Origin of the sequence: Proteus columbae, from assembly GCF_002777965.1 — a bacterium.
Lineage (GTDB): Bacteria > Pseudomonadota > Gammaproteobacteria > Enterobacterales > Enterobacteriaceae > Proteus > Proteus columbae.
In genome coordinates this window covers 1-57,671 of record NZ_NGVR01000021.1, presented here as the reverse complement: position 1 = coordinate 57,671, position 57,671 = coordinate 1, and the positions used below count along the sequence as shown (strand labels likewise).

The window sequence follows — 57,671 nt, the reverse complement described above, 5'->3', positions numbered from 1 at the left end:
CACGACTAATCAGCCACTTACAGAAAACACAAAAAACAACCAAATTATAAGACAATATATTTAAAATAATACAAAATTAATAATTCATTATTTTTAATTTCTAATAAAAATTATTAAAAAAAAGTTTCAATATATTTTTTAATTATAATGATGACTCTTTTTTTCATATTATCAACCTTTACATTACATCATCAATAATGTTAAAAATTGCATTTCATAAACAAGAAATGATTACATTAATATATTTAATTTCAGCTTATTTTCATTACCACTTTAGCAATGCTTCTTTTGTTATTAATTTTTAATCATCATGATAATGTTTATTTTATAATCAAATATTAACCTATTTTTCTTATCATTTTTCATATAGTTATAAGTATATGCGTTTTTGGAATAAGAAGTTCCCTTAGCATAAAACCGCTATAAAATTAAATACCTATCGATATAAGACGACTTCCAAAAGGCAAGATCATTAATAATTACTAATCAGTACATAATGGCAATAATTTTATTAGGTTATTTTATAACATATCGAATTTATAACGAAATTAACGTAAATAAAATTTAATGTTAAATCCCTGTTGTTTTTTTGGATAAAAAAAACACAATTTATCGAGAAATAATCCCCAAATAGAGCCGATTTCTTTTTTTTGTGAGAATAGATAAAAGAAGTGGTCATAAATCTAAAAATTTGAAAAATACATTGTTAACTGTTTGTGTTTTTTAATCAGGTAAGGTCTGGCTGATAATGGGTGATAAACTGGAAATAAGCATCAAAATAGTACACAACAACACACTCTGGTGATCTCAGCTCAGAAGCGGTAGTAACGGCAGGTGTAACAAACAAAATAAAAAAGCCATAACACCGAAATGTTATGGCTTCTAAATTTATTAAAATAATAAAATGCTATGTGTAGTTCTCTGCCTTTCACGTTTTATTTTACTCACTGCTTATCAAAGATAAGAAGTGGTTTGAATAAGTAAATAAAATCTACTTACCCGAAATTGGAATGACTGAAAACAACGGTCTACCTGGTGCAATAAAAAAATAAGTACCCAAATACGGATAACTTAGATAATAAATAAATTAGGCGTTATAACACGTTACAGAATATTTCAATTTGTAACGTGTGTGCATTATATCCAATAAGATTTTTTGCGCAAGCTTTTTTACACTTAAATCAAATTCACATAAAGACATTATAAATCACAAGGTTATAGATAAATTTAACTTTAAAAAGTTGACTTAAACGGATCTAAAAATGAAAAAAAATGAAGAGTTAATGAATATTAATGTTAGAGGAGTTTAAATAATGATATCTACTTAGCATTAATTGATTCAGCCCACTATTGCTCAATAAACTTAATTAATTATTTATTCTGTAACTTAATCTATCTATTATTAATATTATTTAATACTAAAGTTAAATTTTATTCTAACTCAATTTTATTAATAATATCGATAACTATTAAAAACGATAAAAATATAAACTCTATTTCTTCTACACAACAAAAAAGCACTTTATTCATCATTTCACAACGACAAATAAAGTGCTTTTAAAATAGCGTAATAATACTTAGATAAATAGCTTATTTGCTAAAATTTAACCACCAGTAGAGACGGTTTCCATTCCCACGAGTCCAACTTTGAGATAACCCGCTTTTCTTAGCGAATCCATTGCTGCCATTAACGTTTCATAATCAACCGTTTTATCAGCTTGGAAAAAGATTGTTGTCTCTTTGTTTGCTTGTGTCATGGTATCTAACACATTCGCCATCGTTTCATGTGTAACCATCTCTTCACCAATGAAAATTTGTTTATCCGACTTAATCGTTAAATAAACAGGCTTTTCAGGGCGAGGCTGTGGTTTAGCACTTGAAGCGGGTAAATTTACTTTTATATCAACAGTAGCTAAAGGTGCCGCCACCATAAAGATAATGAGTAGAACCAACATGACATCAATAAAAGGCGTCACATTGATATCATGCAATTCATTATCATCACCTGAATCATCACCAAGACGCATTGCCATAATTCATTACCTTGCTTTGCTGTTTTCAATATCTAAATCACGGCTGACTAATGTCACCACACCAGTTGCGATATCACCAATTTCACCACGATAACCCGCGATCATACGAGCAAAAATGTTATAGATAATAACCGCTGGAATTGCCGCAATCAGACCAATCGCGGTTGCTAATAGCGCTTCTGCAATACCTGGTGCAACAACAGCAAGATTTGTCGTTTGAGAATGTGCAATACCAATGAAGCTATTCATGATCCCCCAAACCGTACCAAAAAGGCCGATAAAAGGAGAAATTGCACCAATTGTGGCTAAGTAACCATTACCACGGCCTAATTCACGGATAATTGCTGCAACGCGACGTTCCATACGCATTTCAACACGCTCTTTAATACCTGATGCCACTTTACTTTCTTGAGAATAAGTACGCTCTAATTCTGCATCATTAAAGAAATCAGCGGTTGCGCTCTTATTACCAAATTTTTTGCTAATCGCTAACGCATCATTAAGTGATTTCGCTTCAACTAACTGAGCTGTCTCATTTCTTAAGCGACGACGCAGTGAAATCAAGTAGCTTCCTTTCGCGAAAAATAGTGCCCAAGTTACAATAGAGGCTAATAGTAAGCCAATCATGACACTTTTAACGACTAAGTCTGCATTACGGTACATGCCCATTACAGATAAATCTTCAGCGAATCCACCACCAGCAACCATTTCAGGTTGTACTTCTGATGGTGTATTTTCTGTCGCTGAAGGTACATTTTCTGAATTCTCAGCCGTTGTTACAGGTGTATTTTCACCTTCAGGCTTAGTGGTTTCAGTACCGACTGCTTTTACTTCATTACCCGTTGCAGAGGTCGTAGAAGAAGTCGTAGTTGTTGGTGTAGCAGTTCCCGGTGTAGAAGCTGTTGAAGAAACGGCAGCAGTAGTTGGCTGTTCAGTTGGTGTGGCAGGAGTCGTATCCGCAAAAGCAGAGCCTGTCAGACCGATTGCCAATAGAATAGAAGCTGTCAAATTACGCATCAGTTGGCCTTTTACTCTCTTTTTTATCTATTTATTTATTCAGTAATGACATCTTTACGCCACTACTTACCCAAAATCGTTCGCTTACAATCATCCTGTTTGCCATCAGGAAAGAGAAAACGCTCAAATGATATCAAACATGAAGCATTTTGATAGTAATTATCATTACTATTTGGCTATTTTTTTTTCATTTGTCGCTTTTTAAGACAAATTATCGTTCTTTCACGTAACGTGAAATTTTATCAACTACCTTGCAAGCCTTTTGTACTTATCCAAAAAATGCATTAACTTGAGGTAAACACACCATCAATTAAAAGAAGGTATTAAGGATGACGCTAAAAAAACAAGAAACCTCACTCCTCCTTTCAGGTCGAGCTAAAAAATATTCCCAAGGCGCAGTAAATCCAATTATACAACGAACATCATCCGTTATTTTTGATTCCGTTGCACAAAAACGTGAAGCAACGAAAAAACGAGCGGAAGGTACGCTTTTTTATGGTCGTCGAGGCACAACCACACATTTTGCCTTACAAGAAGCTTTAACTGAATTAGAGCAAGGTGCAGGCTGTGCACTATTTCCTTCAGGTGCAGCGGCTATTACACAATCTATACTCGCATTTATTGAGCAAGGTGCTCATATTCTTGTTACAGGCTCTGCCTACGATCCAACTCAAAATTTTTGTGATCAGATCTTACGTAAATTTTCAGTGACTACGACTTATTTTGATCCTTTAATCGGCAAAGAGATCAGCCAATTGCTACGTCCTGAAACAAAAATCGTTTTTCTTGAATCGCCGGGATCAATTACGATGGAAATTCAAGATCTACAAGAAATAGTCAATTCAGTTCGCCAATACAACCCTGAAATCATTATTATGATTGATAACACTTGGGCGGCAGGATTACTACTTAAACCACTAATATTGGGTGCCGATATCTCAATCCAATCTGCCACAAAATATATTAATGGTCATTCTGATGGCATGTTAGGTTTTGCTGTAGCTAATGAACGTTGCTGGGAGCAGTTACGTGAAAACACTTATTTATTAGGCCAATGTGTTGATCCTGATACAGCTTATATGACGGCAAGAGGATTAAGAACATTACCAGTCAGGATGAAACAACACGAACAAAGTGCATTAGAAGTTGCTCGTTGGTTAAAACAACATCCTTTAGTTGATAACGTTTTTCACCCTGCCTTAGCCTCTTGCCCAGGACATGAATATTTCCAACGTGATTTTACAGGTAGTAACGGATTGTTTTCTTTTAGTTTGAAGAAAATACTTACCTCAGAAGAATTTGCGATTTTTTTAGATAATTTTTCATTATTTAAGATGGCGTTTTCATGGGGAGGATTTGAATCTTTAATTTTGGGTTATCAACCTAATGATATTAAAGCAATGCGTCAGTATGAAACTCAGCCAATATTTACAGGAACACTCTTTCGCATTCATATTGGATTAGAAAATGTAGATGACCTTATTGAAGATCTTGAACAAGCCTTTTTACGTATTTCTTAATAAAGAATGAATTTTTTATTAAAAAAAATCTATCCCTGTGGTTCCACAGGGATTAAATCAAACTGTTCTCTTTATTTTGCGTTAGAATAGCGAACATAAAGTCCTTTTTTAATGCGAGTTCGCTAATGGGTACATTAAAAGAGATCATTCACGCGCTAATGCAACACGATTATATGGTGTTAGCTAATCCAAATGTGCTGTGGGTTATCTATATTGTTCTTTTTGTTATTATTATGCTGGAAAACGGGGTATTACCCGCCGCATTTTTACCAGGAGATACACTGCTTATTCTTTGCGGTGCCTTAATTGCAAAAGGTGTTTTACACTTTTTCCCGACTATCATTATATTAGGCACTGCCGCTAGTATTGGGAGTTGGCTCGGCTTTTTACAAGGCCGTTGGCTAAGTGATACAAAAGTGGTTAAACGTTGGATGGCTCAATTACCAGAGCAATATCATCATAAGGCAAATGATCTCTTTCATCGCCAAGGCTTGTATGCGCTATTGCTAGGCCGTTTTATTGGATTTGTGCGTACATTATTACCGACTCTGGCTGGCTTATCAGAATTACAACAACGTCGCTTTCAAATATTTAACTGGTTAAGTGGCTTCTTGTGGGTAGGGATTATTGTTTCTTTAGGCTATGTGCTAAACCTGATCCCATTTGTACAAAAGCATGAAACACTTGTCATGAATATCTTGATGACATTGCCTGTATTGCTCTTAAGTGCGGGCTTAATTGGCTCGATTGTGATGTATATTCGCCATCGTAAAAATAGCGCCAGTAGTAAATAATTAAAAAAAACGCCGTTATGTTAATCATCATAATGGCGTTTTTTAATTATCTAATATCTCAAAAGTTCAGTTGTTCATTATCTTATCTCCTATCTTTTTAATATCTTAGTAAAAATCCATTGATATTTATCACCGTCATCTTTTTGCCTTAATCTGTTTGTCGTTAAAGCTTAATTGCTTTTGACGCAATAAACGTTGGTATATAACTATCAACGAGAAAACGAGCATGAGGGGCAAAATCTTCAACAAAATCTTGTAATAAGAATCCCGCTTTTAGCTGCCCACCAATAAGGTCAGTTAAAGAATGACCAAATACAAGTCCATCGCCTCTTGCGACTTTTTCTTGCAGAATATCCGAAGGTAGTGAACCTTGATCACTATATGGTAAGCGGTAAGTTGGTCTTATTAATCCCTGTGAACGCAATTGCGGATCTCTATCATCAATAAAAACAACGGGATTATAAAAACTCGCCATAAGTACACCGCCTTTTTTCAAAACACGGTAGCACTCTTGCCAAACGGGATTAACATCCGGTACATATAAATTTGAGATAGGGTGAAAAACAATATCAAAACTTTCATCAGCAAATGCGGTTAAATCAGCCATATCACCTTGAACTGTTACTAAATCTAACTGATGCTTTTGTGCCAATTGATGGTCTTTACTTAATTGGCCTTCTGATAAATCATGGACTTTCCAGTTTCCTTGTTTTGCAGCGATGATTTCTTCATCACTTACAGGTTTAGACCACTGATTTTCCATTGCGGCTTGTTTATCCCAATGTTCTTGGTTTAATGTTAAATAATGACTTTCCATATTACTCCTTATAAATTAACTACAATTTGAATTGTTGTCGTTATTAAGAGGAATAATTCATCTCCTATTTCTACAACCTTACAGTTATAGTTATGTCATGCTATTTCGTCTAGACACAGCGAAAAACTTTTTCCTGATTAATTGTCATACCGCATAACATCAAATTAAGGTGGATACAAAATGCAAAACTTTACTTATTACTCCCCCACTCGCCTTCATTTTGGTCAAGGGCAAATAGAAAAACTACGTTCTGAAATCGGAAAAAATGAAAGAATTCTGCTGACTTATGGTGGTGGCAGCATTAAACGCAACGGCGTTTTAGATCAAATCTATACGGCACTCCCTGGCCATCAAATTCATGAATTTGGCGGTATTGAGCCGAATCCTTCCTATGAAACATTAATGAAAGCCGTTTCTTATGCTAGATATCATGGTATTACTCATTTATTGGCCGTAGGCGGTGGTTCCGTCATTGACGGAACAAAATTTATTGCAGCAGCAATTCCTTATCAAGGTGAACCATGGGAAATTGTAACCAGTCGTGGAAAAGTCATTGAAAAAGCGCTGCCTTTAAGTTGTGTACTAACACTTCCTGCAACAGGAACAGAAACCAACAGTTTTTCGGTGATAAGTAAAAAACAGACAATGGATAAACAAAGTTTTGCCAGCCCTCATGTTTACCCTCATTGCGCTATTTTAGATCCAACAACCACCTATTCTTTGCCACCAAGACAAACCGCTAATGGTGTTGTTGATGCTTTTATTCATATCTTAGAGCAATATCTCACTTATCCAGTGAATGCTCGTGTACAAGATGAATATGCAGAAGGTCTTTTACGTATTTTAATTGATCAAGGGCCAAAAGCGCTGACATCACCTACAGACTATGATATCCGTGCTAATATAATGTGGACAGCATCACAAGCCCTTAATGGTATCCTTGGTGTTGGTGTTCCTCAAGATTGGGCTACGCATGCATTAGGCCACGAACTCACGGCATTACACGGGCTTGATCATGCACAAACTCTCGCCATCGTTTTACCTGCTCTATTAAATGAAAAACGGCAGGCTAAATATGAGAAGTTAATCCAATATGCACAAAAAGTTTGGGGTATAAACCAAGGTTCTGACGCTTTTAAAATTGAAACTGCGATTAATGAAACTCGAAAATTCTTTGAATTAATGGGACTTAGAACTCGACTGGCTGATTTCAAAATCACTGAAGAAGATATTCCAGCTTTAGTGCGGAAATTAGAAGAGCATGGACAAACCGCACTAGGCGAGCATCAAGATATCACATTAGAAGTCAGTCAACGTATTTATACTGCGGCACTCTAAGTACTTTAATGCGACTTTGGAGACAGAAATGGATAAACCTAAACTGATCAAGCTATCTGATGGAAATGCCATCCCTCAACTTGGGCTGGGTGTTTGGCAAGCAGATAATCATCAAGTTGTTAAAGCGATTCATCACGCACTTGATACTGGCTATCGCCTTTTTGATACAGCAGCCATTTACCACAATGAAGAAGGTGTTGGTAAAGCGCTAAAACAGATTACGGTTCCTCGTGATGAACTTTTTATCACCACCAAATTATGGAACAACGATCAAACTCATGCTCGAGGTGCTGTATTAGAAAGTCTCCAGCGTTTGCAACTTGATTATATTGATCTCTATTTAATGCATTGGCCAGTCCCTTCACGCGAGCTTTATGTTGAAGCTTGGAAGCAGATGATTATTTTGCAAAAAGAAGGCTTGGTAAAAAGTATTGGTGTCTGTAATTTTAAAGAAGAACATCTTGAACGTATCATTACAGAAACAGGTGTTACCCCTGTCATTAATCAGATTGAAATTCACCCTTTGATGCAACAAGCACCATTAAGAGCATGGAACACAACACATAATATTGTGACCGAATCTTGGAGCCCCTTAGCACAAGGGGGAGAAGGTGTTTTTAATCAGCCTATCATTCAAAAACTGGCTGATAAATACCATAAAACTCCTGCACAAATTGTTTTACGTTGGCATTTAGATAGTGGGCTTGTGGTTATTCCAAAATCTGTCACACCTTCACGTATAGAAGAAAACTTTCACATTTTCGATTTTAAATTAGAAAAAGAGGAAGTTGCGGAAATAACAACCCTTGATCAGAAAAAGCGTTTAGGGCCTGATCCTGATGTTTTTGTTGATATCTCGTAGTAGAAATAACTGATTAATGTGTGATTGTTAATTGTATGTCAAAAGCCAGTATAAACATTTTATACTGGCTTTTTTTAATCATATTATATTTCTTAAAAAGAGCCTTATTCTCTTTCAACGCTAGTTGAGTATTTATTTTTTTCTCTCTTTTCTTTTTATACTTTTAATCTCTACTTTTTTAGATATCTAAAAACTAATGAATTCAAGTTCAGTTTTTGATATCGAAAACCTATATAAATAAGAGAATCTCATCATTATTTATTTGCGATGAGCTTTTAAAATGACAATATCAAAATATGGGCTAACACCACAGCTATCTGCGATAGCTAAAAAAGTAGCATGGGTAAATATCTTTATTCAGTTTGCTTTTCCTATCTCTGCAACAATACCTTCCAATGTATTTGCTAAAGAGAATATACAGGAAAATCAATCCATTAATAAACCAATCAATAGAGATCACTATCAAGTTCAAAAAGATGATACGCCTGAGTCAATAGCTAAAAAATTCAATATCAAGTTATCAAAATTAATTGAAGATAATCCAGATTATGTCTCTTTAGTGGGAAAATTAAAAATTAAAGAAGGAATTATCCTTAATATTCCGAAAACAGTTTCTCATCATGGTAAATGGTTAAACGCTAATGAAAAAGATTTACCTGAAATATCTACTGATGGAGAGGAATTAGCACAATTAGTCGTAAATAACGCATCTTTATTAAATAAAGATACCGATGGGACACTGTATGCAATTAGCCAACTTACCAACAAAGCCAACGCTGAAATAGAACAATGGTTAAACCAATTTGGTCATGCAAGAGTTTCTCTTTCAACTGATAAAAACTTCACATTAGAGAGCAGTTCCGCTGATCTATTAGTTCCATTATATGATCAAGAGAAAAATTTAGTTTTTTCACAAACCAGCTATCACCGCAAAGATTCTCGTAGTCAGTTCAATCAAGGCATTGGCTACCGCTATTTTACTGATCGCTTTATGCTCGGTGTTAACGCTTTTTATGATTATGATTTAAGTCGGTATCACAGTCGATTTGGTGTGGGTGCCGAAGTGTGGCGAGATTATTTTAAACTGAGTGCAAACCACTATCATCGCTTATCCAACTGGCGAACATCCGATGATGTTATGGATTATAATGAACGTCCTGCTAATGGTTGGGATATAAGAACAGAAGGTTATTTGCCGGCTTATCCTCAATTAGGTGCTAAATTAATTTTTGAACAATACTATGGTAAAGAAGTTGGTTTATTTGGCAAAGATAATCGCCAAGAAAATCCTCACGCTTATACTGCTGGATTAAATTATACCCCCGTACCTTTAATTACATTCGGTGCTGAACGTCGTTTTGGATTAAACGACAATAACGAAAATAAGTTCGATCTCAATATACAATATCGCCTTGGCGAATCACTTTCTTCACAGCTCAATTCTGATAATGTGCGTGCGATGCGTTTAATGTCTGGTAATCGCTATGATTTTGTTGATAGAAATAATGACATTGTATTGGAATATAAAAAGAAAACGTTGGTATTTCTTTCTCTGACATCGGCAATTAATGGTTATGCAAAAGAAGAAAAAGATTTAGGTGTTCACGTTAACTCTAAATATCCAGTAAAACACATTGAATGGTCTGCAAATGGGTTAATCGCTAATGGTGGTAAAATTAACCACAATGGTGCATTTAATTATTCTGTTATTTTACCAAAACATATTTCAGGCTCGATACAGAAAAACACCTATACAATAAGTGCTGTTGCAATTGATGAACAAGGTAATCGTTCTGATCCCGTACAAAGTCAAATTATTGTTGACCAATCCGCCATTAATACACAAAAAAGTTTATTTGACCCAAGTTTAAGTCAATTACCTGCTGATGGTCATACACAACAACAATTAATCTTGTCTGTATTTGATAATGATAATAAGCCCGTCAATATTAATATCGATGAGCTTAAACTTAATATAAAAACCGATAACTCACTCAGTGGTAGCCATATTTCTGCATTTAGTAAAATAGGTGCAGGTGAATATGATGTGATCGTCACAGCAGGTAGTTCACCTGAAAAATTAATACTGACACCGTATTTTAGAGATAATACCTTTAATTCCGCTGACATTAACTTTCACGCCGATATCAAAACTGTACATATAGGAAAAGGCGACCTTTCCGTTATTAAAGATAATGCCCCTGCTGACGGCGTAAGTGAAAACAAAATAAAAGTGCGTGTAACCGATCTCAACCACAATCCGGTAGCTAATTACTACATTCATTACCAAGCCGATAACGGCGCTAACATCATTTCGGTGGGACCAACAGGATTAGATGGTGAAGCCGAAATTCCGATAACTAATACGCATGCAGGTATAACCAATATTAAAGTCACTGTAGGCGATATTGAATATCCTATTTCAGTTAATTTTACTGCGGATCGAAAAACAGCCTATATTCCACGTGCTTTATTAACAATCACACCTGAAACATCACCTGCTGATAATACGACTGAAAAAGCTATTTCGCTCACCGTCATGGATAAAGAGCACAATACCGTTCCCAACGCCGATGTAATATTACGCGTAAACAATCAAGCGCAAATTAAAGACAACATTGTGACAACAGATAAAGACGGTAAAGCTAGCACAACCATGGTAAGTAAAATTGCTGGCGATATTTTATTAAAAGCAGAAGTCATCGAAAGTAATCAAGTCACAGAGGCGACAGCCACTTTTATTGGTAATATTTCTAATGGTCATATTGTTTCTATTACACCATCAGCGCCACCTTATATTGCTGATGGTAAAACAATGGTGACATTTACAGCAAAAGTCACTGATAGTTTTAATAACCCATTACCGAATGCACTGATTCAATGGTCAACAAATAGAGACAGCCAAATTGTTAATATTAAAAATATATCATCAACGGATAAAAATGGGTTCACTCATACAACGCTAACAAGTACACAGGCATTGGATGTTACTGTTACTGCAACAACGAGCAATCATTCCTTATCAGCATCACCTATTACGTTTATTGCCGATAATCAACAAGGTTTAATCACCCTATCTTCAGATAAAATGCAGATTATTGCAGATAACAAAGAGCAAGCCACATTAACAGCTCTCGTAAAAGATAAGTTTAATAACCCATTACCCAATGTTACTGTTGATTGGAAAATACAAGGAGGTCATGCTGATAAGCAACAAACTAAAACAGACTTACAAGGTCAAACCGTTATTCCTATTACCGCAACACAGGCAGGTCTAATAACCGCAGTCGCCACGTTAAAAAATGGTCACAATGCACAAATTACAATTAAGACCATTGCTGATCCCAATAGCGCAACCCTCTCTTTATCATCGAACAAAACACAGGCAATCGCTGATAATAATGACACTATTACCGTCACAGCGCATGTGGTTGATGCCAATAAAAACCCATTAATACAACAATCGGTATTTTGGCAATCATCACCAAATCAACCTAACAACGGCATTGTTAAAACGGATGATCAAGGTAATGCACAAGTTGAAGTAAAAGGTAAAGTGGCAACCGCAGTGACGTTAACAGCGCGTTTAGCCAATAATCAAAGCGCTTCACTGGATCTGTTATTTACACCAGGTCAAGTTGATAAAGCACATAGCCATTTTGATTTAGCACCACAAACAATTATTGCCAATGGACAAAGTGAATCATTAGGGACAATTGAGTTAAAAGACCAGTTTGATAACCCAGTCCCTAAACAAGAAAAATCTATTTTACTCAGTGGCGATAATCCAACAATTACCTTTAATTCTGTTATTGATAAAGGAAATGGTATTTATCACGTTGAAATAAAAGGAAAAAAAGAAGGAATTAGCCAAATTACAGCGAAATATGATGGTATTAACGCATTTGTATTAACACAACTACTTGGCTTTATTGCGGATAAACAAAATGCCACAATTCAATCTGTCAATGTCATAGCCCCTTTTAGTGTGACAGCAAATGGACAAGATAGCGTCACCATTCAAGCAAAAATTGTCGACAAACAAGGCAATCCAAGCATGGAAGGGATCACTGTAGGCTGGCTTACCACATTAGGCTCATTGTCCTTACCCATCAGTAAAACAGATAAAAATGGGCTTGCGACAATAACACTTTCAAGCCAGCAAGCAGGTATTGCACAAGTGACCGCACTTTTAGACAGCCAAGGATCACTCGTCGCAGATCACGACATTACATTCACCACCGATGTGATTTCAGCAGATAATTCTACATTAACACTGTCACCTTCGATTATTGTTGCTGGTGATGGTACTTATTCTCGCGATAATACATTGATTAGTGTGACATTAAGAGATAAACAAGGCAATTTACTAACGGGTTTAAAAGATAAGATAAAACGTCAATACAGCACTGCTCTGATTTTTAAAGAAGGTGCATTTAGTGAAATCAGCCCTGGTGTTTATACGGCAAAAATCAGTGCGCAAAAAGCAGGTACAACCACCGTTAGCGCAACAGTAAATAGCGTGACGTTAAAGCAAACCGCTAACCTTGCTGTTATTGCTGACAATGCCAGTGCCACAGTGCGTGATATTGTTATTAGTAATTCAACCCCTAAAGCGGGAGATACTATTACTTATACCGCCTATATAATTGATAAATATAACAATCCAATCAATAAAGATATGCCCGTTACGTGGACATCAGATAACGTCAGTACATTAAGCGCTGCATTAACGTTTACAGATGATAAAGGTGTAACAAAAACACAATTAACACGAGGACCAGCGGGTTTAGCCAAAGTTGATGTTTATTTAAAATCGGGTGTTTATCATGCCAAAGATATCAATTTTGTTGCCGATAATGTGGATGAAAATCGTTCTGAAATAACCTTATTACCTGCCAATATTATTGCAAACGGTACTGATAAAGCCATATTGAGCTTAATTGTCAAAGATAAAGGTGGCAATTTATTACCAGATCAACAAATTAAAGGTATTTCAAATAATCCAACCATTACCTTTGGTGTCGCTAAACAAGTTTCCCCAGCTCACTATGAAATTGAGGTCACAGGTAAAAAAGCAGGTACGGCAAGTGTAAGTGTGAATGTAAATGGTACTGACTTTAAAAAACAAAAGAGCTTACAACTACGCGCTGATGCCACTACATGGCAAGTAAAATCTGCCAGTGTAGATAGAACCACCATGATTGCTGGAGACAAGGGGGCAAACTACCAAGCGACCATTGTTGATGCCAATAACAATATCTTGCCAAATGTTATTGTGTCATGGAAATTGCAAGGCTTAGCTGATGATTATGACTTTAGCACCTACACCGATGCTCAAGGTATCGCAAGAACCAAAATCACAAGCCACGTTGCAGGTATATTGAAAATGAGTGCCTATCTTGATTTAAATAATCATAAGGCTATTCAAGATGTAACGGTAACGCCAGCAGATATTGATGCCAATAAATCAACGTTTAGTAGTTCTCGCCAATCAATTGGCGGTGATAATAAAGATAGTGCCCTACTCACTGTTAATTTAATGGATAAATATAGTAATACCATTGATGGTAAAACAGTGTCTATTAAAGCCACCAGTGGTCAACCTAACTTTAGTGATAATCCATTAAAATCATTGGGGAAAGGCGAGTATCAAACAAGTTTAACGTCACATATTAAAGATGATATTACGTTAACAGCAGAGGTTAATGGGATAACCATTGCATCCCCTCTGACCATTAAAGTTATCGTTCCTAAACCAGACATTATTTTTAGTCATCAAATTCAACAAGAAATTTATGCCTCAGCACCAATTAATGCATTAACTTATACAGGAGTCCCGAATAATATTAATGTCATGTGGTCTAGTGCAGATCCGACTATTGCCACTATTGATACACTCAGTGGAAAAATTTCGCTGAAAAAGGCAGGAACAACAACGATTACCTTACAAACCTCAGGTAATGACCAATATCAACCCTCACAAAGTAGCTATCCATTAGTTATTGATAAAGCAAAACCTGATATGAAGCTTACATCAGCAAGTACCATTACGTCAGCGTGGGAAGATGGCGTTCAACATCAAATTACCGTTGCATTTAATCACCCTGATGCCAAAAATAACATCAATATTCACTATATCAGTGACGATACCGATATAGTAACGGTGGATAATAAAGGTAATATTATTGCAGTTAAACCAGGTACAACCAAAATCAATATACAAAGCGAAGCCACTGATCAATTTCTCGCTGATGCAACTCAGGTATCTTATCAACAAGATAAAGGAATGCTGACTTATTCTTTTCAAAAATCAATAGTCTATTTATCAGACTCCGACACAGATAATGGCCCTATTCAGCCACCTCAAGTACCTCAACAGCCTGTTCCTGCATTAGCACAAGCAACATGGAGTAGTTCAGAACCCAGTAAGATAACAATCACACCGGAAGGTATGATAACCGCCCTAAGAGCAGGAAATTCTAAATTAGAATTAAATGTAAAAAATAATGTTTATTATCATGACTATAGTAAAGGTTATGATGTCAGCGTGGCTAAAACACCAAAAATTAAAATGAAGAGTTTTCAGTTCAGTTCAATGAAAACAATGAGAGAAGAAAAGTCTATTTCAGCTATAGAATGGCATCGTTTATATACCACTGATAATCATTTTTCAGTTCAGTGGGAACCAGATGGAGACATTCCTCATGCCATTGATTTTGTATTACGTGATAGTAATGATAAAGAATTAATACGCCTTCAAAGGCATAATTATGGTATGACTCCAGGTAGTAGTGGTAATATTAATGAACCTGTGATATTTGACAATATACCTGAACAGGCTTTAGCCATTAATAATAAGCTAAAACTTGACGTTGAAGTATTTGATGATGCCAATAAGTCAATGAAGAAAAACTATGATATTAATATAGTAAAAATCTCGCCAAACGAGGTACTCTCAAATACGGAAATTACCAAAAAATCCATCTTTTTTTATACTAAAAATGGTTCGCCAACCTCATATTGTCAAGAATTACCAACGGGTGATACTACGCATTTATTTATACAATTCAATGTCAGACTTAAAAATAAAGAACCTAATGATGTCATGCTATATCCCGTTAAGGTCGATGTTGATCTCACTAATAATACATTTGATGGTCGAGATAATTTTAAAGGAACGGGTGCACTCAAAGATCCTTTAAGTTATACACAAAAAGTATTTGATCAAAGCTCAGGTGACTCTATTACCTTTTATGAAACCACCTCTAGCCTTGCCGTCGATAGAGAATGTAAATTAAACGATAGTGGTAGCGGTGATGCCTATATTAAATTGACTATTGATACAAACACTGCAAGCACTAAACAAAGTTTTCAGTGGAGCGGTGCGAGCGATACAACTAAATAACCGTGATTTTCATTAAAATTAATCTATCCACTCAGTTTATACTGAGTGGATTTTTTATTTAATAAACCTTAAATTCCATTTTCAGCAATAATAAAGACCCATAATTTTAACTAGTTAAAATAAATCTTTTTCTTCTTTTAAAAAGAAAGTAATACATTCTGTATAGTTACCTTGTGCAATGACCTTTCCCTTTTCCAGCACGATAATATGATCAGCACGTTTTGCGATTTCAGGGCTATGTGTAATAACAACACGTGTACAATGAAGTTTTTCAAGATACTCCCCTACTTTTTCAGCACTGACCGTATCTAAGCTTGCTGTTGGCTCATCTAAAAATAAGATATTAGGTTCTGCTAACAATGCTCTTGCTAAACATAATCGTTGCTTTTGCCCACCCGAATAGCGATCGCCTTGCTCTCCCACATCTTCATCTAAATCCGCTTGGGTCAGCGATAAATTCAATGCATTAAGTAACTGTAAAATATCCTTATCACTGACAGTTGGTTGCTCATCTTGCCTTAATGACCAACGTAAAGAACCTTTAATTAATTGGTTATACTGGAAAACGACTTGTCTTGTTTGGGCAAGTACTTCTTCGGATAACTCGTTAACCTTTTTATCCCCATAATAGATATCCCCTCTATCTGCATCAATAAGACGCGCTAAAGCACGCAGTAATGTCGTTTTACCAGCACCTGAGCTACCCACAATAGTGGTCATTTTTTTATCAGGGCAGGTTATTGTGATATCAAACAGAATGGGGTTTCCAGTGTTGTTATTGACACTAAGTTCAATACAACGGATCTCACTCTCTTTTGGCATATCACTGATTATTGGACTTTGTAATATGGGTGTATCCAACGCGTTTTTAATTAAGATAAATGATTGTTTACTTTGTCTTAGGGCTTGATCAATATGAGAAAGTTGAAAAAGTGGCTCAATAAAACGAGTGATTAATACCACAATGCCAAGCCATTGCACTCATTGCCGCGCCAGAACAGAGTGTTTCAGCATGAGGTACAGGCACTAAACTGCGAGGTAAATGCTTAATGAGTGCATTGACTAAAATTTTAGTCACTGCTGTACCGGATAAAAAACCTTTTAATGTAGCAATATATTGGCTAACACCGTTATCGCAATAACAGGCACTATAATAAATTGCACAATATCCGCAGGTGCATGGGCAATCAGCTGATGTAACGCCTTAATATCACGTTGAACATACTGATTAACCCCATTTTTTCCCTGATGAATAAACCAGTTTAGGGGTAATTGCTGCATTTTTTCTGATAACGACAATCGCAATTGATAAGTTAATCGTGCATCCATTAAATGCGTTAAATGAAAAGCCATTGATTGGGAAATTAGCCACAAAACACCCCCAATCACAGCAAATACTAACCAAAATGTATTTTCATTAGGAAAGGAAAGAATTAATTGATATAGCGCGAGCCAAGGTACTAAAGAGCTAAAGCCCGCCATAATTTGTAGTAAAAGAGCACCCATTAAAAGGGTACGAAAAGGCCGTAATAAAGCCCATAATTCATTACGCATAATAGTCTCCAAAATACCTTGAGGCACTATAGCGAAAAGAAGATTTACCCTCTAGTATCAACACTTTAGATTGCGAGACTATTTCTTTCGATTAAATGGTGTTTTGATTATTTATTAAGCAAAATGAAAAATAAAGTGGGGTTAAGCTCTCACGCTCGCTCTACGCACATCGCCCGGTAATAGGCTAAAACGTTTTCGAAAGGCAACAGAAAAATGCGCAGGAGTATAACCAATAGAATACGCAACACTTGAGACAGAGATATCTTGGTTTAACAACATATTATAGGTAGTCTGTAAGCGATATTCTTGCAACCAGCCATAAACAGAATCACCAAATAATTGGCGAAATCCTAAGGTTAATTTTCGTGTATTAAGACCGACACGAGACGCTAATATCTCAAGCTTTGGTGGTGTATCCATTTCTGCCATTAAGATTGCTTTTGCCTGGTTTAAACTATTCTTTTCACGCTGACTTAATGAACGGTGAATAGGCTCCTTTAGGCGGTATAAATATTGCAAACTTAATGACGCAAATTCACATGCTTTGCCTGAATAATAGAGCGGTTTTAAAGGTTCAAGAACTGAGGTTTGGAATAACTGCGTTGTTAACGCTAAAAAAGCATTATCCATATCTAAATGGTGCAACGTTAATACCTGATTTTGCTTTAAGATGGAGGGCAATAGAATATGTTGCTGATCAAGCCACACTGAGATGACAGCTGTAATAACGTATATTTTAATGGCGAGCCTGATTTAAATTGGTTTAATAAAGAGTAACGTTCAGTACTGCTGGCAATAAAAATACTTGGTGCTGTTATCTCGATTTTTTGTCCATTGATACTTTCACTAATAACATGCCCGCTATGCAGCGCTACTAAATTAAACCCTGCTTGATAGGACTCTTCAACCTGTTGATGCTGAGGTTGTTGATGACCGATATAAGAATAGAATGAAGCGTGCTGGGACATAATGAATAAAGTCAGTCGAATAAATAATAAGCTATGTTGGCAAAAAAATAGCGAAATAGCAATTATTATCATTTAAATACGTATTTTAAAGACAGGGTGCTTGTACCATCAACTTCACAACTTGAACAAAAATTGGGGGGAGCCCCCCCGACAAGCTATTTATCACACATCAAAATAGCTTGAACCACTGTGTTACCATCAGTAATGTTAAGAGAACATAATCGTTCACCGACAATTACCGTAAAACAAAGTACGGTCACACAGATAACAGTAATGCTAAATAAGGTTATTTTAGTCAATTTGATTGACTCCTTTATCAAAAGGAGACAGAATCAAGTTGTTGAGGTTTGAGTCTGTCCCCGGATTTTATGAAAATAAAATTCGGGGCTTTTCTCGTTTTGGCTCTTGTAAAATGCTTGAACCAAAACGGTCCAAGCACCCGTCACTTAGTAGCAGAATTCCGTCCGTTCTCTATACCTTACCTGGCGTATTTTGAAAATAAAATCAATTACAACAACAAGTTAAAAGAATAAGCAAAACAACTTACGCTTGACTCAAGCTTAAAAAAAAGACACAGTCCATGCGTCAAAACAAAGACATTTACATGTTCTATTTTTATTGACTCCTTATATGAAAAATGACCTTGCACCCAACTCTTTGTTTGACACTAGCCCCAAATTAATTTATTTGGGGCTTTTATTTTGCCCTCAAAAGAGAAAAACAAAAAATCCCGAAGACAAGTTTCCTCATCTTCGGGATTGATATAACTCGCTTAAATAAAGTTAAGCTTTATTTATCTTTTTATGCATTTCTTGGACGGATATCACCTCTTCCGTAGGATCTGCACTCAATGATAATGTAGTCGCAAATCCGCCATTTAAGGTGGTGTCATAATGGACTTTATATTGCAATGCACTACGGCGAATAAGCTTTGAATCTTCAATAGCTTGACGGCCTGCGGTGGTATTAACAATATAGTCATACTCACCGTTTTTAATTCTATCCTGAATATGAGGACGCCCCTCATGCACTTTATTGACCAAACGTGGGTTTATCCCTGCTTCGCCTAACACAATCGCAGTGCCATGTGTCGCATCAAGTTCAAAACCATTTTTCAAAAGCTTAGTGGCTAAATCAACTACACGCTTTTTATCACCTTCACGAACAGAAAGCAGTGCTCTCCCTTTTTTCTTCATGGTGGAGTTGCTCCCCAGCATCGCTTTAGCAAATGCCTGTGCAAATGTTGCACCTACCCCCATCACTTCACCAGTAGAGCGCATTTCAGGCCCTAAAATCGGATCGACACCAGCAAACTTATTAAAGGGTAAAACCACTTCTTTCACCGAGTAATAAGGTGGGATCACCTCTTTTGTTACCCCTTGAGATTCAAGGCTTTGACCAATCATCACGCGAGCAGCCACTTTTGCTAACGGCACACCCGTTGCTTTAGAAACAAAAGGAACGGTACGGGCAGCTCGAGGGTTGACCTCAATAAGATAGACATCGTGCCCTTTTACTGCAAATTGCACGTTCATCAACCCTTTTACCCCTAATTCAAAGGCAAGTTCACGAACTTGTTTGCGCATCACATCTTGAATTTCTTGGCTTAATGTATAAGCAGGCAACGAACAGGCCGAATCTCCGGAGTGAACCCCCGCTTGTTCGATATGCTCCATAATGCCACCGATAACGACTTGTTCGCCGTCACAAATGGCGTCAACATCCACTTCTATCGCATCATCAAGGAAGCAATCTAGCAGTACAGGCGCATCATTAGAGACACTCACTGCCGTTTGAAAATAACGGCGTAAATCGATTTCATCGTAAACGATTTCCATTGCACGCCCACCCAGTACGTAAGAAGGACGTACCACCAGCGGATAACCAATGACTTTCGCCTTTTCTACCGCTTCTTCAAGTGCAGTCACCGTGGCATTTTCAGGTTGTTTTAACTGTAATTTATCCACGGCTTTCTGAAAACGTTCACGATCTTCTGCTTTATCTATCGCATCAGGACTTGTGCCAATGACGGGTACACCTTCTGCTTCAAGCGCTCTCGCTAATTTCAGTGGCGTTTGACCACCATATTGCACAATCACGCCTTTTGGCTTTTCAATACGGACAATTTCGAGAACATCTTCAAGTGTCACAGGTTCAAAATAGAGCCTGTCAGAGGTGTCATAATCCGTTGAAACCGTTTCAGGATTGCAGTTCACCATAATGGTTTCATAACCATCTTCACGCAGTGCAAGTGCCGCATGAACACAGCAATAATCAAATTCAATCCCTTGACCAATACGGTTAGGGCCACCCCCTAAGATCATCACTTTAGGTTTATCTTGATTTGGGTTTGCTTCACACTCCTCTTCATAAGTGGAGTACATATAAGCGGTATCTGTCGCAAACTCAGCCGCACAGGTATCAACCCGTTTATAAACAGGGTGTAGCTGATATTGTTCACGTAGTTGGCGAATAACGTGTTCTTTTACATTGAGTATTTTTGCCAAGCGTGCGTCAGCAAAGCCTTTACGTTTTAACTGGCGTAAGAAATCAGCGGTTAATCCGGCTAAACCCACTTCGGCGACTTTTTCTTCGAGACGAACTATTTCTTCAATTTGGACTAAAAACCAGCGATCAATATTGGTTAAATTAAAAATGCCATCAATGGATAATCCTGCACGGAAAGCGTCTGCGATATACCAAATTCTATCTGATCCCGCTTCTTTTAATTCGCGGCGGATCTTCGTTAATGCTTGCGGATCATCAAGACTTACTTTCGGATCAAATCCTGTCGCCCCGACTTCTAATCCGCGTAATGCTTTTTGCATCGATTCTTGTTGTGTGCGGCCAATCGCCATCACTTCCCCAACAGATTTCATTTGTGTTGTTAATCTGTCGTTAGTACCTGCAAATTTCTCAAAGTTAAAGCGAGGAATTTTAGTCACAACATAGTCAATTGAGGGTTCGAAAGAAGCGGGTGTTCTTCCACCCGTGATATCATTCATCAGTTCATCAAGGGTGTAGCCCACGGCTAATTTTGCAGCCACTTTTGCAATCGGGAATCCCGTTGCTTTTGATGCTAATGCTGATGAGCGAGAAACCCGTGGGTTCATTTCGATAACAATTAAACGCCCCGTTTTAGGGTCAACCGCAAACTGAACGTTAGATCCCCCTGTCTCAACACCAATTTCACGCAATACCGCCATCGAGGCATTACGCATAATTTGATATTCTTTGTCGGTTAGTGTTTGAGCTGGAGCAACAGTAATGGAATCGCCCGTATGAATCCCCATGGCATCAAAGTTTTCAATGGAGCAGACGATAATGCAGTTGTCATTTTTATCGCGCACTACTTCCATTTCATACTCTTTCCAACCAATGAGTGATTCATCAATTAACAGTTCATTGGTTGGTGATAAATCTAAACCTCGGGTACAAATTTCTTCAAATTCTTCACGATTATAGGCGATACCACCACCTGTTCCCCCCATCGTGAATGAAGGGCGAATAATACAAGGAAAACCAACTTGTTCTGCAACAGCAAAAGCTTCATCAAGGTTGTGCGCAATACCTGAACGAGCAGTATCTAAACCGATTTTTTTCATCGCCTTATCAAAGCGTTGTCTATCTTCTGCTTTATCAATTGCATCCGCTGTTGCGCCAATCATGGTGACACCAAACTCAGCTAAAACACCTTGGCGCTCTAGCTCTAGCGCACAGTTTAATGCTGTTTGCCCTCCCATTGTCGGTAATACCGCATCAGGGCGCTCTTTTTCAATAATTTTTCTCACAACTTGCCAGTGAATTGGCTCGATGTACGTTGCATCGGCCATTTCAGGATCGGTCATAATGGTTGCAGGATTTGAATTTACCAAAACAACACGATAGCCCTCTTCACGTAAGGCTTTACATGCTTGAGCGCCTGAATAGTCAAATTCACACGCTTGTCCGATAACAATCGGCCCAGCACCTAAAATCAGGATTGTTTTGATATCTGTTCTTTTAGCCATTTTCTTTCGCTCCTGATTTATTTTGTTGTCACTGATTGCAGGTTTTGACGATATTGCGCGATAAGCTCGATAAAGTGATCAAAAAGAGGTGCGGCATCATGCGGTCCAGGGCTAGCTTCTGGGTGACCTTGGAAACTGAATGCAGGTTTATCTGTGCGATGAATACCTTGTAAAGAACCATCAAACAGAGATTTATGTGTCACACGTAAATTGGCAGGAAGAGATGTTTCATCAACGGCAAATCCATGATTTTGCGCTGTGATCATCACAGTGTTTTTATCTAAATCTTTAACAGGGTGATTACCACCATGGTGACCAAATTTCATTTTGACGGTTTTTGCACCGCTAGCTAATGCTAATAGCTGATGCCCTAAGCAAATACCAAATACCGGAATATCAGTGGTTAAAAAGGTTTGAATAGCGTTAATGGCGTAATCACAGGGCTCTGGATCCCCGGGGCCATTGGAAAGGAAAATACCATCAGGAGAAAGCGCTAAAACATCTTGAGCTGGCGTTTGAGCTGGTACAACAGTAACTTGGCATCCTCTATCCACCAGCATACGTAGAATATTACGTTTCACACCGAAGTCATACGCCACAATATGCAATGGCAATTCAGTTGCTAATTTAGCTTCTGGTAATTCATTTTCTAACGTCCAACTTCCTTGAACCCACGAGTAAGACTGTTTAACAGTAACTGTTTTGGCTAAATCCATGCCTTTTAAGCCGGGAAAAGCTTTGGCTTTTTCGAGTGCAAGTTTGGTATCAGGATGTTCGCCTGCGATGATACAACCGTTTTGCGCACCTTTTTCTCTCAATAAACGAGTTAACTTGCGTGTATCAATATCCGCAATAGCGACGATATTATGGCGTTTAAGATAATCAGATAACGTTTCTTCAGCACGATAGTTGCTCATCACTAATGGCAAGTCGCGAATAATTAAGCCTTGAGCATGGATTGTTTCTGATTCTTCGTCTGAACGATTAATGCCGGTGTTGCCAATGTGGGGATAAGTGAGAGTAACAATTTGTTGGGAGTAAGAAGGGTCGGTTAATATTTCTTGATAACCGGTCATTGAAGTATTAAAAACGACTTCACCGATGGCGGCGCCTTCTGCGCCAATCGACTTGCCGTGGAATTCGGTCCCATCTTCTAGAACCAGTATAGCTTTTCTAATCAAAACGCCCTCCAGAGAATAATAAATCACATTTCATGCATATTAATTCAGATTTAAGACTCTAAATCAATGCCAAAAACATAAAATTGGGCAAATTTTTGGCAAATTGGGCGCATTCTAAAGATCGAACGAGCAGATGTCTAGAAAAAACACCTTTTTAATTTAAAAAATATCAATCATTAGCAAATTAGTCATCCAAGTGACAATTTACACTATCAATCTTACAAATTTAACCGTTTGCTTACCAAGTTAATTTAAAAACTGCGTTTAAATGGGAAAAACAGAGGATTTCTGACATTTAGAAAGGAAAGAGAGATAAAAAACAGGGGGAAATAGATACAAATAACATCAATTAAAAAATTATAAGTCAAAATCAACAAAAACTCATAATTAAAAAAATAATCATGAGTTTTCATAACATTAAAAATAACAATAAATTATAAATCTTCCAATGAAAGCACGTCTTTCATATTATATAAACCTGATTTTTTAGAGCTTAACCAAATAGAAGCTTTAACAGCGCCATTTGCAAAAGTCATTCGACTAGAAGCCTTATGACTTATCTCTACACGCTCACCAATATCAGCAAAAATCGCGGTATGTTCTCCCACAATATCACCTGCACGAATAGTGGCAAAACCAATGCTTTGAGGATCTCGTTCCCCAGTGTGCCCTACTCGTTCATAAACTGCACACTCTTTAAGATCACGACCTAATGCATCTGCAATAGATTCACCCATTGCTAATGCAGTGCCTGATGGTGCATCAACTTTATGACGATGGTGCGCTTCTACAATTTCAATATCACTATAAGAACCCATCACTTTAGCCGCTTTTTCAAGTAATTTAAGCACTAAATTAACACCAACACTAAAGTTAGCGGCAAACACAATTGGGATAATTTTGGCGGCATTTTCAATCGCTTTTTTACCTTCATCATCAAAGCCTGTTGTACCAATAATCATGCCTTTTTTCTGTTCTACACAAAATGCAATATGAGAAAGCGTTCCTTCAGGGCGTGTAAAATCAATTAACACATCAAATTCACCCGCTTGAGCCAGTAAATTATCCGTAATTGTGACACCAATATGCCCGATACCCGCTAATTCTCCGGCATCAGCGCCAATCAATGAAGAATTAGTACGCTCAAAAGCAGCACCTAATACGGTTCCTTCTTGTTGAGAAATTGCCTGAATTAATTGGCGTCCCATACGGCCACCTGCACCAACAACGGCAAGACGAAGTTCTTTTGCAGACATAACTAAATTTCTCCTTAACAATACTTATTATCTCTATTTATTGTTTACAGATTAGCGATGTCATCCACTTGATGCCAGCATTTAACGTTCGAGATAAGAAAAACACACAAAACCGTAGTTATTATCAGTAAAAGAGATGAACAGCATGATTATTCATTTAACTTTACTTTATACATAAAAAAAGCAGAGTTATTCACCCTGCTTTTTGAATTCACTGTCACATTTAAGTGAAGTTATTCGATAACTTTATAATCTAGACGAAGTTCTTTAGGGACTTCAAAAACAATATTTTCTTCACGCCCTGATAATTCAATCACGTCATCAGCACCAAAGCTTTTTAAGCGCTCTAATACCTGTTGCACTAAAATATCTGGCGCAGATGCACCCGCCGTAACGCCAACGATATTCGCATTAGCCACCCATGACTCATCAATATCTTCAAAGCTATCGATAAGGTAAGAAGGCTTACCTGCACGTTGTGCAAGCTCCGCTAAGCGATTAGAGTTTGATGAGTTCTTTGAGCCAACGACAAATACAACATCCGCTTTTTCAGCAAGCTCTCTTGCGGCTTCTTGGCGATTGGTTGTTGCGTAGCAAATATCGTCTTTACGAGGTCCAATAATTTTGGGGAAGCGTGCATTTAAAGCATCAATCACTTCTGATGTGTCATCAACAGAAAGTGTGGTTTGAGTCATAAAGCAAAGATTGTCTTCATCTTTCACTTCTAATTTCCACACATCCTCTGGCGACTCAACTAAATACATTCCCCCTTCAGGGTTGTTGTATTGCCCCATTGTACCTTCAACTTCAGGATGCCCCGCATGACCGATTAAAATCGCTTCTTTGCCCTTACGGCTGGCTCTTGCTACTTCCATATGGACTTTAGTCACTAATGGGCAAGTTGCATCATAAAGCATGGTTAAATTACGTGAGCGAGCCTCTTGGCGAATTGCTTGAGAAACACCATGAGCAGAAAAAATTAAAATCGCGTTATCGGGTACTTCTGAAATTTCTTCGATAAAGATAGCGCCACGTTCACGTAAGTCGTTAACGACATAGCGGTTATGAACGACCTCGTGACGAACATAAATAGGTGCACCATAGATTTCCAGAGCGCGGTCAACAATGCTGATAGCTCGGTCAACACCCGCACAAAAGCCTCGTGGGTTAGCCAGCAGTATTTGCATGTGTTGTTTCCTCCTCAGGATTGATGCTGACAACTTCAATATCAAATGTCACTTCTTCTGACGCTAACGGATGATTAAAATCAACGGTTACAGAATCTTCAGTGACATCTTTTACAATGCCCGGCATTTCACTGCCATTCATTGCTGTAAATAGCATGATAGTGCCTGCCTCAGGTACACCTGACTCGGCAAAATCAGAAGGCATAAAGTATTGGATCAAGTCAGGATTGTATTTACCAAAAAGATGTTCACCCGCAAGCGTAAAGGTTTTTTTATCTCCCGTTGATAATCCCAATAATTCAGCCTCTAAGGCCGGCGATAAACTTTCATCACCTAAACGAAAAAGAGCGGGTTTACCATGCGCTTGTGTAGATTCAGCAACAGAGCCATCTGCTAACTTTAAAGTGAAATTCAGCAACACTGCGCTGTCGTTGAGTACCTGCATAACCATACTAATACCTTCTATTAAGCGTAACCCCCGCCATAAGGCAGGGGTTATTTTAGTTAACTTCTTGTCTGATTACTTTTGCTTTTTTGTATCTTGAGGACTGACATTTTTATCAGGAAAAAAGCTCTCAATAATAATAAGCCCTGCACCGATACAAATCCCCATATCAGCAATATTAAAGGTAGGCCAATGCCAATCTCCGACATAAACATCAAGAAAATCGATGACAAACCCGTGGATCAGACGATCAGAGAGATTACCCAATGCTCCGCCAATAATTAGCGCATAAGCAACGTTACTTAGTTTGGCACTCGCTTTGTTTTTATACATCATTACCAATAAAGTAATGCAGATTGCCAATGCAATCAGTGCAAAAAACCAACGTTGCCATCCCCCTTTATCTGCTAAAAAGCTAAAGGCAGCACCATAGTTATGGGCGTAAGTGAAGTTGAAAAAAGGCATCACGGCAACAGATTCATACAGACGAAATGTCTGCATGAAATACTGTTTCGTTCCTAAATCCAACATCACTACGGCGACAGCTAGCCATAGCCAGCGTAAACCTGTAGAGCAAAGTGTTTTCTTCATTAATTAAGCAAACTTACGTTCTTCACCGTTACCGGCTACGTTAGTAACACAGCGTCCGCATAATTCAGCGTGTTCCGCTACTTGACCGATATCTGTCGCATAATGCCAGCAACGAGGACATTTTTCGCCATCTGCTTTGTTAAAGGCGATTTTTAAACCCGCCATATCAGAAGCTAATGCGGTTTCTGGTGCTTCATTAATATCTGCTACTTTCGCTTGAGAAGTTAATAAAACAAAACGCAGTTCGTTACCTAACGCATTTAACTTATCTGCTAAAGCTTTATCTGCATACAGAGTTACTGATGCTTCTAAAGAGCCACGCAGTTGTTTATCTGTACGAGCTTGCTCTAATACTTTGTTGACTTCACCACGAACGGCAAGTAATTCAGCCCAGTAGTCATCATTTAAGGTTTCTGATGTATCTAAGCCAAATAAATCGGTATACCATTCTTCCGTTAAGACATATTTTGCACGTTCACCTGGTAACTCATTCCAGATCTCGTCTGCTGTGAATGACATAACTGGTGCCATCCAACGAACTAATGCTTCACTGATATGGAATAACGCAGTTTGGCAACTACGACGAGCAACGCTATCGCTTTTCGCGGTGTATTGACGGTCTTTAATGATATCTAAATAGAAAGATCCCATTTCCACTGAGCAGAACTGCATTAGGCGCTGGATCACATTATGGAAATCATAATTTTCATAGTGTTTTAAAATATCAGCTTGTGCAGCTTGTGCACGGCCTACTGCCCAACGATCCAGTGTTACCATATCTTCTGGCTTCACTTGGTGTTTTACAGGATCAAATCCATTTAAGTTCGCTAAGAAGAAACGCGCGGTATTACGAATACGGCGATAAGTATCCGCAGAACGTTTTAAGATCTCATCAGATACGGCGATTTCACCAGTGTAATCAGTTGATGCAACCCATAAACGTAAAATATCAGCACCCAGTTTATCCATCACATCTTGTGGACTTACTGTGTTACCGATAGATTTAGACATCTTACGGCCTTGTCCATCTACGGTGAAACCGTGTGTTAAGACTTCACGGTAAGGGGCTTTACCTTTAATCGCTGTAGAAATCATAAGTGAAGACATAAACCAACCACGATGTTGGTCAGAACCTTCTAAATACATATCCGCTGAATTACCGTGGAATTCAGGACGTGCATCAACCACCGTTGAGTGTGTTGATCCTGAATCGAACCATACGTCCAGCGTATCTGGTGTTTTCATGTAATCATCAGCTTCATCACCCAGCACTTCACGGATATCTAAATCCCACCATGCTTGGATACCGCTAACTTCAACACGTTTTGCCACTTCTTCCATTAACTCTAAAGTACGTGGATGTGGCTCTTGCGTCTCTTTATGAACAAACAGAGACATTGGTGTACCCCAAGTACGTTGGCGAGAGATACACCAGTCAGGGCGATTTTCAACCATTGATTCAATACGTGCTTGACCCCAATCAGGGATCCATTTAACACCTTTGATCTCTTTAAGTGATTGTTGGCGTAACCCGTTTTTATCCATGCCGATAAACCATTGTGGCGTTGCACGGAAAATAACTGGAGTTTTGTGTCTCCAGCAACATGGATAGCTGTGTTGCATCGCTTCGTGATGTAACAGTGCGCCTTTTTCTTTCAACAGCTCAACAATGACATCATTCGCTTTAAAGACAAACACGCCATCTAATGTTGGGTAGGTATTCGGTAAATAACACCCATTTGGTCCAACTGGGTTTGCTACTTCTAAGCCGTATTTTTGACCGATAACAAAGTCATCAGGACCATGACCCGGTGCAGTATGTACCGCACCTGTACCCGCATCTAACGTAACGTGATCGCCTAAAATGGCTGGCACATCAAAGCCCATGAAAGGATGATTAAAGCGCAGTAATTCTAAATCAGCACCTTTACATTCGCCTAAAACAGCCCAGCTTGTTACGCCAATGCGCTTCATTACGCCTTCAACAAGATCAGTGGCTAAAATCACGCATTCGTCGTTAAAAGAGACCAATGCATAATTAAATTCTGCATTTAATGCGATAGCGCGGTTAGCAGGTAATGTCCAAGGCGTTGTTGTCCAGATAACCAAAGAAATAGGCTTATCTGTTGCTGCACCAAATTTTGCAGCAACTACGTTTGGATCAACTGCGGTGAAACGCACGTCAATTGAAGGTGAAGTTTTATCGTAATATTCAACTTCAGCTTCTGCCAGCGATGAACCACATGCTGTACACCAGTGAACAGGTTTAGCCCCTTTTAACAGGTGACCATTCGCGATAATACGCGCTAATGCACGAATAGTATTCGCTTCAGTTTTATAGTCCATTGTAAGATAAGGTTTTTCCCAATCTCCTAGAACACCTAAACGAATAAAATCTTTTTTCTGTGCTTCAATTTGCTCGTAAGCGTATTTACGGCATTCCTCGCGGAATTGCGCTGCAGATATTTTCTCTCCTGGTTTACCTACGATTTGTTCAACTTTTAGTTCGATAGGTAATCCGTGACAATCCCATCCTGGAATGTACGGAGAATCAAAGCCTGACAGCCCTTTGGATTTAATAATAATATCTTTGAGAATTTTGTTTACTGAGTGACCAATATGAATATTGCCGTTAGCGTATGGAGGGCCATCGTGCAAAATAAATGTTTTCTTACCACTTTTAGCCTGACGAATTGCTTGATACAAACCTTCTTTGTACCAACGTGATAACATCTCTGGCTCGCGCTTTGCTAAATCCCCGCGCATAGGGAACCCTGTTTCTGGTAAGTTCAGGGTATTTTTATAGTCACTCATTCGATTCTCAGTTCCAATTTTCCGCTAGTTTATGACTCCGACCGCTGCGATAAAAAATCCCTAGCAGTAGCCACATCATCTGCGATTTGCTGCTTCAATGCATCCAATGATGCAAATCGCTGTTCATTACGTAATTTCTTTCGTAACACAACATCAATACGACGTCCATATAAATCCATATTAACGTCGATTAAATGAACTTCTAGTTGTACGCCCTTCCCTTTTACAGTAGGACGACTTCCGATATTTGCCACACCGGGTAAAGGTGATTGATTATCTGGTAAATAAACATCAACAGCATAAACGCCTTTAACTGGTGCAACTAAGCGCTTCATAGGAATATTGGCTGTCGGAAAACCAATAGTTCTACCCAATTCATTACCATGAACAACACGCCCACAAACGCTGTAAGGGTGTCCTAATAGTGATTCAGCAAGGACTAAATCATCATTGAGTAACGCTTCTCGTACTGCAGTGCTACTGATACGCAATCCTTTATCGCAATAACTTTCGGTATTAGCGACTTTAAATCCATATCTTGCACCGGCTTGTTGTAAAAAGTGAAAATCACCTTCACGGTTTTTGCCAAAGCGAAAATCATCGCCAATAGCAAGAAACTTCACCCCTAACTTATTCACCAATAGTGATGAAACAAATTCTTCTGGGGTTTGCGCTGCAAATTGTTTATCAAATTTGACACACAAAAGATAATCAATACCACATTCAGCTAAATACTTAATCTTGTCTCGTAAACGAGTAAGACGTGCTGGTGCCTTTTCTGGTAAAAAGAACTCAAGTGGCTGAGGTTCAAATGTCATCACAACCGTAGGTAATCCTCGCTGTGATGCCTCTTGCTTCAAGTGTTTCAATAATGCCTGATGGCCTCTATGGACACCATCAAAATTCCCAATTGTCAGAACGCAACCGTGGTGTAGCGCTCTAATATTTTGTATACCGCGAATTAGCTCCATAACTGGCTCAATACCGTGGAAATTATTGGATTATACCTTGTCAAAGGCTTGAGAGTAACCCAATATATCAATGTTTATTGATGAGTAATATCTCGACGAGTCGATTCACTGTTATTCTTAAATTTGATTGCTCACATCAAACAAAAAATGGACTATCACTCACTTCTTGGTTATAAAATCGCATAAAATCAAGCGTAGATCCTATTAGAATCTATTATTTATTACTCATATACACGATTTTGATGATTTTTTCACTCAAAAGACTGTATTCTACCCGTCTTAACTGATAAAATCTTGCGCCATCACAACGAAACAAGTGTCGCGTACAACGACGCTAATTTTGTATAAATCCATTGACAAACTTAGGTTGAAAAGGCATATTCCTTCACCTTTGTATTTGTCCTCGCTAGAATATATTTGGGAGTTGGAACTTGGCTAATATCAAATCAGCTAAGAAACGTGCGGTTCAGTCTGAAAAGCGTCGTCAGCACAACGCAAGCCGTCGTTCTATGATGCGTACTTACATCAAAAAAGTATACGCAGCAGTTGCTTCAGGTGATAAAGAAGCAGCACAAAAAGCATTTAATGACATGCAACCAATTGTTGACCGTCAGGCAACTAAAGGCTTAATTCACAAGAATAAAGCTGCACGTCATAAAGCTAATCTGCAAGCACAAATCAAAGCAATGTAATATTGCTTTCTTGTGTTATAAAAAACCGGCTTATGCCGGTTTTTTATTTTCTACTTTTTAACCGCAACCCATTTATGGATTTACAACGCTCTTTTTATCTCCATTAAAGAGTTCTGAAAAATCTGTATTACAAACACGTTGAACCGCTGGATGTTGGATCATTCGCTCTGCAAAAATCGCGTAGTACTCTTCTTTTACCGTATCAAGCATCCCAATCTCTTCGATATTACTGTGAGCAAAAGTTTCATCGGTATACAGTGAAGGCGCTACAAAGATAGCATTATAATTTAAGCCGAATGCTTTCATTAATGCCGCATCATCAAACTCACCCAATATTTCCACTTGAAGGTTTTTATTACGTATCCATGTTAATAAATGGCGGCCTAACATATATCGGCGACCCGGAATGAGGAGCTTTCGCTCTTCTAAACATTCAGGAAACGGTTTTTCAGGGAGAGGATGACTGCAAAAAAAGCTCATATTACATTCGCCAAGTTTTACAGAGAACAGACCTTCTTGTTGTGATGAATCCACTGGGCAATCTGATAGGATCATATCCAGCTTATGTTGACTTAATTGCTCTAGTAATAGTTCATGCGTAGATTCAAAACAACGTAGATGGATTTGCTCATTATCAATTACTGCCGTTTCTAATACGCGACTGACTAATTGTTTTGATAATGCATCCGCAACACCAACATCAAACAGTAAATTCGATTCACGACTGTAGTTGACGATATCCAGCATTTCTTGGCTGAGCATAAACATTTTATCGGCATAACGAAAAATGAGTTGTCCCAATTCTGAAGGGACTAATCCTCTTCCTTGACGTTTAAATAACTTGCCACCCAATCTTTCTTCTAATGCTTTAATTTGCCCTGTAATTGTCTGAGGTGTCAGATACAGCGCTTGCGCTGCACCCACAACAGAGCCTTCTTTACACACATGCCAAAAATAATAAAGATGGTTAAAATTGAGATGTGACACCCGCATAGTTATCTTCCTTTCAACTTCTGTGCTTCAAACACAGACTATGTAATAACGCATTAGTTTGCGATTGGCTTTCCTTGCATCCAATCCTCATAAAAACACCTACGGCACAATACACTGTATTGCACCGTAGGTTTAAATATATAGCTCGGTATTTATTGTGTTGAGAAACTCAAATCCGTAATAAATTTCCCTATATTGACTTCGTTTTTAACTTCGGCAAAACAGAACGAAGCAACAAATATCCCGCAACTGCGGCTACTGTTGAACCGACTAAAATACCAAGCTTAGCGTAGGTATTATAAGCCTCATCTGCGCCATCAAATGCTAATCCTGCGATAAAGATAGACATAGTAAAACCGATACCACATAGCACAGATACTGCAAATATTTGTTTAAGATTAATCGCATCTGGTAATTTTGCAATGCCTAGTTTTACCGAAATCCAGCTAAAGAGGAAAATTCCAATCGGCTTACCTAAAAATAGACCTAACGCGATACCTAACGGTAAGGCAGATAACATGCCATCAAGCGTTACGCCATTTAAAGAAACCCCGGCGTTACTAAATGCGAACAGCGGTAAAATAAAATAGGCAACCCAAGGGTGTAGCACATGCTCTAATTCTTCAGAAGGAGAATCACCCTCTTTATTTCTTAATGGGATAAGGAATCCAACAATCACACCTGCAATCGTTGCATGAATACCTGATTTTAAAATACACACCCACAAAATAAACCCAAGAATTAAATAAGCCGCCGTATTACCTACTTTACGCCAGTTCATTATGCCCAAGGCAATCACTATCAAACCCGCCAAAGCGAGAGGCATTAGTGCAATACTCTTTGAATAAAAGAGCGCAATAATGACGATAACACCTAAGTCATCAATGATGGCTAATGCTAATAAGAAGACTTTTAACTCAACAGGAACACGCTTACCAAGTAATGCCATAACACCCAGTGCAAAAGCAATGTCTGTTGCGGCTGGAATTGCCCAACCTTGTTGCCCAACGGCGTCCGCATGATTAAACATCAAATAAACCAATGCAGGTGCTAACATACCACCGACTGCGGCTATCGCAGGGAAAATGGCTCTATCGCGCTGAGCTAAAGAGCCTTCTTTTAATTCACGTTTAACTTCTAATCCTACCACTAAGAAAAAGATCGCCATTAAGGCATCATTTACCCAAAGTAATAATGGCTTATCAAGTTCGAACACGCCGAATTTGATCATGATAGGAATAGATAAAAACTCATTATACAAAGCACTTAGAGGTGTATTCGCCATAATCAATGCGATAATAGCAGCAATAATCAGAAGAATACCGCCTGATGCCTCTAATCTCAAAAACTGTCTAATAATTGCCGTCATAATATTAACCTCAAAATAACTAATCTTGTTAATAATATGCTAATCATGGATTCGCAAAAAACAGATTATTTATGGATAATAACTCGAGTTATTCGAATTGAAAAGGAAATATCAAGAAAAACAAGATGAATAGTATCAATTCATCAACATGATCTTTCAATAATAAAATAAACAACAATAATTAAGAGATGTTAAAATAACCTATTGAATATTAATATCATTTTTTAACATTAAGCAAAAACAAGCATCTCTTTTGATAAATCATACCAATTGATAAAATAGATCAAAAATATCAATCTTTAATTATCAAAAATTTATTATTCTTATCTTTTTTATTTACAATATTTCAAAATGATAAGAGAAAAGAAAATGTTATCCATTTCACTATTTAACCATTGTGTTATTGTCTTATAGATAGTAAATACTCACATTACACTAAGGTTTCTATCAATATGTCGATTACTGTTTTTATTGCCGTTTTATTTGCTGCTATCTTTCATGCATGTTGGAATGCATTGGTTAAAGTAGGCAGTGATCGATTTTTAGGGATCTCGTTATTGACTTTTTTTTCTGGTGCTGTAACACTCCCCGCTCTGTTTTGGGTTGGTCTACCTGATGTTGGTGCATGGAAGTGGCTTGCCCTTTCCGTTCTATTTCATGTTGGTTACACACTCTCTTTAAGTCGTTGTTATACCTTGGCTGATTTTAATCAGGTCTACCCTATCTCTCGTGGTAGTGCGCCATTGATGACTGCTTTTCTTGGTTTTTTTCTCTTCCATGAAACACTTCCAATAGCTGGCTTACTCGGCATTTTATTTATCATTTTGGGTATTATCCTTATCTCACGCAGTAGGAAAATAGCCGAGTTTAATTTACGTAAAGATGCACTCTTTTTTGCGCTGCTTACCGCATTATTTACCGCAAGTTATACCCTATCTGATGGTAATGGCTCTCGTGTAGGTGAAACGCCGTTTGCTTATATTTTATGGCTCTTCTTTTTAAATGGTATCGCGATGTATTTACTTGCTTGGCTTCGTTATCGCCAACATTTAACAACCAAGATAAAAGATTATTGGAAACCCGCATTTTTAGGTGGGATCATGCAGTTGGTAAGCTATGGCATTGTGATATGGGCGATGAGTCATGCTTCAATCGTACTTGTGGCTGCTTTAAGAGAAACCAGTGTGTTATTTGCCATGATCTTATCTGTCTATCTATTAAAAGAGCAATTTAACCGTAAACAGCTATTAGCGTGTTTTGTAATTTTAGCGGGTATTATTGCTATCAAGATGGGGTAATCTCGATAAACTGAAATAAAAACAATAACGAATAAAAAGAGAAGAAGCCTGATGATTATCACTAAATAGCATATCATCAGGCTTCTTTTTTAATTAAATTTAAGTAGAAATTACTTTGTTAAATCATCAAAGAATTTTTTCACACCATCTAAGAAGCTTTTAGAACGAGGAGTATTTTTCTCACCACTCTTGCCACCAAATGATTCACCCAGTTGTTGCATTAACTCTTTTTGTTTCTCATTGAGTTTAACTGGTGTTTCAACCACAACGCGGCACATTAAGTCACCAATACTGCTGCTACGTACTGATTTAACACCTTTGCCTTTCATGCGGAACATTTTACCAGTTTGTGTTTCGGCTGGAATTTTAAGTTTCACACGACCATCAAGTGTTGGAACTTCAATCTCTCCACCTAAAGCCGCAATAGCGAAGTTAATAGGGACTTCACAGTAAAGGTTATTGCCATCACGTTCAAAAATATGATGCTGACGAACATGAACCTGTACGTATAAATCGCCTGCTGGTGCGCCGTTTTCACCGGCTTCACCTTCACCACTTAAGCGAATACGGTCGCCTGTATCAACACCGGCTGGAATTTTAACAGACAACGTTTTAGAGCGTTCAACACGACCATCACCATGACATTTAGAGCAAGGCTCTTTAATCACTTTACCGCGACCATGACAAGTTGGACATGCTTGCTGTACAGTGAAGAAACCTTGACGTAAATGAACCTGACCAGCGCCATGACAAGTAGAACAGGTTTCTGCTGATGTACCTTCTTTAGCACCGCTACCATGGCATTTGTCACATGTTTCTAATGTAGGTATACGAATTTCTTTCGCAACACCACGAACAGCTTCTTCAAGCGTTAGATCCATGTTGTATTGTAAGTCAGAACCACGCGCTGCGCGTTGTTGACGGCGACCACCACCAAAAATATCGCCAAATACATCACCAAAGATATCACCAAAGTCAGCACCACCGCCGAAGCCGCCGCCACCTTGACCACCAAATCCACCCTGTTCAAACGCAGCATGACCATACTGATCATAAGCCGCACGTTTTTGAGCATCACTTAAGATTTCATAGGCTTCTTTGATTTCTTTGAATTTTGCTTCTGACTCTTTATCACCTTGATTTCGGTCTGGGTGATATTTCATTGCTAAACGCTTATATGCGCGTTTAATTTCTTTTTCGTCGGCAGTTTTACTTAAACCGAGTACTTCGTAAAAATCTCTTTTCGCCATTCTAGATTACCCTTGACATAAGCACACGGGCGTTGAGTTTCCTCGACGCCCGTGTTCGGTATCAGTAACTATTCACAGGTGAGTTACCGTGGCCCGTTAAGGGCATTATTTCTTGTCTTTGCCGTCGACTTCTTCAAATTCTGCATCGACAACGTCGTCATCTTTCTTCGCACTTGCATCAGCACCCGCAGCGTTACCAGCCGCACCTGCTTGAGCTTGTTGTTGTGCGATTTCCAGCAGTTTTTCAGAAGCTTCAACTAATGCTTTAATTTTTGCTTCAATAGCGTCTTTATCTTCGCCTTTAGAAGCAATTTCTAACTCGCTTACCGCTTTTTCGATAGCTTCTTTATCGTTCGCTGGTAATTTATCACCCGCTTCTTCAATTTGTTTACGTGTGCCGTGAACTAATTGGTCAGCTTGGTTACGAGTTTGTACTAATTCTTCAAACTTACGGTCAGCTTCTGCGTTTGCTTCTGCATCACGAACCATTTTTTGGATTTCATCTTCATTTAAACCAGAAGAAGCTTTGATTGTGATGTTTTGCTCACGACCACTGTTTTTATCTTTTGCTGATACATGCAAGATACCATCAGCATCGATGTCAAAAGTCACTTCGATTTGTGGCATACCGCGTGGTGCAGCTTGAATACCATCTAAGTTAAACTGACCCAGTGATTTGTTATCACTTGCACGTTTACGTTCACCTTGTAATACGTGAATAGTTACAGCAGATTGGTTATCTTCTGCGGTAGAGAACACTTGGCTATGTTTAGTTGGAATTGTGGTATTTTTCGCAATCAGGGAAGTCATTACACCACCCATTGTTTCGATACCTAAAGACAGTGGTGTTACGTCAAGTAACAGAACGTCTTTAACATCACCCGCTAACACACCACCTTGAACAGCTGCACCCATTGCAACAGCTTCATCTGGGTTAACGTCTTTACGTGGCTCTTTACCGAAGAAATCAGCAACGGTTTTTTGAACCATTGGCATACGAGTTTGACCACCAACCAGAATAACGTCGTTAACTTCGCTAACTTTCAGGCCTGCATCTTCTAATGCAACACGTACTGGTTCCATTGAACGTTTAACTAAATCTTCAACTAAAGATTCCAGTTTTGCACGAGTGACTTTGATATTTAAGTGTTTAGGACCAGTTGCATCTGCTGTCACGTATGGCAAGTTAACATCTGTTTGTTGTGCAGAAGATAATTCGATTTTCGCTTTTTCTGCTGCTTCTTTCAGACGTTGCATTGCTAATGGATCGTTACGTAGATCAATGCCTTGTTCTTTCTTAAATTCATCAACTAAATAGTTAATTAAACGGCTATCGAAGTCTTCACCACCTAAGTGAGTATCACCATTGGTTGACAGAACTTCATAGGTTTTTTCGCCATCAACTTCATCAATTTCGATGATAGAGATATCGAATGTACCACCACCTAAGTCGTAAACTGCGATAGTACGGTTACCCACTTCACGATCTAAGCCGTAAGCCAGAGCAGCCGCTGTTGGTTCGTTAATAATACGTTTAACTTCAAGACCTGCGATACGACCCGCATCTTTAGTTGCTTGACGTTGAGCATCGTTAAAGTAAGCAGGAACAGTAATAACCGCTTCAGTAACTGCTTCACCTAAATAGTCTTCTGCTGTTTTCTTCATTTTTTTCAGGACTTCAGCAGAAACTTGTGGTGGAGCCATTTTTTCGTTACGAGCTTCAATCCAAGCATCACCGTTATCAGCTTTTACAATTTTGTAAGGCATGATAGCAACGTCACGTTGAACTTCGGCATCATCAAAACGACGACCAATTAAACGTTTGATGGCAAACAAAGTATTTTGTGGGTTAGTCACAGCCTGACGTTTTGCAGGTTGACCAACTAAGATTTCACCATCTTGTGCATAAGCAACGATTGAAGGAGTAGTACGATCGCCTTCTGCGTTTTCAATAACCCGGGCAGTTTTGCCATCCATTACAGCAACACAAGAGTTAGTTGTACCCAGGTCAATACCAATAATTTTACCCATTTAAACGCCTCCAAAGAGAATTCTTTATCAATTTGATTACCAATCTATATGAGGATGAATATTCATTTTTCAAGTCAAAAATTAATAGACTAAACAACATCATCTCCAAGCGGATATAAAATCAACGCAACTCAATAGTGGTAATTGCAGTTGAAAAAGAAGATGGGGTCATAAATACATTCATCAAGGGGAATAATGAAAAAAAATACAAAAAATGCGAAAATTTTGTGTCTGAGAATAAAATGAGAATTAAAATTTGTTATTTTTCATAATGTTACATCATTCACAAATAACATCATGACTTATCTAAAGTGTATTTTTAAGACCATGCTTAGAATAAGAGCATAATTATTTGAAAAATAATGCTTTTTAACTTTTATAATAAAAATATCAAATAAATATAGGGTTACTTTTGCGTTATCCAAACTTAGTCAAAGCTTTTCCTAGCCAGAAGTTTGGTGACAAAAATAACCTCTTACATTATTTATGCTGAAGTGGAACGGCGGGCTGATTTAGGTCTAAATGCAGCAACAATAGCTTCATTAGTTTCGACATAAGGGCCATCAAGCAGTTGAATGCAGTACGGTACACTAGCGAAAATACCGCTAACAATCACATTACCGTCGTTATCTTTTAATCCTTCCAACGTTTCTGCAATAGCCTTAGGTTGCCCTGGTAAATTTAGAATTAACGCTTGATTACGAATAACACCGACTTGGCGAGACAAAATAGCTGTGGGTACAAACTTCAAACTAATTTGACGCATCTGCTCACCAAAACCTGGCATTTCTCTGTCTGCAATAGCCAACGTAGCATCAGGAGTAACGTCACGACGAGCGGGACCCGTTCCCCCTGTTGTTAACACTAAATGACAGCCGACTTCATCAACTAGCTCACACAGTGTTTGCTCAATCATGAGTTGTTCGTCAGGAATTAAACGTGATTCGATATGAAAAGGCGTTGTTAATGCAGCTTTTAGCCAAGCTTCTAAAGCGGGTAAGCCTTTATCTTCATAAACCCCACTTGATGCGCGATCAGAAACAGAAACTAACCCTATGCGTAATTCGTTCATATCAAACCTCAATTAATCAATCACCGTCTAACTTGCGCGCAGATATTACCATGAGAACACAAGAGAATTAAAAAGAATCTCAATATATTACTGATATTTAATATTTGATTATTGAGAATAGATAATAAAGAAATGATAACAATCTATTTTTATTTGGCTTTAGCTAAAAATAAAAAAGGGAGCATAAGCTCCCCCTCTTTAATCTTGAATAAAATTAATTAATATTACTCATCAATATATTTAGTAATATAAGAAGCTGCTAATTTTTTCGCTTCAGCTAATTGTGCTGCATTTAATGCACGAGCAGTACGTTTTAGCATTGCTTCATCACCATCACCATTTTCAACAGCAACAGAGAACCATGCATAAGCTTCTTTCAGATCGCGTTTAACGCCTTTACCGTAATAATAGTTTAAAGCTAAGTTATTTTGTGCCAAACCATTACCTTGTATAGCTGATTTTCTATACCATTCAACGGCTTTACGTGCATCTTTAGCAACACCGTCGCCTTCATCGTACATTACGCCTAAGTTATTTTGCGCATCACGATTACCTTGGTTTGCTGCTTTGGTATACCAGAAAACCGCTTTAGTGCCGTTACGCTCTACACCTTCACCATCATCATAAGAGACAGCAAGGTTATATTGTGCGTCTGCATGACCTTGCTCTGCTGCTTTTGTATACCAAACAACCGCTGCTTCATGGTCTTGCGCTACACCGATACCTTCATCATAAGAGATCCCAAGGTTGTATTGAGCATCACTATCACCTTGCTCACCAGCTTTAGTATACCAATACACTGCTTTCTCATGATCTTGCGCTACGCCATCACCATCATCATAAGAAACAGCAAGATTGTATTGGGCTAAAGAGACACCTTGAACAGCCGATTTGTTATACCAATAAACCGCTTTTTCTGCATCACGGTCAATATCATCACTCATGTCATACATAAGTGCTAAATTTAACTGTGCTTCAGCATGGCCTTGTTCTGCCGCTTTGGTATACCACTCCAGTGCTTTTTGTGAGTCTTGCTCAACACCTTCACCATTCTCATATTTCACACCCAATTGATATTGAGATGCTGCATTTCCACTTTCAGCACTTTTTTCAATTGCAGGTAAAGAGAAAGCCGTTTTACTTTCTGCCATTGCAGCGCCACTAAAAAATAACGATGCAAGTACCGTTGCCAAGACAATCTTTTTCATAATTCACCAATAATAAATAGAGTATTTTAATAATATATTTTTATAATTATTACTGGATAAATAATATATTCCAATCAATTTAATCTTAAAATTTACTTAAATGTTATTTTGAGAAGCAAAAAATGAAAATACCCACCTGTATAAGATGAGTATTTAAGATTTTTATAAGAATTTAACGACGAATTATAATAAATCCGCAATCATTTTCTCTAATTTTTCCTGATCGACAGCAAATTTGCGAATACCGTCAGATAATTTATCTACTGCCATTGGGTCAGCGTTGTGATCCCAATAGAATTGAGCTTCAGTGATAGCTTCTGGACGCGCTTTCACTTCACCTTTGTAAGATAATTTATGTTCAACTTCACCTTCAGCTTCTGATAATTCTTTTAACAGTGCTGGAGCAATAGTTAAACGGTCACAACCTGCTAATTCTAAAATCTCACCCATATTACGGAAGCTTGCGCCCATAACAACAGTGTTATAACCGTGTTGTTTGTAATAGTTATAGATTTCAGTAACAGAAATCACACCTGGATCTTCAGCAGGAGCAAATTCTTTTTTATCTGTATTGGCTTTATACCAATCCATGATACGACCAACAAATGGAGAAATCAGGTAAACACCTGCTTCAGCACATGCACGCGCTTGAGCGAAAGAGAACAGTAAAGTCAGGTTACAGTTGATACCTTCTTTTTCTAATTGCTCTGCGGCACGGATCCCCTGCCAAGTAGATGCTAATTTGATAAGAATACGGTCGTTACTGATACCTGCATCATTATAAAGTTTCATTAAATGACGTGCTTTTTCGATACACGCTTGTGTGTCGTAAGAAAGACGTGCATCAACTTCTGTTGAAATACGACCTGGGATCAGTTTTAAAATTTCTAAACCGATATTTACAGCCAGTTTGTCGCAAGCATCAACGATTTGTTGTTCACGAGAATCGCTTTGTGAACGAGCCCATTCAATCGCTTCATCAATTAATTTACGATATTCAGGAATTTGAGCTGCATTTAAAATTAAAGATGGGTTGGTAGTTGCATCTTGTGGCTGATACAGTTTCATTGCTGCAATGTCACCAGTGTCAGCAACAACAGTTGTCAGCTTACGCAAAGAAGTCAATTTGTTGGTCATTTTGTTTATCTCATCTACTAGGTAAATCTGTTTGCAGTCACCTGCGGATATCTATTGATAATAACATGGACTGCTCACACTACAAGACGCTTAGATTCATACAAAGCAATTATTTGAATGCCAAACGTTTTCGCAAAACAAAAGCGGAAAAAAACAGAAGAAAATCACAGGCTGAATCGTTTAAATTGTCGAATTTTACGACAAATAAGAGAAACCATTGTTTTTTCCTATTACTATAATTTAGTCTTTAAACGAAAGAATTTGCTATATTTGGTCAACATTAAAATAACGTATCGAGGGAATTATGCTAATCACCATTTCACCAGCAAAAACACTGGATTTCGAATCGCCTTTAGCAACAACGCACTTCACCCAACCTGAATTGCTAAAACATTCCCAACAACTTATCGAAGAATGTCGAAAATTATCATCAAGCGATATCGCAAGCTTAATGAAAATAAGTGATAAACTTGCAGGATTAAATGCCGCTCGTTTTGGTGAATGGCAACCTAATTTCACACCAGAAAATGCACGTCAAGCTATTTTGGCATTTAAAGGTGATGTTTATACCGGAATGCAAGCTGAGCTTTTTTCTGAAGATGATTTTCAATTTGCACAACAACATTTACGTATGCTTTCTGGCTTATATGGCGTACTACGTCCTCTTGATTTAATGCAACCTTATCGTCTTGAAATGGGAATAAAGCTAAAAAATAAAAAAGGAAGCGATTTATACCAATTTTGGGGAAATACCATTACAGAAACGTTAAACAAAGCACTTGAAGAACAAGGTGATAATGTTTTAATCAATTTAGCGTCTGATGAATATTTTAAATCAGTCAACCCGAAAAAACTCAATGCTGATATTATTAAACCTGTTTTCCTTGATGAAAAAAATGGCAAATATAAAGTTATCAGCTTCTACGCTAAAAAAGCCCGTGGATTAATGAGTCGCTTTATTATTCAAGAAAAACTGACTAATAAAGTACAACTGAAAGAATTTGATCTTGAAGGCTACCAATTTAATTCAGCGGAATCTGAAGGAAATACCTTAGTCTTTAAACGTGCAGAATCACTGGCGAAATAAAAATATTAACTCTTAGCTATCAATAAAAACAGCACTAAAATCAGTGCTGTTTTTATTTTGAAACTTAAAAATGTTTTGTCACTAGTGATAATGGTGACCATGTTGGAGATGGAATAAATTCACTACCTTGCATTGTTGTCAATTGTTGCTCATTAAACTGAGCCATTTCTTGAATAATAGAAGCGAGGGATTGCATTGAAAGTGTATTTTCTGTTTTGATAATTGTAACCGAGTTATTCGTCTGATTTTCTTTTGTTTTTAGAGTTAAAATAAATTGGCCATCTTCTGTCCTATACTGCCAATCGTCACCCACTTGAGAAGAAATGAGTTCATCTTGTGCAGATAATCCTGAAATAAAAAGTTGGCTATTTTCACCTTCATCATAAACAGTAACTTCACCATAGCGTTTTTTTACAATATAGGTATTACTACCGCCTCCTCCACTTAAATAATCGTGACCTGATTCAGAGATCAAAAGATCATTCCCACTTCCAGCATTGAGGTTATCATTTCCCTCTCCCGCAATTAAAATATGATGCCCGTGATTAACGACAATATGATCATCCCCTTTTCCGCCATCAAGAACCGAACTACATTTATTATGATTAACAACGATGTCATCACCTTCCATTAATTCAAGAATAGGCAAATGTTCAATTGATTGATGGTGTGGTTTCTGTTGAGCCATTAAAATAGATCTTAACAAAGAGTAAGATGAATCAAGCGAATAAGTCGATAATGTCTCTTTATTTAAGATCAGTGACTCTGGGATCATAAGCACATTATCTTCTTTATTTATCACCACATTTAGATCCGCAACTGGCATAAGTAAGCCTTGAGAATTTTCTTTTGAGGGAAGTGTAAAAACCACATTGTCTTTATCGATAACACGAATTGTCATATCAGAATTATAAATCGTATCAAGATCATATGGTTCGAAAATCAGTTTTACATGACCATCCGGATGATAACGATGTGATAGAGTTCCATGATTAAATACCAAATCAAAACCACTGATATCAGATAGAAAGAAATCACTTATACTGTTTGACAATATTCCATTAATATTATTAGAAAGCGAAATTTTAATTTCATCACTCTTATTTTTTGCCAAATAAGTTTTAATTTGATAACTATCATGACCAGCGCTTAATTTAATAAATGAATTAGGTGTAACACCTAAGTAATGATTATCCATTTCATTTCCATGAATAGAAAATCGTAATTGTTCACCAGAAGAAAAACCACTGTATTGTAACTGGGGCAATAATGTGATTATTTTATTATAATCCGGATATGAAAGAGATAAAGAGTGGTTATTATCATCAATACAAATTTCTTTAATAAGATCCTCATTTTGATTGTATGTCTCTAAATAGCTAAATTTATATAGCACATTATCTTTAATCGTTTTATTTTCATTTACTGTTAAGAGAAAACCATCTAGCGTAGTTAAAGTATATCTATGTGCTAACATATCATTTTCATGGTAAACATTTCTTAATGTTATAGAGTGATAAATTAATTCATCATTTTTATTTCCATCATTCACTTTTATATCAAAAATAATATCGTTTCCTCGACGGGAAATAGCGACAATTTCATCAAAATGATAGTTTAACCGTACAATACTCGATTCGATCTGACTCACTTCATTAATAATTGTTTCAAATTGAATATGATAATCTTTATCTAAAGAAGATCTTAAAATAACATAGCTATCATTTCCCTCACCACCTTCAGCATACCCCTCTTGTAAAACCAGTGTGTCATTTCCTCCTAATCCATATAATAAATCAGCACCGCCACCACCATCTAAATAATTATCTTCTTGATTACCAGAAATAATATCGTTGCCAAATTCACTACCAATAACATTTTCAATATTGTCTAAATAAGCAATTACTTTTTGATCTTGTAAAATAATATTAGGCATAGAATCAACTAAATTTTTTGAATAAAGATATCCACTTTCTTGATAAAGAAAAAGTTTTGAATGGAAGTTTTGGCTATTGGTTTGCTCTTCTGAGTGCTTAAATTTGACGTAATTATCTAATAAATTAACGTCATAACCTTGATATTTATGTGTTGTTTTTATAATACGCAGTGTATCATTTCCTTCTCTACCATAAAAACGACTTGCATAAAGTGGAGACTCCGAGGTAAATAAATTAAATATATCCTCTTTACTCCCCCCACTTAATCTCTTCGTTCCATTATAGATATCAAAGACATTTTTCGTATTTGAAGGTGCAGCAATGATATCATTACCATTATAAGTATTGAAATGAAACACTTCATTTTCACTCCAACCTGAGGAATAATATTTTTTATTCTGATTTAATTTTATTAAACTCTGTGATAAATCCTCAACACCTAATAAATTGATTACATTTTCTCTGTTTGTTATTATATTTTTAAAAAAATCACTATCGACCATACTATCAAAAATAGGAGAATCATCATCCGAAATAATATCTAAAGTATAAGGTTTTAATTCATCAACATAAAAATCGATATCAAAAATAATTGTTTCATTCGTAGCAATCGCCTCTTTAGGGAGATAGTATTTATACTCTGTTTTTTCCGCGCGTAAATGATAAGAAAGTGAAGCTATTTTTTCAGCCACTTCTTGACTGATATTTTGAGATATTCGTTGAGCAACATACTCTCCTAATGGATTTAAAATTGAATCTAACGTTTTTCCCATTAAGTTAGGTATAACTTTATAATAATAATATTCTTGGTAAACCTGCTTTTCATTTGTATAAAAATAACGGCTTTGATAATTTTGTTTTTTTATCTCATCAAGATAATTGACTGCATTTTTGTCAACCATCTCTTCTAATTGTGTTTCTGTTTCTAAGTAGGTGATTTCATTCTTTTTATTTGGCAATAAATCTCCCATTAAGAAAGCATAAAAACCATTATTAAGTTCTTCTAATGGTGTAAAATTTACCTTTATCTTTGCTTCTTCAATAAGCCTTGCGGCATTATAAATCGATGTTGCAAGCGCAATAATTACACCCGCCACAATACCAATAGGACCGGCAATCGTTGAGCCTGCAAGCATTGCAATAGAAACTCCTAGCGTAACCAACCCAGATACGATAGCAAAAGTACCATTAACAATATAATCAATACAGCGAGCATCATTACTTTCACTAGAAATTCGGCTAAAATTATCATAAGAATTATAAATATCAAATCCAATAGAAAGGATATTAAGTCCAATACCTATCTTTGTAGTTATTTTACTCACATATTCGAGTGGATTATGGCGATATTTTAATAATCCTTTGGCTAATATGATTTCAATCACTTCAGAAAATCCATTATAAGCCATTTCAGACCACATAATAGCAAGGTTATTAATGATCTCTTTTCGCTCTTTAGGTGCTAATAATGGATTATTAAGTTGCTCAGCGAGCATAAATGTTGAGTTAATGGATTGCCACATACCGTAAGTAATGTTCGCGTAACCAATCTTACTAATTATCTTCATGTGTCGAGGAATGGTTAATGATGGTTTTCTTAGCATATCCCAATCTTGAGCTTGATATTCTTTGTTACCTAATTCAGTCAATTTAGCCAATCTTTCTGATGCAGCTAGATAATCAATTCTATTTGTATCACTAGAAATTAGATATTTAATTTTATCTTTTTTATTATTTAATAAATAGCGAAATAAAGAAATGAGTGATTTGTCTTTTTCATTTCCTGATAGAGATAAAAAATAGTCATTAAGGTGATAAGGATCAAATGTGAGTTTTAACTCCCATTTATTGATTTTATTGAAGTCAATTAGCTCAATACTTTTCCCATTAATTTTTGCACCCAAATTAACTAGTACTTGTTTATCAATAGAGAGATTATTTATTTTTATTTTATCATTCGTGATAAATGAATGACTATTTATTTTTAAAACATCTAATTGATTTAACTTATTCGCTTCCAACAATGCCTTAAATGGAGACAATGTTTCAGGTATTAGTTTATGACTAATCATTGTTATAATATTTTGAAGTGAATTTATTATTTTTTTATAATTTATAAAACTAGATATATTTTCTAATAAAGTATGATATAAAATACCTTTTTTATTTGTATCAAAAAAAGAGGATAGCAATTCTTTTGATATATTACTTAGTTTTTTTATTAATGTAGGATTGTCATAAATTGTATGAATAACTTCAATGACTTGCTTTGTCTTTTCAATTAATGTCTGATTCTCTATTTTTAATAAATCTAATGACTGCCACTGTTCAAATGTAATATCGCCTATTAAATATTGATTAAATTTATTACTCATCAGCGGTTCATATATTACTTGTGTTAGTTTATTTTCTAATTTCCGTTTATCTAACGTGTTAAAAAAAATAGACAATGTATCAGAATATTGATAACAAGCTTTTTTTATTGATATATCACCACTAATAACATCATTAGTAATACGCTTTAATTCTTTTTTATAGTATTCAATATTAATGGTATCTACTTTATTGATAATAGAAGCCATTTTATCGACACTTAAATTATAGCGATTTAATTGAATATAATCTAAAATATCAGACAGTGTTATTTTATCTGAATAATCAGGAATTATCTTTTTTATATCCTTAAAATAACCTAATTTAAACTCTTTATGTTCTCGATAATTAGGATATAAATAAGAAACAATTTGATAGATTTCTTTTGCAATATGATTATTTTTTTTACTTATTTTTTCTTTATTTGAAATAACTAGATCGATTTCATTAATAATGACATCAGAGGTCATTGCACTCGCAAGTAGCGGCTTATCGATATACTGTCGTTCAATAATCGGTTTAACAATCATATGGTCCCGTAAAAGTGAAATTTTATTATCAATAATCTGGTAAATCGGCATATTTAATCGTTGAGCAATACCTTCAATAAAAAAATCACCCGATTGGTAACTTAATAGTTTTTCTTTTTTTGCAAGAATGATTGTTCTTTCATTAAAAAATTGATTTTCAATAATAATTCGTTGTAATAACTCAACATCATTTTTTTGTTTAATAAAAGTTTGATGATAAAGTGTATTATCGTCACGTCCTGTTGCAATAACTCTTATTTTATTTTTTAAACAATAATCAATAAAATTATTTATTTCTGGTTTTTCATTTAAGTAAATAGTTAGATCTTCACTTTTAACACCATTATAAAAATATATCATAATGTCATCTTGATAGTAAGAATTTATACTATCAATAATAATATTATCAATATTATCCCTAGTGAAAAAGTTGTTATCAGAAAATAAAAATCTTAAGTTATCATTATTATCATCAAATAACAGATAGCTACAATCTATTTCATTTTTATTTTGATTAAGTGACTTTTCTAGAAGAACAGCAGGTTCATGTTCATTAATATAAAAAACACTTGGATGGTATCCATGATTTCTTTCACTATAATGATTAACAAAATAACTTTCTAGTTGATTAATCTCATGCACTATCATTCTATTAGTAAATTGATTATTTCTAAAAAGATCAAAATAGAGGTCACTATAATTACCCTGTTTATCTCCTTTACTAGTATCTATTTCTATCTCTATTAAATTAAGTAATTTATTGATATACTTATCATTTCTGTACTCTGATAACTTTTTATAAGTTTCTTTTAAATGTAATTTATTTTCTCCTGATATTAAAAGTGTATTTTTTAACTCAGGTATATTAATGTTATCTACTATCTCTGTGGCATATAGATAATGACTTTTTAACTCTATAGTATAATCATATCCATAAATACCAATACTTCTATTTTCATCTAACGACAAATAGGGACTTTCAATAATTTGATTATAGATGAAATTGCTCAGGCCATGAGTACCATCACTGATTTCGTTTACCATTAACTGATAAAACTTTGCAGCAACTAAACTGTTTTTTCCAGCTAATTGGATAAGTTTTTCTTTTCCATAATTTAATCTATCGTAAAATAATTTATCTTCTAACTTAATTTTTATTTTACTTAAAATTTCAGAAATTGATACGTTAGTATTATCATGATTAAATGATTTTATTTTATCAAGTAGAGAAAAACTAGCTATTAACTTATCAAAATAAATATTCCCTTCTAATTTATCTATTAAAAAAACAATTTCTTTCAATTCTTTCGCTTTTTTTCCTTTAGCTAAATAACTGTTTATTTCAATTAAATTACGGTAGTAAATATCATTAAATTCAATATATCCATTCTTTTTCTTAATTTCTTTAAATTGATTAAATTCAACCAACTCAATATTAATACTATCATCATCTTTCTTATTTAAAATAATTTTACTTGCTTGATTATCCTCAAGAATTTCATCAATATAATGCTTAACTAGATAAATGCCCTCATCAACATGTGAATTTTTCACAACAACTTCTATTAAAGAATTCTCTTTCTTAAGCTCAAGTATAAGATCTCGCTGCTCACTATAATGAATAATACGCCCTGTAATGTTTTCTTTAAATGGCAGTGCAAATCCTATTTTTTTTATATTTTCTGCAATACCTTTATTGGTAATAATATCACTATTATTCCATACGCTTTGATAATTAAACGAATTTGTTTTTTTATACTCATCAAAAATAATGTATTTTTTGTCTTCTGCCTCATGGGCGCCATAAAAATCCATTTTATTTTCTAAGGCTTCTTTTATAGATAAAGAGTCGGAAAACTCAAGTAACTCATTATTTGAATCGAACAATGTTAATTTATAATTATTTTCAGAATATTTTTTATATGTAATTGCGATGGCATGATCTTTAAATGCAATAATAGCATAATAATCATTATAGTCTTTTATTATACGATCTATATAAAGTTTAACTTCTTTTTTGTCAAAATTAATATAATTAACATTCTCTTCTCCCAATCCTTTTTTATTTAAAACTTCACTATACTCGTTTGATTTTAATGAATCAAAAACAAAGTATTGAGCTTTCCCATATAATCTTTCCCGTTGAAAATGTTGAGCAAAAATAATATTTTTTACTTCTTTTATTAAATTTAATATTTCATATTCATTTATACTATTAAATAAAACCGCGTCTAATTTATTGGGTATAATTTCCTTTTCATTTTTATAAGAAGAGACATTCTCTTTTAACCAAAAAAGATATTTATTTCCACCTTCCAAACCGCTGTTTCTAACTTCCAATAAATAACTTAAGCTTAATCCGTAACATAATCCAGCAAGAGAGTGTATATGACTAAAATCATAATTCGTTTCTGTTGAAGAAATAAGATTAACTCTACTCATGATCTTTTCTAGCGGCTTTAGTAGATCTAAATATTGTGAAAATTTTTTTACTACATCTCGTCTCATTTTGGTCATAAACCAACCTGTACCGACTCTGTAAATCAAATGTTCTCCACTTTCAATTATCTGATTATATTTAGATTTTGCAGTCGAAAAGGCTTCTTCGATATCATCAATATAGATATGTAATACTTTCTCCGTTTTTTCTATTTTATTTCTAATAATAAAAATATTTTTATATGAATAACTTTCATTTAATTCAATAGTAGTGTATTCATTAATATTTATTTGTTTCTTTTTCTTAATATCATTAATTATTTCCATAATAATATCTTTGTGATTTACTTTCCAACTCCCTGTATGATTAAAGTAACTAACGTACTCTTTTCTATTATAAAAACGATAATACAACAAATCGCTATTACTCTTATCACTTATAATATTACAAACTTTATTTATTAGCTCACTTTTATTATTAAAAAAAATAGCATATCCATCAAAGTTAATAATTTTAAATTTATCATTTTCACTATCTATTTGTATAAACACCTTGTTATCTTCAAACTCTAGATAGTAATCACCAGATAAATTATTCTGAATTAACAATTTTAATCGTTCTTTTTGTATTTTATTGGGTTCTCTGCTCGCTAATTTAGCGCTATTAAAAAACAACCCCTCTATACTTGAATTAATTTCTTTTCTAATAAAATCAATACTTTTTGTAAAATCAGTTTTATGATAGAGCAAGAAATTGTTATCTATTTTTTCTAAGAATTCATTTGCAGCATATTCATTTTCAGAGATAAAAATAGCAATATAATTCTCAGTTAATATCCTTTTCACAGATTTTATCTTAAAAAATAGTTCTGAATTATTTTCTTTTATATGGTTTTCTATTTTTAACACAATACTATTAATATTATCTTTGAACGTTATTTCTTTGAATCCATTCATATTGAATTTCCTTATTTCTAATTAATTTACTTACTGGAAATAAAATATATAAATTGATTTTTATTTTTTAAATACTGATTTTCCTATTTTTAGATAAAAAAAATAGCCCAACATTTTGTTGAGCTATTTAATTAAATATATATTTAATTATTTAAAGTAATTGTTATTTAGGTGCCCTTTCAAGCAAAAATGCACGTAGTTGAGCAAAATCAGCAGGTAAGAAATGTGAAAGTAATTCTTTATCTGCACGCTCAGCAAGCTCTTTAGGTAATGGTAATTCGCCACCTAAAATACGTTCAACACTTTCTTTAAATTTCGCAGGATGAGCGGTTCCTAAGAATAAACCATATTCACCCTCTTGAAGTTCATCGCGTAGTAAACGATATGCAATTGCAGCATGAGGCTCTGAAATATAGCCTTTCTTCGCAAGTTCACGCACCGTTTCTTCTGTTGTTTCGTCACTCACTGAACCATGAGCAAGGTCAGAAAGATCCCAACCTTTGCGGCGATACAATTCTTCAATACGTGGCCAGTTATTTGGTTGGCTAACATCCATTGCATTAGAAAGTGTTGCAACAGTGCGGTGAGGTTCCCATTTGCCGTTATCTAAATAACGAGGAACGGTGTCATTCACATTGGTTGCTGCAATAAAACGCTTAACAGGTAATCCCATGGACTTAGCCAATAATCCCGCGGTTAGATCACCAAAGTTACCACTTGGTACTGAAATCACTAGATGCTCATGTTTTTCAGCAGGGATTTGTGCAACCGCTTCAAAGTAATAACAAATTTGAGCAAGTAATCGGCTGATATTAATGGAGTTCGCTGAATTCAAATACATTGTTTTCTTTAAGAACTCATCATCAAAAGCTTGTTTTACTAATGATTGGCACGCATCAAAATCATCTTTAATTGCAACAGTGTGAATGTTTTCACCTAATGTACAGAACAGTTTTTCCTGTAACGGGCTAATTTTGCCTTCAGGGTAAAGAATAACAACTTGTACATTTTCCAATTTGTAGAAAGCATGAGCAACAGCAGCACCAGTATCACCCGATGTTGCGGTTAAAATAGTAACAGGTTGGTTGCCAGCAACTTCTGCCAACATTTGCGCCATAAAGCGGCCACCAAAGTCTTTAAATGCCAGTGTTGGGCCGTGGAAAAGCTCTAAACAACTCACATCATCTTCAACTTGAGTTACTGGTGCAGGAAATGCAAATGCAGTGCTAATACGTTTTGATAATACATCAGCAGGAATTTCATCCCCAATAAAGGCCGTTAAAATACGGCTACTACGTGTTGCAAAATCAAGTGCTAATAATTCATCAATTTCAGCTTTAGAAAATGACGGTAAGTCTTGTGGAAAAAAGAGTCCTTGCTGTTTACCCAAACCTTGTTTTACTGCTTGAGCAAAACTGACTTGCTCTTGATTATCTTTCAAATTATATAATTTCATGACTTACCCTATCTCTCTTGCGCCACGTGTATCTAAACGGCAAATATGCACAAAACCTTCATTGTTTTGTACGTAATTTTGTTTCAGCCATTCGGCCATCTCTTGTGCGATTTCTAATGAATCAGTAATCGTAAAAATGGTAGGCCCTGAGCCTGAAATGCCACAAGCTAATGCACCTTTCTTCTGCGCAGCCTCTCTGGCTTTTTCAAATCCCGGAAGAAGTTGGGTGCGATAAGGCTCAGCAATTACATCTTGCATCAGATTAGCGGCTAGCCCTGATTGCTGAGTATGGCAAGCATGAATAAAACCAGATAAATAACGACCGTGGTTAATGATGTCTGCTTTAGAGTATTGTTTTGGTAAAATCGCTCTAGCTTCTGCTGTAGAAACTTTAATTCCCGGATATGCCATAACCCAATACCAATCATCAAAGGTTGGTACAGACTGACAAATGATGCCATTTTGTTCCAAAATCAGCTGTAGTCCACCTAAATAGCAAGGTGCAACATTATCATAGTGCACACTACCTGAAATACGTCCTTCAAGCTCGCCCATCATCAGCAGCAATTGTCTCTCACCAAAAGGCTTTTGAGCAAATTCATTAAGCGCAACTAATGCAGCAACAACAGAACAAGCACTTGATCCTAAACCAGAACCAATCGGCATATTTTTTTCAAGTGTCATTGCAACAGGAAGTTCTTTGCCTAACTTTTCACAAAATAGCTGCCAACATTGATACACGATATTTTGCTTAGGATCTGAAGGTAATTTGCTAACAAAGTGCCCTTTACTTTCAAGTGTAAATGCCGAAGCTGCTTCAACGGTGACACAATCACCCAGTAATTGCCCATCAATAGGTGAAACTGCTGCGCCAAGGACATCGAATCCGACACTCACGTTGCCTATTGATGCCGGTGCATAAACTTTAACCACGCTTAAACTCCCAATTTCCATGATAAGGTACGTAATACATCTGCAAACACCCCAGCAGCAGTAACATCATTACCAGCACCATATCCACGCAGTACCAATGGAATAGGTTGATAGTAGCGAGTGTAAAAGGCTAAAGCATTTTCACCATTTTTCACTTTAAACAGAGGATCATTTGCATCAACTGCCATTATCTTAACTTGGCATTTTCCTTCATTGATGATGCCAACATAACGTAGTACCTTACCTGCTTTTTGTGCTTCTTCGACTTTAGCATCAAATTCAACATCAACTTGAGGTAAACGGTTTAAGAAGCTTGCTACATCACCTGAGCTATCAAATGAAACAGGCAGTACAGGCTCTACATCGATATCACTTAGTTCTAATTCATAACCCGCTTCACGCGCTAAAATAAGCAGTTTACGCGCAACATCCATACCGGAAAGATCATCACGCGGATCAGGCTCTGTAAAACCTTTATCTTTTGCTGAAAGAGTCGCTTCAGATAAGCTTTTACCTTCATCTAATTGACCAAAAATGTAAGATAATGATCCTGAAAGAATACCATTAAATTGAACTAACTCATCGCCTGCGTTTAGCAAGTTTTGTAAGTTTTCAATAACTGGTAAACCCGCCCCCACATTTGTGTCATACAAGAACTTACGGCGTGAAGCTTCCGCTGCTTGTCGAATTTGATAGTAATAATCCATCGACAGCGTATTCGCTTTTTTGTTTGGTGTAACCACGTTAAAACCATTTTGTAAGAAATTTGCGTATTGTTGCGCAATTTCTTCGTTTGATGTGCAATCAACGATCACGGGATTTAAGAAGTGGTACTCTTTTTCTAAACGAATAAGTTGGCTAAAGCTAAAAGGCTCTTTAGCTTCTTTTAAGGCATGTTGCCAATTATCTAAATCAATACCTTGCATATCTGTCAGCATTGCTCTTGAGTTAGCAATACCACATACACGAAGATCGATATGCTTATTTTTCAACCATGCTTGTTGGCGATGAATTTGTTCGATTAATGCACTGCCAACACCACCAACACCGACAATAAAGACTTCAACAATTTGGTTGGTGTTGAAAAGCATTTGATGGCATAAACGCACAGCATTGGTTGCTGAATCATTAGCAATAACCGCTGAAATTGAGCGTTCTGAAGAACCTTGAGCAATAGCAACGATATTAATATTGCCACGAGTTAATGCAGAGAAGAATCGCGCTGAGATCCCTTTTAAAGTACGCATACCATCACCTACAACGGAGATAATAGCGACGTTTTCCATGATATCTAATGGATCAAGTACACCATCTTTTAATTCTAAATAAAATTCATCTGATAAGGCTTTTTGCGCTCTAATAAGTTCTTTTTGCGGTACACAAAAGCTGATGCTGTATTCAGAAGAAGATTGTGTAATCAGAACAACAGAAATACCCGCTCTTGACATAACAGAGAACACACGAGCAGCCATCCCCACCATACCTTTCATACCAGGGCCTGACACGTTGATCATCGCCATATTATTAAGGTTAGTGATCCCTTTAACTGGTGTACTATCATCTTTTTGACCATCACCAATTAATGTACCCGGCGCATCTGGATTGCCTGTATTTTTTATTAAACAAGGAATTTGGAATTGGGCAATTGGAGCAATAGTGCGAGGATGAAGTACTTTAGCACCGAAGTAAGAGAGCTCCATCGCTTCTTGATAAGACATGCCTTTTAACAGACGTGCATCAGGAACTAAACGAGGATCACAAGTATAAACGCCGTCAACATCAGTCCAAATTTCACAGCACTCTGCACGTAAGCAAGCGGCTAACACAGCAGCAGAGTAGTCTGAACCATTACGGCCTAATACCACGAGTTCATTCTTTTCATTACCCGCAGTAAAACCTGCCATTAAAATTATATCGTCTTTTGCAATATTGAGTTCTAAGATGCGGCGAGTAGACTCAGGAATATCAACTGTTGATTCTAAATAATGACCTTGTGCGAGTAAATTTTTGACCGGATCGATCACGGTGACATTATAGCCACGAGCCTGTAAAACAGATCCCATAATGGCAATAGAAAGCTTTTCACCACGACAAATCATCGCTGCATTGATGCTATCAGGGCATTGGCCTAATAAAGAGATCCCGTGAAGGATATGTTTGATCTCTGCAAATTCACGCTCAACTTTATCTTTTAAGCGCTCATAATCAAAACCAGGTTGTTTTTCTCTTAAACCTTGTAATAAGTTGGCAAAAATTTGCTCGGCTTCTCGTACTTGAGTGAGAGGATCTTCGCCTTCTGCCGTTTTTTCAATCATTGCAACCAAGTAGTTAGTTATCTTGGCTGGTGCTGATAATACAAGAGCGACTTGTCCTTGCTCTCTTTTTTTCTCAGCGATATCAGCAACATTCAGCACACGCTCTGCGTTGGCAACTGAAGTTCCCCCAAATTTTAACACTCGCATACAGCTCTCCTGATTTTTCACCCAAAAAAAAACCCGCATTTCTCAATGCGGGCTTTTTCGATTTTCGTTTTTTATATGCGACAGCCCGCCCCGCAATATAAGATTCCGGTGGTGGTGGTAATAATTGTCATTTTAGCTGGGCTGTAAATACGCATAACTATCCTGTCTGTCTCAAATTTAGTTTGACTATATACTGGTTAAAGCAAAGCGAGAGAGATGTCAAATTTTTTCTTTTTTTTCACTCAAAAATAAACTCGACTTAAATGAAATTTATTCGAACCTTACTCCTATTGTAGTATACATATTGCTATCACAAAGGGATAAACAAAGAAAATAAAGCTACCATTTTAGAGTTATTTGGGGATTTGTACTTTTATAAGGAATAAGGTATTTTATGCTACTTTAAATTGTGTAACAAAACTGGAAAAAAAAATAAACCCCACTATATTTAACATATATTTTTCTTTTACATTACATAAATCAAATTATATAGTTAACTATTGAAATCAAGGTTAAGCTGTTATCTTGATTTTGATATGTGTCAACAAAAGTTAGCTTTTTAGATGGTATTTAATACAACTGGTGTTATATTGCTGTTAATAGACTATGGGCGTTTTGCATTCTGATTTTAGCGTCCATTATCAATTAAAATTGCAAGTTTTGTAATAACGTGATGGTTATTTATCGAATTTCAATCTGGGTCTAGTTTTTACGTGCTAATAACAAAAATGAATAACCACACAAGCGCACACAGAAGTTAAACACAGATTTCCTTTTTCTATTTTTGGTAATTTTAGGTAGCAAATATGCAAACCCCGCACATTCTGATTGTTGAAGACGAAGTTGTTACTCGTAATACCCTGAAAAGCATATTCGAAGCTGAAGGGTATATCGTACACGAAGCCACTGATGGCAACGAAATGCACAATGTTCTATCTGATCATGATATTAATCTGGTCATTATGGACATTAACCTTCCTGGTAAAAACGGGCTGTTACTTGCTCGTGAATTACGTGAACAGGCAAGTGTTGCATTAATGTTCCTAACGGGTCGTGATAATGAAGTTGATAAAATCTTAGGCCTAGAAATTGGTGCCGATGATTACATTACTAAACCATTTAACCCTCGTGAATTAACGATTCGTGCACGTAACTTACTGTCACGTACCATGAATTTAGTTAATGGCACAGAAGAACGCCGTTTAGTAGAAAGCTATAAATTCAATGGTTGGGAGCTTGATATTAACAGTCGCTCACTAATCAGCCCTGCTGGTGAACAATATAAATTACCACGCAGTGAATTTCGTGCGATGCTACATTTCTGCGAGAATCCAGGAAAAATCCAAACTCGTGCAGAATTACTGAAGAAAATGACAGGCCGTGAACTGAAACCTCATGATCGTACTGTTGACGTAACTATCCGTCGTATTCGTAAGCATTTTGAGTCAACACCAGATACACCAGAAATCATTGCAACAATTCATGGTGAAGGTTATCGCTTCTGTGGTGATTTAGACGAGTGATTTGATCCAATCTCAAACACTTAACTAATAAAAAACCCCTGAAATTGAACTGACCCCAGTTTATTGGACAGTTTAATTTAGTTAGGTAAAGACTGAGTTCGGTATTGAACTGGACTCAGTCCTTTTAATTTTATCTTGATCCGTTCCGTATTGTAATA

38 protein-coding genes and 1 other annotated feature are annotated in these 57,671 nt (G+C 36.4%); of the genes, 9 read left to right on the top strand and 29 right to left on the bottom strand.

Features of this window, described 5'->3' with window-relative positions:
• Positions 1-1,604: 1,604 nt before the first annotated feature.
• Positions 1,605-2,033 carry a TonB system transport protein ExbD gene (gene exbD / locus CBE70_RS09710; protein ID WP_006535192.1) on the bottom strand — a complete coding sequence of 143 codons (429 nt, stop codon included), beginning with the start codon at positions 2,031-2,033 and terminating at the stop codon, positions 1,605-1,607.
• A gap of 6 nt (positions 2,034-2,039) precedes the next feature.
• Positions 2,040-3,050: a tonB-system energizer ExbB gene (gene exbB, locus CBE70_RS09705; RefSeq protein WP_100159194.1), complete on the bottom strand. Its 1,011-nt coding sequence runs from the start codon at positions 3,048-3,050 to the stop codon at positions 2,040-2,042.
• Between the two features lie 329 nt (positions 3,051-3,379).
• Here exbB and metC point away from each other — a divergent pair, with 329 nt between their 5' ends.
• Both metC and CBE70_RS09695 read left to right on the top strand, forming a co-directional pair.
• Complete coding sequence (gene metC / locus CBE70_RS09700) at positions 3,380-4,570, top strand: cystathionine beta-lyase (RefSeq protein ID WP_100159193.1); 1,191 nt, start codon at positions 3,380-3,382, stop codon at positions 4,568-4,570.
• Positions 4,571-4,695: 125 nt separating this feature from the next.
• The gene (locus CBE70_RS09695) at positions 4,696-5,364 is read left to right on the top strand and encodes a DedA family protein (protein WP_100159192.1); all 669 of its coding nucleotides are present in this window, start codon (positions 4,696-4,698) and stop codon (positions 5,362-5,364) included.
• Between the two features lie 163 nt (positions 5,365-5,527).
• Here CBE70_RS09695 and CBE70_RS09690 read toward each other — a convergent pair whose 3' ends face one another.
• A complete protein-coding gene (locus tag CBE70_RS09690) occupies positions 5,528-6,181 on the bottom strand; it encodes a class I SAM-dependent methyltransferase (protein WP_100159191.1) in 654 nt (217 codons plus the stop codon).
• Positions 6,182-6,361: 180 nt separating this feature from the next.
• Between CBE70_RS09690 and CBE70_RS09685 the strand changes: the two genes are divergently transcribed.
• The 3 genes from CBE70_RS09685 (at position 6,362) to CBE70_RS09675 (ending at position 15,789) form a co-directional block, all read left to right on the top strand.
• Positions 6,362-7,519, top strand: coding sequence for an iron-containing alcohol dehydrogenase (locus CBE70_RS09685; RefSeq protein WP_100159190.1), 1,158 nt, complete (start codon positions 6,362-6,364; stop codon positions 7,517-7,519).
• A gap of 28 nt (positions 7,520-7,547) precedes the next feature.
• On the top strand, positions 7,548-8,381 hold the full coding sequence (dkgA, locus tag CBE70_RS09680; protein WP_100159189.1) for a 2,5-didehydrogluconate reductase DkgA: 834 nt from the start codon (positions 7,548-7,550) through the stop codon (positions 8,379-8,381).
• Between the two features lie 280 nt (positions 8,382-8,661).
• Positions 8,662-15,789: an Ig-like domain-containing protein gene (locus CBE70_RS09675; RefSeq protein ID WP_100159188.1), complete on the top strand. Its 7,128-nt coding sequence runs from the start codon at positions 8,662-8,664 to the stop codon at positions 15,787-15,789.
• 114 nt (positions 15,790-15,903) lie between these two features.
• On the opposite strand, the gene CBE70_RS09670 is transcribed toward CBE70_RS09675, so the two are convergent.
• From CBE70_RS09670 to ribF, 14 genes are all read right to left on the bottom strand, one after another.
• The gene (locus CBE70_RS09670; RefSeq protein WP_100159187.1) at positions 15,904-16,770 is read right to left on the bottom strand and encodes an ATP-binding cassette domain-containing protein; all 867 of its coding nucleotides are present in this window, start codon (positions 16,768-16,770) and stop codon (positions 15,904-15,906) included.
• Entirely contained in the window at positions 16,727-16,867 is a 141-nt protein-coding gene (locus CBE70_RS18280) for a hypothetical protein (protein ID WP_157926003.1), read from the bottom strand. Before CBE70_RS18280 ends, CBE70_RS09670 begins: the two co-directional genes overlap by 44 nt.
• A gap of 23 nt (positions 16,868-16,890) precedes the next feature.
• Complete coding sequence (locus CBE70_RS09665) at positions 16,891-17,343, bottom strand: ABC transporter ATP-binding protein (protein WP_100159186.1); 453 nt, start codon at positions 17,341-17,343, stop codon at positions 16,891-16,893.
• A gap of 141 nt (positions 17,344-17,484) precedes the next feature.
• Entirely contained in the window at positions 17,485-17,988 is a 504-nt protein-coding gene (locus CBE70_RS09660; RefSeq protein ID WP_157926002.1) for a helix-turn-helix domain-containing protein, read from the bottom strand.
• Positions 17,989-18,008: 20 nt separating this feature from the next.
• Positions 18,009-18,311, bottom strand: a complete 303-nt coding sequence (locus CBE70_RS09655; RefSeq protein ID WP_157926001.1) for a hypothetical protein — start codon at positions 18,309-18,311, stop codon at positions 18,009-18,011.
• Between the two features lie 155 nt (positions 18,312-18,466).
• Entirely contained in the window at positions 18,467-18,610 is a 144-nt protein-coding gene (locus CBE70_RS09650; RefSeq protein WP_100159183.1) for a Hok/Gef family protein, read from the bottom strand.
• A 483-nt stretch (positions 18,611-19,093) separates the two neighbouring features.
• Entirely contained in the window at positions 19,094-22,321 is a 3,228-nt protein-coding gene (carB, locus tag CBE70_RS09645) for a carbamoyl-phosphate synthase large subunit (protein ID WP_100159182.1), read from the bottom strand.
• A 17-nt stretch (positions 22,322-22,338) separates the two neighbouring features.
• Positions 22,339-23,502 (bottom strand): glutamine-hydrolyzing carbamoyl-phosphate synthase small subunit, encoded by a 1,164-nt coding sequence (carA, locus tag CBE70_RS09640; RefSeq protein WP_100159181.1) that lies wholly within the window; start codon positions 23,500-23,502, stop codon positions 22,339-22,341.
• Between the two features lie 434 nt (positions 23,503-23,936).
• Complete coding sequence (gene dapB, locus CBE70_RS09635) at positions 23,937-24,758, bottom strand: 4-hydroxy-tetrahydrodipicolinate reductase (RefSeq protein WP_100159180.1); 822 nt, start codon at positions 24,756-24,758, stop codon at positions 23,937-23,939.
• Positions 24,759-24,991: 233 nt separating this feature from the next.
• Positions 24,992-25,945, bottom strand: a complete 954-nt coding sequence (gene ispH / locus CBE70_RS09630) for a 4-hydroxy-3-methylbut-2-enyl diphosphate reductase (RefSeq protein ID WP_100159179.1) — start codon at positions 25,943-25,945, stop codon at positions 24,992-24,994.
• The gene (gene fkpB, locus CBE70_RS09625) at positions 25,926-26,396 is read right to left on the bottom strand and encodes an FKBP-type peptidyl-prolyl cis-trans isomerase (protein WP_100159178.1); all 471 of its coding nucleotides are present in this window, start codon (positions 26,394-26,396) and stop codon (positions 25,926-25,928) included. The genes ispH and fkpB overlap by 20 nt, the downstream gene beginning before the upstream one ends.
• A gap of 69 nt (positions 26,397-26,465) precedes the next feature.
• Complete coding sequence (gene lspA, locus CBE70_RS09620; protein WP_100159177.1) at positions 26,466-26,981, bottom strand: signal peptidase II; 516 nt, start codon at positions 26,979-26,981, stop codon at positions 26,466-26,468.
• 3 nt (positions 26,982-26,984) lie between these two features.
• Positions 26,985-29,795 (bottom strand): isoleucine--tRNA ligase, encoded by a 2,811-nt coding sequence (ileS, locus tag CBE70_RS09615; protein ID WP_100159176.1) that lies wholly within the window; start codon positions 29,793-29,795, stop codon positions 26,985-26,987.
• A gap of 29 nt (positions 29,796-29,824) precedes the next feature.
• On the bottom strand, positions 29,825-30,766 hold the full coding sequence (ribF, locus tag CBE70_RS09610; protein ID WP_100159175.1) for a bifunctional riboflavin kinase/FAD synthetase: 942 nt from the start codon (positions 30,764-30,766) through the stop codon (positions 29,825-29,827).
• A 431-nt stretch (positions 30,767-31,197) separates the two neighbouring features.
• On the opposite strand from ribF, the gene rpsT reads away from it, so the two are divergent.
• Positions 31,198-31,458: a 30S ribosomal protein S20 gene (rpsT, locus tag CBE70_RS09605; RefSeq protein WP_004248964.1), complete on the top strand. Its 261-nt coding sequence runs from the start codon at positions 31,198-31,200 to the stop codon at positions 31,456-31,458.
• Between the two features lie 72 nt (positions 31,459-31,530).
• Here rpsT and nhaR read toward each other — a convergent pair whose 3' ends face one another.
• Both nhaR and nhaA read right to left on the bottom strand, forming a co-directional pair.
• Complete coding sequence (nhaR, locus tag CBE70_RS09600) at positions 31,531-32,451, bottom strand: transcriptional activator NhaR (protein WP_088493757.1); 921 nt, start codon at positions 32,449-32,451, stop codon at positions 31,531-31,533.
• A gap of 190 nt (positions 32,452-32,641) precedes the next feature.
• On the bottom strand, positions 32,642-33,820 hold the full coding sequence (gene nhaA / locus CBE70_RS09595; RefSeq protein ID WP_100159174.1) for a Na+/H+ antiporter NhaA: 1,179 nt from the start codon (positions 33,818-33,820) through the stop codon (positions 32,642-32,644).
• Between the two features lie 452 nt (positions 33,821-34,272).
• Here nhaA and CBE70_RS09590 point away from each other — a divergent pair, with 452 nt between their 5' ends.
• Positions 34,273-35,118 carry a DMT family transporter gene (locus CBE70_RS09590; RefSeq protein WP_100159173.1) on the top strand — a complete coding sequence of 282 codons (846 nt, stop codon included), beginning with the start codon at positions 34,273-34,275 and terminating at the stop codon, positions 35,116-35,118.
• 110 nt (positions 35,119-35,228) lie between these two features.
• Here the strand turns inward: CBE70_RS09590 and dnaJ are convergent, their stop codons facing one another.
• The 5 genes from dnaJ to tal all read right to left on the bottom strand — a co-directional run bounded on the left by dnaJ (position 35,229) and on the right by tal (position 41,816).
• Positions 35,229-36,368 carry a molecular chaperone DnaJ gene (gene dnaJ, locus CBE70_RS09585; protein ID WP_023580941.1) on the bottom strand — a complete coding sequence of 380 codons (1,140 nt, stop codon included), beginning with the start codon at positions 36,366-36,368 and terminating at the stop codon, positions 35,229-35,231.
• A 105-nt stretch (positions 36,369-36,473) separates the two neighbouring features.
• The gene (gene dnaK / locus CBE70_RS09580; RefSeq protein ID WP_100159172.1) at positions 36,474-38,399 is read right to left on the bottom strand and encodes a molecular chaperone DnaK; all 1,926 of its coding nucleotides are present in this window, start codon (positions 38,397-38,399) and stop codon (positions 36,474-36,476) included.
• Between the two features lie 484 nt (positions 38,400-38,883).
• Positions 38,884-39,471, bottom strand: coding sequence for a molybdopterin adenylyltransferase (mog, locus tag CBE70_RS09575; protein ID WP_088493762.1), 588 nt, complete (start codon positions 39,469-39,471; stop codon positions 38,884-38,886).
• A gap of 224 nt (positions 39,472-39,695) precedes the next feature.
• A complete protein-coding gene (locus CBE70_RS09570) occupies positions 39,696-40,679 on the bottom strand; it encodes a tetratricopeptide repeat protein (protein ID WP_100159171.1) in 984 nt (327 codons plus the stop codon).
• 183 nt (positions 40,680-40,862) lie between these two features.
• Positions 40,863-41,816, bottom strand: coding sequence for a transaldolase (gene tal, locus CBE70_RS09565; RefSeq protein WP_088493764.1), 954 nt, complete (start codon positions 41,814-41,816; stop codon positions 40,863-40,865).
• Between the two features lie 304 nt (positions 41,817-42,120).
• Here tal and yaaA point away from each other — a divergent pair, with 304 nt between their 5' ends.
• Positions 42,121-42,903 (top strand): peroxide stress protein YaaA, encoded by a 783-nt coding sequence (gene yaaA / locus CBE70_RS09560; protein WP_100159170.1) that lies wholly within the window; start codon positions 42,121-42,123, stop codon positions 42,901-42,903.
• A gap of 64 nt (positions 42,904-42,967) precedes the next feature.
• Here yaaA and CBE70_RS09555 read toward each other — a convergent pair whose 3' ends face one another.
• The 4 genes from CBE70_RS09555 to thrA all read right to left on the bottom strand — a co-directional run bounded on the left by CBE70_RS09555 (position 42,968) and on the right by thrA (position 55,990).
• Positions 42,968-51,139, bottom strand: a complete 8,172-nt coding sequence (locus tag CBE70_RS09555; RefSeq protein ID WP_100159169.1) for an RTX toxin — start codon at positions 51,137-51,139, stop codon at positions 42,968-42,970.
• 163 nt (positions 51,140-51,302) lie between these two features.
• Positions 51,303-52,595: a threonine synthase gene (gene thrC / locus CBE70_RS09550; RefSeq protein WP_100159168.1), complete on the bottom strand. Its 1,293-nt coding sequence runs from the start codon at positions 52,593-52,595 to the stop codon at positions 51,303-51,305.
• Between the two features lie 3 nt (positions 52,596-52,598).
• Positions 52,599-53,549, bottom strand: a complete 951-nt coding sequence (gene thrB, locus CBE70_RS09545; protein WP_100159167.1) for a homoserine kinase — start codon at positions 53,547-53,549, stop codon at positions 52,599-52,601.
• A complete protein-coding gene (thrA, locus tag CBE70_RS09540) occupies positions 53,531-55,990 on the bottom strand; it encodes a bifunctional aspartate kinase/homoserine dehydrogenase I (protein ID WP_100159166.1) in 2,460 nt (819 codons plus the stop codon). The genes thrB and thrA overlap by 19 nt, the downstream gene beginning before the upstream one ends.
• Positions 55,991-56,012: 22 nt before the next feature.
• Positions 56,013-56,133 (bottom strand) — a sequence feature (Thr leader region).
• Positions 56,134-56,796: 663 nt separating this feature from the next.
• Here thrA and arcA point away from each other — a divergent pair.
• On the top strand, positions 56,797-57,513 hold the full coding sequence (gene arcA, locus CBE70_RS09535; RefSeq protein WP_006535263.1) for a two-component system response regulator ArcA: 717 nt from the start codon (positions 56,797-56,799) through the stop codon (positions 57,511-57,513).
• Between the two features lie 77 nt (positions 57,514-57,590).
• On the opposite strand, the gene CBE70_RS09530 is transcribed toward arcA, so the two are convergent.
• Positions 57,591-57,671, bottom strand: an 81-nt coding sequence (locus tag CBE70_RS09530) for an IS3 family transposase (RefSeq protein WP_157926006.1), incomplete at its 5' end; no start/stop codon positions are given.

Coding starts and splice junctions, on each gene's coding strand:
- exbD (WP_006535192.1), bottom strand. CDS start 2,033: ATGGCAATGCGTCTTGGTGATGATTCAGGTGATGATAATGAATTGCAT.
- exbB (WP_100159194.1), bottom strand. CDS start 3,050: ATGCGTAATTTGACAGCTTCTATTCTATTGGCAATCGGTCTGACAGGC.
- metC (WP_100159193.1), top strand. CDS start 3,380: ATGACGCTAAAAAAACAAGAAACCTCACTCCTCCTTTCAGGTCGAGCT.
- CBE70_RS09695 (WP_100159192.1), top strand. CDS start 4,696: ATGGGTACATTAAAAGAGATCATTCACGCGCTAATGCAACACGATTAT.
- CBE70_RS09690 (WP_100159191.1), bottom strand. CDS start 6,181: ATGGAAAGTCATTATTTAACATTAAACCAAGAACATTGGGATAAACAA.
- CBE70_RS09685 (WP_100159190.1), top strand. CDS start 6,362: ATGCAAAACTTTACTTATTACTCCCCCACTCGCCTTCATTTTGGTCAA.
- dkgA (WP_100159189.1), top strand. CDS start 7,548: ATGGATAAACCTAAACTGATCAAGCTATCTGATGGAAATGCCATCCCT.
- CBE70_RS09675 (WP_100159188.1), top strand. CDS start 8,662: ATGACAATATCAAAATATGGGCTAACACCACAGCTATCTGCGATAGCT.
- CBE70_RS09665 (WP_100159186.1), bottom strand. CDS start 17,343: ATGCGTAATGAATTATGGGCTTTATTACGGCCTTTTCGTACCCTTTTA.
- CBE70_RS09655 (WP_157926001.1), bottom strand. CDS start 18,311: ATGTCCCAGCACGCTTCATTCTATTCTTATATCGGTCATCAACAACCT.
- carB (WP_100159182.1), bottom strand. CDS start 22,321: ATGGCTAAAAGAACAGATATCAAAACAATCCTGATTTTAGGTGCTGGG.
- dapB (WP_100159180.1), bottom strand. CDS start 24,758: ATGTCTGCAAAAGAACTTCGTCTTGCCGTTGTTGGTGCAGGTGGCCGT.
- ispH (WP_100159179.1), bottom strand. CDS start 25,945: ATGCAAATACTGCTGGCTAACCCACGAGGCTTTTGTGCGGGTGTTGAC.
- fkpB (WP_100159178.1), bottom strand. CDS start 26,396: ATGGTTATGCAGGTACTCAACGACAGCGCAGTGTTGCTGAATTTCACT.
- lspA (WP_100159177.1), bottom strand. CDS start 26,981: ATGAAGAAAACACTTTGCTCTACAGGTTTACGCTGGCTATGGCTAGCT.
- ileS (WP_100159176.1), bottom strand. CDS start 29,795: ATGAGTGACTATAAAAATACCCTGAACTTACCAGAAACAGGGTTCCCT.
- ribF (WP_100159175.1), bottom strand. CDS start 30,766: ATGGAGCTAATTCGCGGTATACAAAATATTAGAGCGCTACACCACGGT.
- nhaR (WP_088493757.1), bottom strand. CDS start 32,451: ATGCGGGTGTCACATCTCAATTTTAACCATCTTTATTATTTTTGGCAT.
- nhaA (WP_100159174.1), bottom strand. CDS start 33,820: ATGACGGCAATTATTAGACAGTTTTTGAGATTAGAGGCATCAGGCGGT.
- CBE70_RS09590 (WP_100159173.1), top strand. CDS start 34,273: ATGTCGATTACTGTTTTTATTGCCGTTTTATTTGCTGCTATCTTTCAT.
- dnaJ (WP_023580941.1), bottom strand. CDS start 36,368: ATGGCGAAAAGAGATTTTTACGAAGTACTCGGTTTAAGTAAAACTGCC.
- dnaK (WP_100159172.1), bottom strand. CDS start 38,399: ATGGGTAAAATTATTGGTATTGACCTGGGTACAACTAACTCTTGTGTT.
- mog (WP_088493762.1), bottom strand. CDS start 39,471: ATGAACGAATTACGCATAGGGTTAGTTTCTGTTTCTGATCGCGCATCA.
- CBE70_RS09570 (WP_100159171.1), bottom strand. CDS start 40,679: ATGAAAAAGATTGTCTTGGCAACGGTACTTGCATCGTTATTTTTTAGT.
- tal (WP_088493764.1), bottom strand. CDS start 41,816: ATGACCAACAAATTGACTTCTTTGCGTAAGCTGACAACTGTTGTTGCT.
- yaaA (WP_100159170.1), top strand. CDS start 42,121: ATGCTAATCACCATTTCACCAGCAAAAACACTGGATTTCGAATCGCCT.
- CBE70_RS09555 (WP_100159169.1), bottom strand. CDS start 51,139: ATGAATGGATTCAAAGAAATAACGTTCAAAGATAATATTAATAGTATT.
- thrC (WP_100159168.1), bottom strand. CDS start 52,595: ATGAAATTATATAATTTGAAAGATAATCAAGAGCAAGTCAGTTTTGCT.
- thrB (WP_100159167.1), bottom strand. CDS start 53,549: ATGGAAATTGGGAGTTTAAGCGTGGTTAAAGTTTATGCACCGGCATCA.
- thrA (WP_100159166.1), bottom strand. CDS start 55,990: ATGCGAGTGTTAAAATTTGGGGGAACTTCAGTTGCCAACGCAGAGCGT.
- arcA (WP_006535263.1), top strand. CDS start 56,797: ATGCAAACCCCGCACATTCTGATTGTTGAAGACGAAGTTGTTACTCGT.